Origin of the sequence: Streptomyces sp. XH2 (assembly GCF_049725035.1) — a bacterium.
Taxonomy (GTDB): domain Bacteria; phylum Actinomycetota; class Actinomycetes; order Streptomycetales; family Streptomycetaceae; genus Streptomyces; species Streptomyces roseoverticillatus.
On record NZ_JBMMMZ010000013.1, the window covers coordinates 120622 to 176316 of the forward strand.

Consider the following 55695-nt stretch of genomic DNA (forward strand, 5'->3'; position numbering starts at 1 on the left):
CGGGCCCGTAAATATGCGGCCCCGGACCCCCACCCCGGAGCCCCCGGTCCCCGGCCCCGCACGCACCCGCAACGGCTCCCGGCCCCCGGCCCCGCACGCACCCGCAACGGCCGCCGCACCCCACCCGTACCCTGGTCTGGTGCAGGAACGACACGACGCCCCCCTCGCCCCCCTGACCACCTTCAGGCTCGGCGGCCCCGCCCGCCGCCTGATCACGGCAACCACCGACGCCGAGGTGATCGCCGCGGTCCGCGAGGCCGACGAGACCGGAACCCCGCTGCTGATCATCGGCGGCGGCAGCAACCTCGTCATCTCCGACAAGGGCTTCGACGGCACGGCCCTGCGCATCGCGACGACGGGCTTCACCCTCGACGGCACCGCCCTCGAACTGGCCGCCGGCGAGAACTGGTCCGAAGCCGTGGCCCGCACCGTCGAAGCCGGCCTCGCCGGCGTCGAGTGCCTGGCCGGCATCCCCGGCTCCGCCGGTGCCACGCCCATCCAGAACGTCGGCGCGTACGGCCAGGACGTCTCCCAGACGATCACCGAAGTCGTCGCGTACGACCGCCGCACCGGCGAGACGGTGACCCTCACCAACGCCGAGTGCGCCTTCTCCTACCGGCACAGCCGCTTCAAGGCGGACCCCGCCCGCTACGTCGTGCTCCGCGTCCGCTTCGAGCTGGAGGACGCGGGCGGCCTGTCGGCGCCCATCCGCTATCCGGAGACGGCCCGCGCCCTCGGCGTCGAGGCGGGCGACCGCGTTCCCGCGGCGCAGGCCCGTGAGACGGTCCTCAAGCTGCGCGCGGGCAAGGGCATGGTCCTCGATGCGGAGGACCACGACACGTGGTCGGCGGGGTCGTTCTTCTGCAACCCGATCCTCACCACCGCCGAGCACGAGTCGTTCCTGGCCCGCGTCGCGGACCGCCTCGGCGCGGACGTGACGCCTCCCGCCTACCCGGCGGGGGAGGGCTTCATGAAGACGTCCGCGGCCTGGCTGATCGACAAGGCGGGCTTCACGAAGGGTTACGGGACGGGTCCGGCGCGGATCAGCACGAAGCACACGCTTGCGCTCACCAACCGTGGTGAGGCCACGACGGAGGACCTCCTCGCGCTCGCCCGCGAGGTCCGGGCGGGCGTCCACGAGGCGTTCGGGGTCACCCTGGTGAACGAGCCGGTCACGGTCGGCGTGGCGCTTAAACCGGGGCCCGCCCCCCCCCCCCCCCGGCCCGGGGCCGGGGGCCCCCCCCCCGCACCCCCGTATCGCGCTGAACGCGCTCGGCCTCGAACGCCGGCCGGGCTGAGAGGAGGCCGGGAGCCGCCTCAGGCGGCACCCAGCCACCCGTCGATCCCCGCCAGCAACCCCGCCCGGACGGGCTCCGGCGCAGCCGACCCCCGTACCGACTGCCGCGCCAGCTCCGCCAGCTCGGCGTCCGTGAAGCCGTGGTGCTCGCGCACCAGCTCGTACTGCGCGGCGAGCCGCGAGCCGAAGAGCAGGGGGTCGTCCGCGCCGAGTGCTATCGGCACGCCGGCGTCCCACAGGGTCCGCAGCGGCACGTCGCCCGGCTTCTCGTAGACGCCCAGCGCGACGTTGGACGACGGGCAGACCTCGCACGTCACCCCCCGCTCCGCGAGCTTCCGCAGCAGCCGCGGGTCCTCGGCGGCCCGCACGCCGTGTCCGACGCGCGACGCGTGCAGGTCGTCCATGCAGTCCCGCACGCTGCTGGGGCCGGACAGCTCGCCGCCGTGGGGCGCGGCCAGCAGCCCGCCCTCCCGCGCGATCTCGAACGCGCGGTCGAAGTCGCGTGCGAGCCCGCGCCGCTCGTCGTTGGAGAGGCCGAAGCCCACCACGCCCCGGTCGGCGTACCGCACGGCGAGCCGCGCGAGCGTCCGGGCGTCCAGGGGGTGCTTCATGCGGTTCGCGGCGACGAGCACCCGCATGCCCAGCCCGGTCTCCTTCGAAGCGGTCTCGACCGCGTCCAGGATGATCTCCAGGGCGGGAATCAGCCCGCCCAGCCGAGGGGCGTAGGACGTCGGGTCGACCTGGATCTCCAGCCACCCGGACCCGTCCCGGACGTCCTCCTCCGCGGCCTCCCGCACCAGCCGCCGGATGTCCTCGGGCGACCGCAGGCACGAGCGCGCGATGTCGTAGAGCCGCTGGAACCGGAACCAGCCCCGCTCGTCCGTGGCCCGCAACTTCGGCGGCTCGCCGCTGCTCAGCGCTTCGGGGAGGTGCACCCCGTACTTGTCGGCGAGCTCCAGCAGGGTGCCGGGCCGCATGGACCCGGTGAAGTGCAGGTGCAGATGGGCCTTCGGCAGCAATCGAACGTCTCTGACAGCGGCTTCGCCGCGGGCACGAACACTCTCCATTCGCAGATCCTGCCGCATGTACCGGCCCAACCGGAAGGCACTTTCCCTTAACGGGCGCCGCACCGAAAACGAAACCGAAAACGAACACGGGCTCCCGGCACAAGGCCGGGAGCCCGTACGAAGCGAGCCGCAGGCGGCTACGCCTTCGCCTCCGCCAGCAGCTTCTGGATCCGGGAGACACCCTCGACGAGGTCCTCGTCGCCCAGCGCGTAGGACAGCCGCAGGTACCCCGGCGTGCCGAACGCCTCACCCGGCACCACCGCGACCTCGACCTCCTCCAGGATCAGCGCGGCGAGCTCGACGGACGTGGCGGGCCGCTTGCCGCGGATCTCCTTGCCGAGCAGGGCCTTGACCGACGGGTAGGCGTAGAACGCGCCCTCCGGCTCCGGGCAGAGCACGCCGTCGATCTCGTTGAGCATGCGCACGATCGTCCGCCGGCGGCGGTCGAAGGCGGTCTTCATCTCGTCGACGGCGGAGAGGTCGCCGGAGACGGCCGCGATCGCCGCCCGCTGTGCGACGTTGGACACATTCGACGTGGCGTGCGACTGCAGGTTCGTCGCGGCCTTGATCACGTCCTGCGGGGCGATGACCCACCCGACGCGCCAGCCGGTCATCGCGTACGTCTTGGCGACGCCGTTGACGACGATGCACTTGTCACGGAGCTCCGGCACGACGACCGGCAGGGAGGAGAACTCGGCGTCGCCGTAGACCAGGTGCTCGTAGATCTCGTCCGTCAGCACCCACAGCCCGTGCTCCGCGGCCCAGCGGCCCACCGCCTCGACCTGCTCGCGCGAGTACACCGCACCGGTCGGGTTCGACGGCGAGACGAAGAGCAGCACCTTCGTCCGCTCGGTGCGGGCGGCCTCCAGCTGCTCGACCGACACCCGGTACCCGGTGGTCTCGTCGGCCACGACCTCCACCGGCACACCGCCCGCGAGGCGGATCGACTCGGGGTAGGTGGTCCAGTACGGGGCGGGGACGATGACCTCGTCGCCCGGGTCGAGGATCGCGGCGAAGGCCTCGTAGATGGCCTGCTTGCCGCCGTTGGTGACCAGCACCTGCGAGGCCTCGACCTGGTAGCCGGAGTCGCGCAGCGTCTTCGCGGCGATCGCGGCCTTCAGCTCGGGGAGGCCGCCGGCGGGCGTGTAGCGGTGGTTCTTCGGGTCGCGGCAGGCCTCCACCGCGGCCTCGACGATGTAGTCGGGGGTGGGGAAGTCGGGCTCGCCGGCGCCGAAGCCGATCACCGGGCGCCCGGCGGCCTTGAGGGCCTTGGCCTTGGCGTCGACGGCGAGGGTCGCGGACTCGGAGATCGACCCGATGCGGGTCGACACCCGGCGCTCGGTGGGGGACTGGACGTTGGGCTCGGAAGGAGTCGCAGCGGTCATGGGGGCATCGTTGCAGACGGGGGACGAAGCGGGCACACCCGTTTCACGGACCGCTCGGGCGCGTCCCGGCCGAGCCCCGGCAATGCCCTGGAATGCAACGTTCCGCCCCTGCTCCGGACCTGTTCCGGCCGCGCTCCGGACCCGTCGCGACACAAGCTGTTCGACGCACGCCCCGGGAGCACGTACACTCATCCACCGTTGGCCCTCACCGGCCGCGATCCGGCTCTGCACACACCGTGCACACGCCCGGATGCGGTACGTTGGGGAAACCACAAAGGGTCGTAGCTCAATTGGTAGAGCACTGGTCTCCAAAACCAGCGGTTGGGGGTTCAAGTCCCTTCGGCCCTGCTACACGCATCGTCACCAGGGTGCGTGCGTGCGTACGTACTGAAATGCACCGCCGTGCGGCTCAACCGGGCGCGGCACGGCTCACGACCCGGATTCAGGTGAGGACGTAGTGACGGAAGCCCTTGGCTCCACCGCGACGCCTGAGAGCGGTCGTCCCGAGGACGAGGTGGCCGCCAGGAAGGGCCGCCGTGGCGGGAAGCGCGGGAAGAAGGGCCCCTTCGGCCGCCTCGCGCTCTTCTACCGTCAGATCGTCGCAGAGCTCCGCAAGGTCGTCTGGCCCACCCGGGGCCAGCTGTCGACGTACACCACCGTGGTGATCGTCTTTGTCGTCATCGTCATTGGCCTGGTCACCGTGATTGACTATGGATTCACCAACGCCGTCAAGTACGTCTTCGGCTGAATCCGCGGGTAGGGCGGCTGCCGTGAGGCGAGCCGCCCCTTTCGCACGTTCCACCCCTTGTAGCCAGGAAGAAGCAGCCACGTGTCTGACCCGAACCTGAACGACGCCGCCGAGAAGGCCGCTGAGGCGGCAGAGGCCGACGTGGATGCCACTGTCTCGGCCGAGGTCGAGGGCGACGACACCGCGCAGGAGATCGTCGAGGGCGCCGACGCCGCCGACGAGCTCGACGCCGAGGAAGCCGCCGCCGGCGAGCCGGCCGAGGAGGCCGCCCTCCACGTCGAGTCCGACGAGGACGCCGAGTCCGGTGAGGAAGCCGCCGAGGAGGCCGAGGAGGCCGCCGCGGAGGAGCCCGCCGCCGACCCGATCGAGGCCCTCCGCGAGGAGCTCCGCGGCCTGCCCGGCGAGTGGTACGTCATCCACACCTACGCCGGTTACGAGAACCGCGTGAAGACCAACCTCGAGCAGCGCGCCGTCTCGCTCAACGTCGAGGACTACATCTTCCAGGCCGAGGTGCCGCAGGAAGAGGTCGTCCAGATCAAGAACGGCGACCGCCGCACCGTCCGCCAGAACAAGCTCCCGGGCTACGTCCTGGTGCGCATGGACCTGACGAACGAGTCCTGGGGCGTCGTCCGCAACACCCCGGGCGTCACCGGCTTCGTCGGCAACGCCTACGACCCGTACCCGCTGACGCTGGACGAGATCGTCAAGATGCTCGCCCCGGAGGCCGAGGAGAAGGCCGCCCGCGAGGCCGCCGAGGCCGAGGGCAAGCCGGCGCCGCAGCGCAAGGTCGAGGTCCAGGTCCTGGACTTCGAGGTCGGCGACTCGGTCACCGTCACCGACGGCCCGTTCGCCACCCTGCAGGCCACGATCAACGAGATCAACGCCGACTCGAAGAAGGTCAAGGGCCTCGTCGAGATCTTCGGCCGCGAGACCCCGGTCGAGCTGAGCTTCGACCAGATCCAGAAGAACTGACACCTTCTGGCACTCAAGCCACCGAACAGGTCAGACCCGCTCGTACAGGGGTCTGACCTCTCGGTTTTTGGCCCGGCCACGTTACCCGTTATCGTGGTGCGGTATGCCTGCGCGCACTGTGCGCATGGCAAAAAAACTCTCACTAGGACCCGGAGAGAGCAATGCCTCCCAAGAAGAAGAAGGTCACGGGGCTTATCAAGCTCCAGATCAGCGCCGGTGCCGCGAACCCGGCTCCGCCGGTCGGCCCCGCGCTGGGCCAGCACGGCGTCAACATCATGGAGTTCTGCAAGGCCTACAACGCCGCGACCGAGTCGCAGCGTGGCATGGTCGTGCCGGTGGAGATCACGGTCTACGAGGACCGTTCCTTCACCTTCGTGACCAAGACTCCGCCGGCCGCGAAGCTGATCCTCAAGGCCGCGGGCGTGGAGAAGGGCTCCGGCGAGCCGCACAAGACCAAGGTCGCCAAGATCACCGAGGCGCAGGTCCGCGAGATCGCCACCACCAAGATGCCCGACCTGAACGCCAACGACCTGGACGCCGCCGCGAAGATCATCGCCGGCACCGCCCGCTCCATGGGCATCACGGTCGAGGGCTGATCAGCCACCCCCTTGCAGTACCCGTGGAAGGGCCGGCGCGGCCCGTACCACGACTCCAATCCTGAGGAGAAGCAGTGAAGCGCAGCAAGACTCTTCGCAACGTGGACGCGAAGATCGACCGGGAGCGTCTGTACGCCCCGCTCGAGGCCGTCCGCCTGGCGAAGGAGACGTCCTCCGTGAAGTTCGACGCGACCGTCGAGGTTGCCATGCGCCTGGGTGTCGACCCGCGCAAGGCCGACCAGATGGTCCGCGGCACCGTGAACCTTCCGCACGGCACCGGTAAGACCGCCCGGGTCCTGGTCTTCGCGACCGGCGACCGTGCCGAGGCCGCGCGTGCCGCGGGTGCCGACATCGTCGGCGCCGACGAGCTCATCGACGAGGTCGCGAAGGGCCGCCTGGACTTCGACGCCGTCGTCGCCACCCCGGACCTCATGGGCAAGGTCGGCCGCCTCGGCCGCGTGCTCGGTCCGCGTGGTCTGATGCCGAACCCGAAGACCGGCACCGTCACCCCGGACACGGCCAAGGCCGTGACCGACATCAAGGGCGGCAAGATCGAGTTCCGCGTCGACAAGCACTCGAACCTGCACTTCATCATCGGCAAGGTCTCCTTCGACGAGACCAAGCTGGTGGAGAACTACGCCGCTGCGCTTGAGGAGATCACCCGTCTCAAGCCGTCCGCCGCGAAGGGCCGCTACATCAAGAAGGCGACCCTGACCACCACGATGGGCGCCGGCATCCCGCTGGACAGCAACCGCACCCGCAACCTCCTGGTGGAGGACGAGACCGTCTGATCCTGACCGGATCACGACGCCTCGGCGCGAGAGCGTACGGGCAGGCCCGCATCTCTTTGTGAGATGCGGGCCTGCCTGCGTTTTAACGGGGCCCTTGCGCATGACTGCCCTCCCTGCCCTTGTGGTGAACTAACGTTCACATTGATCGCTTTTGAGCAATGGTGTGAGTGGAGGGGGCAAGGACATGCGGAAGTCCACCTGGAAGCGCCTGAGCGTGTCGGTGACGGCCGTGGCCCTGCTGGGCGGCGTCGCGGCCTGCGGTGGCGGCGAGAAGGGCGACAAGGCCGCCTCGGGGGCCTCCGCGAAGTCGGAGAAGCAGCCTGCGGGCGGGGCGTCGGTCGAGGTCATCAACGCGGCCTTCAAGAAGACGCAGGCGGCGAAGTCGGCCAAGTTCGAGATGACCATGAAGCTGCCGGGTCTCGGCGACCAGCCCCTGACCCTGCGGTCCTCCGGCGTCATGGGCTGGGACCCCACCGTCGTGGACCAGCGCATGACCGGGCTGCCCGGCAAGGACGGCGCACCCGCCGAGACCCGCTCCATCACGATCGGCACCGCCACGTACACCGACGTGGGCCCGGAGGGCGCCGCCAGGAACGACGGCAAGCGCTGGATGAAGGTCGACCTCGCCGCGATGGCCAAGGAGTCCGGCGACGGCGGCAAGGCCCTGCAGCAGCTCATGGGCGGTGGGCAGGGGCAGAGCCAGGACCCGGCCAAGCAGATGGCGCTCCTGAAGGAGTCGCCGAACGTGAAGCTGGTCGGCGAGGAGACGGTCGGCGGCAAGAAGGCCCAGCACTACAAGGGCACGCTCTCCGCCGAAGAGGCCGTGAAGTCCAACAAGAGCCTCGAAGGCCTCGGCGAGAAGGACCGGCAGGAGCTGCTGGACACCATCAAGCAGGCCGGCATCACGCAGTACGAGATGGACGTCTGGGTGGGCTCCGACGACCTCCCCGTGAAGCTGGTCATGAACATGGACACCGCCAAGGGCCGGATGGAGATCACGGAGAGCCTCTCCGGCTACGGCACCAAGGCCGACGTCCAGGCGCCGCCGGCGGAGCAGACCGTCGATCTGCTGGAGAAGCTCAAGAAGATGAAGGAGAGCGGCGACACCCCGTCGCCGGCCTCCTGACCTGCGGGGAAACGCTCGCCCGGGGGCCGATTTGCTTCCGGGCGCACCCTTCACGTACCTTCTTCCAGAAGCCAAAGACCGCTGGTCGTTGCTGTGCCTCCATCCGGAGGTGTGGTGGCCGAAGGATCCGCTAGCTGCGGGCGACCTGCGCAGGTGATTTGAGGAAGCACTCCCGCGACGACTTCGGGTCGAAGCGGTCGAGTTACGCCCCGAGCGCCTGCGCCGGGGCGTTTCGTTTTGCCCAGGTCCCTTCGCGCGTAGCGGTCCGAATCACCCGGAAGGAGGCCGAGGCTCATGGCGACGTCCGCCAAGGCTGCTGCGGTTGCCGAGCTGACGGACAAGTTCCGTAGCTCGAACGCCGCTGTGCTGACCGAGTACCGCGGTCTCACCGTGGCGCAGCTCAAGACGCTGCGCCGTTCGCTCGGTGAGAACGCCCAGTACGCCGTGGTGAAGAACACGCTGACCCAGATCGCGGCTCGTGAGGCCGGGATCACGCTGGAGGACCAGCTCTTCGCTGGCCCGACGGCCGTTGCCTTCGTCACCGGTGACCCGGTGGCGTCGGCGAAGGGTCTCCGTGACTTCGCCAAGGAGAACCCGAACCTCATCATCAAGGGCGGTGTCCTTGATGGTAAGGCGCTCTCCGCCGATGAGATCAAGAAGCTTGCGGACCTCGAGTCCCGCGAGGTTCTGCTCAGCAAGCTGGCCGGTGCCATGAAGGGCAAGCAGTCCCAGGCTGCCTCGCTCTTCCAGGCGCTGCCGACGAAGCTCGTCCGCACCGCGGACGCGCTGCGCGCCAAGCTCGCCGAGCAGGGCGGTGCCGAGTAATTCGGCTCGCGCATTGACCGGTGCCACCCGGCACCGGTCGCAGCGGGCCGTACGCCCGCCGACATGTACATCCCGGCACCTGCCGATTTAGTGGAAGGACCGCCATCATGGCGAAGCTGACCCAGGACGAGCTGCTCGCGCAGTTCGAGGAGATGACCCTCATCGAGCTCGCGGCCTTCGTGTCCGCTTTCGAGGAGAAGTTCGACGTCACCGCCGCCGCTGCCGCGCCGGTCGTCGTCGCCGGTGCCGCCGGTGGCGCTGCCGCCGAGGCCGCTGAGGAGAAGGACGAGTTCGACGTCATCCTCACCGCCGCCGGTGACAAGAAGATCCAGGTCATCAAGGTCGTCCGTGAGCTGACCTCCCTCGGCCTGAAGGAGGCCAAGGACCTCGTCGACGGCACCCCGAAGCCGGTCCTCGAGAAGGTCGCCAAGGACGCCGCGGAGAAGGCCGCCGAGGCCCTCAAGGGCGCCGGCGCCTCCGTCGAGGTCAAGTAAGACCTTGCGAGTCGTCTGACTCTCTTCGCCGGCAGCTGCCGGTAGCCAACGGGCGATCACCCATGCGGGTGGTCGCCCGTCGGCGTTTCCCCGGACGGCTGCGCGGAGCACGTCCCGGGGGCGAGTATGGTGATCTTCGTTGCCCTCCCGGACGGGCCGTGGGCCTTGACGAACGCGACGGGGCGCGCAATTCTCAGGACGCGTCGCCACATCGGTCCACCGTCCGAGGCATGGATCGAAGGCGAAGAGGGAAGTCTTGCGTCAGGCGATGCCTGCAGGCGTCCGCCGCACGGCGAGGGACAACAGGATCCCGGAGGGAGAGATTGGTATCGCACCGGTCTCCGCACATCCGCTCTGGACATCAGTGGGCCAAGTGGCTACACTGACCCTTTGCGCTGCCTGTTAGCTGCTCCCTGCCCGTCACCAGGGGCATGCCCACAATCGAGCACTGCTGATGGAAACCCGCTGACCTGGGATTTCTTATCGATGCACGGTGTGGGGCCGGTACGCGCGTAGTGAGTCCGAGCCCTCGGAAGGACCCCCTCTTGGCCGCCTCGCGCAACGCCTCGACCGCCAATACGAACACCGGCGCCAGCACCGCCCCGCTGCGCATCTCTTTTGCGAAGATCAAGGAGCCCCTCGAGGTTCCGAACCTCCTCGCGCTGCAGACCGAGAGCTTCGACTGGCTGCTCGGCAATGCCGCCTGGAAGGCTCGCGTCGAGGCTGCGCTGGAGTCCGGTCAGGACGTCCCCACGAAGTCCGGTCTGGAGGAGATCTTCGAGGAGATCTCCCCGATCGAGGACTTCTCCGGGTCGATGTCGCTGACCTTCCGCGACCACCGTTTCGAGCCCCCGAAGAACTCGATCGACGAGTGCAAGGAGCGCGACTTCACGTACGCGGCCCCGCTCTTCGTCACGGCCGAGTTCACCAACAACGAGACCGGTGAGATCAAGTCTCAGACGGTCTTCATGGGCGACTTCCCGCTCATGACCAACAAGGGCACCTTCTGCATCAACGGCACCGAGCGTGTCGTCGTCTCGCAGCTGGTCCGCTCGCCCGGCGTCTACTTCGACTCCGCCATCGACAAGACGTCCGACAAGGACATCTTCACGGCCAAGATCATCCCGTCCCGGGGTGCCTGGCTGGAGATGGAGGTCGACAAGCGCGACATGGTCGGCGTCCGCATCGACCGCAAGCGCAAGCAGTCCGTCACCGTCCTCCTGAAGGCTCTCGGCTGGACCACCGAGCAGATCCTCGAGGAGTTCGGCGAGTACGAGTCCATGCGCGCCACCCTGGAGAAGGACCACACCCAGGGCCAGGACGACGCGCTGCTCGACATCTACCGCAAGCTGCGTCCGGGCGAGCCGCCGACCCGTGAGGCCGCGCAGACGCTGCTCGAGAACCTCTACTTCAACCCGAAGCGCTACGACCTCGCGAAGGTCGGCCGCTACAAGGTCAACAAGAAGCTGGGCGCGGACGCCCCGCTCGACGCCGGTGTGCTGACCACGGACGACGTCATCGCGACGATCAAGTACCTGGTCAAGCTGCACGCCGGTGAGCAGGAGACGGTCGGCGAGAACGGCACCTCGATCGTCGTCGAGACCGACGACATCGACCACTTCGGCAACCGTCGTCTGCGCAACGTCGGCGAGCTCATCCAGAACCAGGTCCGCACGGGTCTGGCTCGTATGGAGCGCGTCGTCCGCGAGCGGATGACCACCCAGGACGTCGAGGCGATCACGCCGCAGACCCTGATCAACATCCGGCCGGTCGTCGCCTCCATCAAGGAGTTCTTCGGCACCAGCCAGCTGTCCCAGTTCATGGACCAGACCAACCCGCTGTCGGGTCTGACCCACAAGCGTCGTCTCTCGGCGCTGGGTCCGGGCGGTCTCTCCCGTGAGCGGGCCGGCTTCGAGGTCCGAGACGTCCACCCGTCGCACTACGGCCGCATGTGCCCGATCGAGACGCCCGAAGGCCCGAACATCGGTCTGATCGGCTCGCTCGCCTCCTACGGCCGCGTCAACGCGTTCGGCTTCGTCGAGACCCCGTACCGCAAGGTCGTGGGCGGTGTCGTCACCGACGAGGTCGACTACCTGACTGCTGACGAGGAAGACCGCTTCGTCATCGCCCAGGCGAACGCCCCCCTCACCGAGGACATGCGCTACGCCGAGGCCCGCGTGCTGGTCCGCCGCCGTGGCGGCGAGATCGACTACATCGCCGGCGACGACGTCGACTACATGGACGTCTCCCCGCGCCAGATGGTGTCGGTCGCGACCGCGATGATCCCGTTCCTCGAGCACGACGACGCCAACCGCGCGCTCATGGGATCGAACATGATGCGCCAGGCCGTTCCGCTGATCAAGGCGGAGGCCCCGCTGGTCGGCACCGGCATGGAGTACCGCTGTGCGGTCGACGCCGGTGACGTCATCAAGGCGGAGAAGGACGGTGTGGTCCAGGAGGTCTCCGCGGACTACGTCACCGTCGCCAACGACGACGGCACGTACAACACGTACCGGGTCGCCAAGTTCTCCCGCTCGAACCAGGGCACGTCCTTCAACCAGAAGGTCGTCGTCGACGAGGGCGCCCGCGTCATCGCCGGCCAGGTGCTCGCCGACGGTCCGTCCACGGACGAGGGCGAGATGGCCCTCGGCAAGAACCTGCTCGTGGCGTTCATGCCGTGGGAGGGTCACAACTACGAGGACGCGATCATCCTGTCGCAGCGCCTCGTGCAGGACGACGTCCTCTCCTCGATCCACATCGAGGAGCACGAGGTCGACGCCCGTGACACCAAGCTCGGCCCGGAGGAGATCACCCGGGACATCCCGAACGTCTCCGAGGAGGTCCTCGCCGACCTCGACGAGCGCGGCATCATCCGCATCGGTGCCGAGGTCGTCGCCGGCGACATCCTGGTCGGCAAGGTCACCCCGAAGGGTGAGACCGAGCTGACCCCGGAGGAGCGCCTGCTCCGCGCGATCTTCGGTGAGAAGGCCCGTGAGGTCCGTGACACCTCGCTGAAGGTCCCGCACGGCGAGATCGGCAAGGTCATCGGCGTCCGCGTCTTCGACCGCGAGGAGGGCGACGAGCTTCCCCCGGGCGTGAACCAGCTGGTCCGCGTCTACGTCGCCCAGAAGCGCAAGATCACCGACGGTGACAAGCTCGCCGGCCGTCACGGCAACAAGGGTGTCATCTCCAAGATCCTCCCGGTCGAGGACATGCCGTTCCTCGAGGACGGCACCCCGGTCGACATCATCCTCAACCCGCTCGGTGTCCCCTCCCGAATGAACCCGGGACAGGTCCTCGAGATCCACCTCGGCTGGCTCGCCAGCCGCGGCTGGAAGGTCGAGGGCGACGAGGACTGGATGAAGCGCCTGCAGGCCATCGGCGCCGACGACGTCGCGCCGGGCACCAACGTCGCGACCCCGGTCTTCGACGGCGCCCGCGAGGACGAGATCGCCGGTCTCTTCGAGTCCACGATCCCGAACCGCGACGGCGAGCGCATGGTGCTCCCCTCCGGCAAGGCCCGGATGTTCGACGGCCGCTCCGGCGAGCCGTTCCCGGACCCGATCTCCGTCGGGTACATGTACATCCTCAAGCTGCACCACCTGGTCGACGACAAGCTGCACGCCCGTTCGACCGGCCCGTACTCCATGATCACCCAGCAGCCGCTGGGTGGTAAGGCTCAGTTCGGTGGCCAGCGCTTCGGTGAGATGGAGGTGTGGGCGCTGGAGGCATACGGCGCCGCGTACGCCCTCCAGGAGCTGCTGACCATCAAGTCCGACGACGTGACCGGCCGCGTGAAGGTCTACGAGGCCATCGTCAAGGGCGAGAACATCCCCGAGCCCGGCATTCCCGAGTCCTTCAAGGTGCTCATCAAGGAAATGCAGTCCCTGTGCCTCAACGTGGAGGTGCTGTCCTCGGACGGCATGTCCATCGAGATGCGCGACACGGACGAGGACGTCTTCCGCGCTGCGGAAGAGCTCGGTATCGACCTGTCCCGGCGCGAGCCGAGCAGCGTCGAAGAGGTCTGACGGGTCTGACGGGGGGCTCGGCAAGAGCCCCCCGTCGTCCCCGGACCCCCTCAGACCACTGATGAAGACACGACCCTGAAAGAGGGATTGACGAACAGTGCTCGACGTCAACTTCTTCGACGAGCTGCGGATCGGCCTGGCGACCGCGGACGACATCCGAACCTGGTCCCACGGCGAGGTCAAGAAGCCGGAGACCATCAACTACCGCACCCTGAAGCCCGAAAAGGACGGACTCTTCTGCGAGAAGATCTTCGGTCCGACCCGGGACTGGGAGTGCTACTGCGGCAAGTACAAGCGTGTCCGCTTCAAGGGCATCATCTGTGAGCGCTGTGGCGTCGAGGTCACCCGCGCCAAGGTGCGCCGTGAGCGGATGGGCCACATCGAGCTGGCCGCTCCCGTCACCCACATCTGGTACTTCAAGGGCGTTCCGTCGCGTCTGGGCTACCTGCTCGACCTCGCCCCGAAGGACCTCGAGAAGGTCATCTACTTCGCCGCCTACATGATCACGTGGGTGGACGAGGAGCGCCGCACGCGCGACCTGCCCTCGCTGGAGGCCCACGTCTCCGTCGAGCGCCAGCAGATCGAGCAGCGCCGCGACGCCGACCTCGAGGCCCGCGCCAAGAAGCTCGAGGCCGACCTGGCCGAGCTCGAGGCCGAGGGTGCCAAGGCCGACGTGCGCCGCAAGGTGCGCGAGGGCGCCGAGCGTGAGATGAAGCAGCTGCGCGACCGCGCGCAGCGCGAGATCGACCGTCTCGACGAGGTCTGGAACCGCTTCAAGAACCTCAAGGTCCAGGACCTCGAGGGCGACGAGCTGCTCTACCGCGAGCTGCGCGACCGCTTCGGCACCTACTTCATGGGTGCGATGGGCGCCGCCGCGCTGCAGAAGCGCCTGGAGTCCTTCGACCTCGACGAGGAGGCCGAGCGCCTCCGCGAGATCATCCGGACCGGCAAGGGCCAGAAGAAGACCCGTGCGCTCAAGCGCCTCAAGGTCGTCTCCGCCTTCCTGCAGACCCGCAACAGCCCCAGCGGCATGGTGCTGGACTGCATCCCCGTGATCCCGCCGGACCTGCGTCCGATGGTGCAGCTGGACGGTGGCCGCTTCGCGACCTCCGACCTGAACGACCTGTACCGCCGTGTGATCAACCGCAACAACCGTCTGAAGCGTCTGCTCGACCTCGGTGCCCCCGAGATCATCGTGAACAACGAGAAGCGGATGCTCCAGGAGGCGGTCGACGCCCTCTTCGACAACGGCCGTCGTGGTCGCCCGGTCACGGGCCCCGGCAACCGTCCGCTGAAGTCCCTCAGCGACATGCTGAAGGGCAAGCAGGGTCGATTCCGTCAGAACCTGCTCGGTAAGCGCGTCGACTACTCGGCCCGTTCCGTCATCGTCGTCGGTCCGCAGCTGAAGCTGCACCAGTGCGGTCTGCCCAAGGCCATGGCGCTGGAGCTCTTCAAGCCGTTCGTGATGAAGCGCCTGGTCGACCTGAACCACGCGCAGAACATCAAGTCGGCCAAGCGCATGGTCGAGCGCGGCCGCACCGTCGTGTACGACGTCCTCGAAGAGGTCATCGCCGAGCACCCGGTGCTGCTGAACCGTGCGCCCACGCTGCACCGCCTCGGCATCCAGGCCTTCGAGCCGCAGCTGGTCGAGGGCAAGGCCATCCAGATCCACCCGCTCGTCTGCACCGCGTTCAACGCGGACTTCGACGGTGACCAGATGGCCGTCCACCTGCCGCTCTCCGCGGAGGCGCAGGCCGAGGCCCGCATCCTGATGCTGTCCTCGAACAACATCCTCAAGCCGGCCGACGGCCGTCCGGTCACCATGCCGACCCAGGACATGGTGCTCGGTCTGTTCTTCCTCACCACCGACGAGGAAGAGCGCAAGGTCATCGGCGAGGGCCGGTCCTTCGGCTCGGTCGCCGAGGCGATCATGGCGTTCGACGCCCGTGAGCTCTCGCTCCAGGCGAAGGTCGACATCCGCTTCCCGATCGGCACCGTTCCCCCGCGCGGCTGGGTTCCCCCGGTCGCCGAGGAGGGCGAGCCGGAGTGGCAGCAGGGCGACAGCTTCCGCCTGCGCACCACCCTGGGCCGCGCGCTCTTCAACGAGCTGCTGCCCGAGGACTACCCGTTCGTGGACTACTCGGTGGGCAAGAAGCAGCTCTCCGAGATCGTCAACGACCTGGCCGAGCGCTACCCCAAGGTCATCGTGGCGGCGACGCTCGACAACCTGAAGGCGGCCGGCTTCCACTGGGCGACCCGTTCCGGCGTCACCGTGGCCATCTCCGACGTCGTGGTCCCCGAGGCCAAGAAGGAGATCGTCCGCGGCTACGAGGCCCAGGACGAGAAGGTCCAGAAGCAGTACGAGCGCGGTCTGATCACCAAGGACGAGCGCACGCAGGAGCTCATCGCGATCTGGACCAAGGCGACCAACGAGGTCGCCGAGGCGATGAACGCGAACTTCCCCAAGACGAACCCCATCTTCATGATGGTTGACTCGGGTGCCCGAGGAAACATGATGCAGATGCGGCAGATCGCCGGTATGCGTGGTCTGGTGTCGAACGCGAAGAACGAGACCATTCCGCGACCCATTAAGGCGTCGTTCCGTGAGGGTCTCTCCGTGCTGGAGTACTTCATCTCCACCCACGGTGCCCGTAAGGGTCTCGCGGACACCGCCCTCCGTACCGCCGACTCGGGTTACCTGACCCGTCGTCTGGTGGACGTCTCGCAGGACGTCATCATCCGCGAGGAGGACTGCGGCACCGAGCGCGGCCTCAAGCTGCAGATCGCGTCCCGCGGCGCCGACGGCGTGCTGCGCAAGGCCGAGGACGTCGAGACCAGCGTCTACGCCCGCATGCTGGCCGAGGACGTCGTCATCGACGGCAAGGTCATCGCGCCGGCCAACGTCGACCTCGGTGACGTGCTCATCGACCAGCTCGTCGCCAACGGCGTCGAGACGGTCAAGACCCGTTCGGTCCTCACCTGTGAGTCCGCGGTCGGCACCTGTGCCTTCTGCTACGGCCGCTCGCTGGCGACCGGCAAGCTGGTGGACATCGGTGAGGCGGTCGGCATCATCGCCGCCCAGTCCATCGGTGAGCCCGGTACCCAGCTGACGATGCGTACCTTCCACACCGGTGGTGTGGCCGGTGACGACATCACCCAGGGTCTGCCCCGTGTCGTCGAGCTCTTCGAGGCCCGTACGCCCAAGGGTGTCGCCCCGATCTCCGAGGCCGCCGGCCGCGTGCGGATCGAGGAGACCGAGAAGACCAAGAAGATCGTCGTCACCCCGGACGACGGCTCCGAGGAGACCGCCTACGCGATCTCCAAGCGTGCCCGTCTGCTGGTCAGCGAGGGCGAGCACGTCGAGGTGGGCCAGAAGCTCACCGTGGGTGCCACCAACCCGCACGACGTGCTGCGCATCCTGGGCCAGCGCGCCGTCCAGGTCCACCTGGTCGGCGAGGTCCAGAAGGTCTACAACTCGCAGGGCGTGTCGATCCACGACAAGCACATCGAGATCATCATCCGGCAGATGCTGCGCCGCGTGACGATCATCGAGTCCGGCGACGCGGAGCTGCTGCCGGGCGAGCTCGTGGAGCGCTCGCGCTTCGAGGGCGAGAACCGTCGTGTGGTCACCGAGGGCGGTCACCCCGCCTCCGGCCGTCCGCAGCTGATGGGTATCACCAAGGCCTCGCTGGCGACGGAGTCCTGGCTGTCGGCCGCCTCCTTCCAGGAGACGACCCGAGTCCTGACGGATGCGGCGATCAACGCCAAGTCCGACAGCCTCATCGGCCTCAAGGAGAACGTCATCATCGGTAAGCTCATCCCGGCCGGTACGGGTCTGTCCCGCTACCGCAACATCCGGGTGGAGCCCACCGAGGAGGCCAAGGCCGCGATGTACTCGGCCGTCGGTTACGACGACATCGACTACTCGCCCTTCGGCACCGGCTCCGGCCAGGCGGTCCCGCTGGAGGACTACGACTACGGTCCGTACAACCAGTAAGTCGCAAGCGGTACGCGCGCAGGGCGGTCACCCCACCGGGGTGGCCGCCCTGCGGCGTATCCGGGCCGGCGGCGGAGGGCCCGCGTGATTTCACCCATACGCGCGATGCGAACCTCCCGCAGAACCGGGAAACCACCACATATGCAGCACATCGGGGTGTCCTCCGCGTGTGCATTTGTTTTGACCGCAGCCCATGCGCTAGGTAGGCTCTGACCTTGTGCCTGGGGTGTCCCTGGGCTCTCGTGCGTGCCCACAGTCCGTGCGGGAGACCGGACCTCTCGGATCTTCTCGGTCCGAAGCGGTCGAAGACACCGAATTCTGCGCCCTTTCCATCATCGGCAGGGGTCTGCAGCCTTCGACACGCCCGACCGCGTGGGTCGGCGGGTTCCCAGGTTAGTTTTATCGAGATCACAGAAACCGGAGAAACGGTGCCTACGATCCAGCAGCTGGTCCGGAAGGGCCGGCAGGACAAGGTCGAGAAGAACAAGACGCCCGCACTCGAGGGTTCGCCCCAGCGCCGCGGCGTCTGCACGCGTGTGTTCACGACCACCCCGAAGAAGCCGAACTCGGCGCTCCGTAAGGTCGCGCGTGTGCGCCTGACCTCCGGCATCGAGGTCACCGCTTACATTCCGGGTGAGGGCCACAACCTGCAGGAGCACTCCATCGTGCTCGTCCGCGGTGGCCGTGTGAAGGACCTGCCGGGTGTTCGCTACAAGATCATCCGCGGTTCCCTCGACACGCAGGGCGTCAAGAACCGTAAGCAGGCTCGCAGCCGCTACGGCGCCAAGAAGGAGAAGTAAGAATGCCTCGTAAGGGCCCCGCCCCGAAGCGCCCGGTCATCATCGACCCGGTTTACGGCTCCCCTCTGGTGACGTCGCTGATCAACAAGATCCTCCTGCACGGCAAGCGCTCCACCGCCGAGCGCATCGTGTACGGCGCCATGGAGGGTCTGCGCGAGAAGACCGGTAACGACCCGGTCATCACCCTCAAGCGCGCTCTCGAGAACGTGAAGCCGGCTCTCGAGGTCAAGTCCCGCCGTGTCGGTGGCGCCACCTACCAGGTGCCGGTCGAGGTCCGTCCGGGCCGCGCCTCCACCCTGGCGCTGCGCTGGCTGGTCGGTTACTCCCGCGCCCGTCGCGAGAAGACCATGACCGAGCGCCTCATGAACGAGCTGCTGGACGCCTCGAACGGTCTCGGCGCCTCGGTCAAGAAGCGTGAGGACACGCACAAGATGGCCGAGTCCAACAAGGCCTTCGCGCACTACCGCTGGTAGTCGCTACCCCCATCGAGAACCGAGAGAAGACTGAGCCATATGGCCACCACTTCGCTTGACCTGGCCAAGGTCCGCAACATCGGGATCATGGCCCACATCGACGCGGGCAAGACGACCACCACCGAGCGGATCCTGTTCTACACCGGTGTTTCGTACAAGATCGGTGAGGTCCACGACGGCGCCGCCACGATGGACTGGATGGAGCAGGAGCAGGAGCGTGGCATCACGATCACGTCCGCTGCCACCACCTGCCACTGGCCGCTCGACAACGTCGACCACACCATCAACATCATCGACACCCCGGGTCACGTCGACTTCACCGTCGAGGTGGAGCGCTCCCTGCGCGTGCTCGACGGTGCCGTGACGGTGTTCGACGGCGTTGCCGGTGTCGAGCCCCAGTCCGAGACCGTTTGGCGTCAGGCGGACCGCTACGGCGTGCCGCGCATCTGCTTCGTCAACAAGCTCGACCGTACGGGTGCCGAGTTCCACCGCTGCGTCGACATGATCGTCGACCGCCTCGGTGCGGTTCCGCTGGTCATGCAGCTGCCGATCGGCACCGAGGCCGACTTCAAGGGCGTGGTCGACCTCGTCCAGATGAAGGCGCTGGTCTGGTCCGCCGAGGCCGCCAAGGGCGAGATGTACGACGTCGTCGACATCCCGGACACCCACATCGAGGCTGCCGAGGAATGGCGCGGCAAGCTCCTCGAGGGCGTCGCCGAGAACGACGAAGAGATGATGGAGCTCTTCCTCGAGGGCCAGGAGCCCACGCAGGAGCAGCTGATGGCGGCCATCCGCCGCATCACCCTCGCGTCGAAGGGCGGCGGCGACTCCGTCACCGTCACCCCGGTGTTCTGTGGTACCGCGTTCAAGAACAAGGGCGTGCAGCCCCTGCTCGACGCCGTGGTCCGCTACCTGCCGTCGCCGCTGGACATCGAGGCCGTCGAGGGCCACGCGGTCAACGACGCCGACGAGGTCGTGAAGCGCAAGCCGTCCGACGACGAGCCGTTCGCCGGCCTTGCCTTCAAGATCATGAGCGACCCGCACCTCGGCAAGCTCACCTTCGTCCGGGTCTACTCGGGCCGCATGACGGCGGGCACCCAGGTGCAGAACTCCGTCAAGGGCAAGAAGGAGCGCATCGGCAAGATCTACCGGATGCACGCGAACAAGCGTGAGGAGATCGAGTCGGTGGGTGCCGGTGACATCGTCGCCGTCATGGGTCTGAAGCAGACCACCACCGGTGAGACCCTCTGCGACGCGTCCAACCCGGTGATCCTCGAGTCGATGGACTTCCCGGCTCCGGTCATCCAGGTCGCCATTGAGCCCAAGTCCAAGGGCGACCAGGAGAAGCTGGGTGTCGCCATCCAGCGCCTCGCCGAGGAGGACCCGTCCTTCCAGGTCCACACGGACGAGGAGACGGGCCAGACCATCATCGCGGGTATGGGCGAGCTGCACCTCGACGTGCTGGTCGACCGTATGAAGCGTGAGTTCAAGGTCGAGGCCAACGTCGGCAAGCCGCAGGTCGCGTACCGCGAGACGATCCGCAAGGCCGTCGAGCGTATCGACTACACGCACAAGAAGCAGACTGGTGGTTCCGGCCAGTTCGCGAAGGTGCAGATGGCGATCGAGCCCCTCGAGGGCGACGGTTACGAGTTCGAGAACAAGGTCACCGGTGGCCGCATCCCGCGGGAGTACATCCCGTCCGTGGACGCGGGTTGCCAGGAGGCCATGGAGTTCGGTGTTCTGGCCGGCTACCCGCTGACCGGCGTCAAGGTGACGCTGCTCGACGGTGCCTTCCACGACGTCGACTCCTCCGAGCTCGCGTTCAAGATCGCCGGTTCCATGGCGTTCAAGGAGGGTGCTCGCAAGGCGTCGCCGGCTCTGCTGGAGCCGATGATGTCGGTCGAGGTCACCACCCCCGAGGACTACATGGGCGACGTCATCGGTGACATCAACTCCCGCCGTGGCCAGATCCAGGCCATGGAGGACCGTCACGGCGCCAAGCTCGTCAAGGGCCTGGTTCCGCTGTCGGAGATGTTCGGCTACGTCGGCGACCTCCGCAGCAAGACTTCGGGTCGCGCAAGCTACTCGATGCAGTTCGACTCCTACGCCGAGGTTCCGCGGAACGTCGCCGAGGAGATCATCGCGAAGGCCAAGGGCGAGTAACGAGCTCCGTCTCCACAGACGAGGCTCACGCCTTAGGCTTGACACCGGCTGTCGGGGCATACCACCGCAAATCGTGGCGGCGTGTCCCGGCGGGCGGCTCCCCAGCAAAGATCCCTGGCGCCGACCCAATCCAGGCGTACAGAACCACTCCACAGGAGGACCCCAGTGGCGAAGGCGAAGTTCGAGCGGACTAAGCCGCACGTCAACATCGGCACCATCGGTCACGTCGACCACGGTAAGACCACTCTTACCGCGGCGATCACCAAGGTGCTGCACGACGCGTACCCGGAGCTGAACCCCTTCACGCCGTTCGACGAGATCGACAAGGCGCCCGAAGAGCGTCAGCGTGGTATCACCATCTCGATCGCGCACGTCGAGTACCAGACCGAGTCGCGTCACTACGCCCACGTTGACTGCCCGGGTCACGCGGACTACATCAAGAACATGATCACCGGTGCCGCCCAGATGGACGGCGCGATCCTCGTGGTCGCCGCGACCGACGGTCCGATGCCGCAGACCAAGGAGCACGTGCTCCTGGCCCGCCAGTCCGGCGTTCCGTACATCGTTGTCGCCCTGAACAAGGCCGACATGGTGGACGACGAGGAGATCCTGGAGCTCGTCGAGCTCGAGGTCCGTGAGCTCCTCAACGAGTACGAGTTCAACGGCGACGACGCTCCGGTCGTCCGCGTCTCCGCGCTGAAGGCGCTGGAGGGCGACAAGGAGTGGGGCGAGAAGCTCCTCGGCCTGATGAAGGCCGTCGACGAGAACATCCCGCAGCCCGAGCGTGACGTCGACAAGCCGTTCCTGATGCCGATCGAGGACGTCTTCACGATCACCGGTCGTGGCACCGTCGTCACCGGTCGTATCGAGCGTGGTGTCCTCAAGGTCAACGAGACCGTCGACATCATCGGCATCAAGACCGAGAAGACCACCACCACGGTCACCGGTATCGAGATGTTCCGCAAGCTGCTCGACGAGGGCCAGGCCGGTGAGAACGTCGGTCTGCTCCTCCGTGGCATCAAGCGCGAGGACGTCGAGCGCGGCCAGTGCATCATCAAGCCGGGTTCGGTCACCCCGCACACCGAGTTCGAGGCCACGGCCTACATCCTGTCGAAGGACGAGGGTGGCCGTCACACCCCGTTCTTCAACAACTACCGTCCGCAGTTCTACTTCCGTACGACTGACGTGACCGGTGTTGTGACCCTCAAGGAGGGCACGGAGATGGTCATGCCCGGCGACAACGCCGAGATGTCCGTTTCCCTCATCCAGCCCGTCGCGATGGAGGAGGGCCTGCGCTTCACCATCCGTGAGGGTGGCCGCACCGTCGGCGCCGGCCAGGTCACCAAGATCAACAAGTAAGTTCTCTCTTACTTGCGGGTCCGAACGACCTTATACGGCCCGCCCATCTTCGGATGTGCGGGCCTTCTCGCGTTTCACCCTCGCGGGTGAGGCGATGCGTGGACTCGGCGCGCATTCGGGGGGCCTGCGGCAGAAAAGTGCCCGCCGCAGCGGCGGGATGCCCCAGCGGCGGGATGCCCCAGCGGCGGGATGCCCCAGCGGTGATGAGGGTCCGGCGGAATGTACGACCGGTGCGATTGGCGCGTTCGTCGTGATCCGCCGGACAGGCGCTATGCGTGGGGGATCTCCGGGCGCCAGAGCCACGGCCGCGCGTCCGGGCTCATCCCGGCGACGCACAGCTGGTGGCCGGCGTCGGTGGTCATGGCGGAGGTGCCCACGGGCGCGAGCCCGGCGTCCGAGCGCACCGTCTCGGAGTCCCCGGAGGCGTCGGTGAGCTGTATCTCGCCGTTCATCGCCCGCCCGAGCACCATGACGGCGTCCTTGCCGCCCCGGGCGGCCAGGGTGTGGGCGGCGAGCGGCCCGTAGCCGGCGAAGTCCCGCAGCTCGGTGGTGCGGACGTCCCCCGTACCGTCGGACCCCGGTGTGAAGGTGCCGGCCGTCGGCTGGACGGCCGCGGGGGAGCGGTAGACGAGGGTCAGGGCGCCCTCCGGGCCGAGCGCCGCACCAGGGAGCCCGCCGGGCTGCGGCAGGCCCTTCAGGGGCGCGTAGTGGACCGGCTTGCCGGGTTCGTCCTGCGTCCAGTGGTGGACGGTGTCGCGGCCGGTGCCGAAGACGTGGACGCGCTTGTTGTCGTCGAGGACGGCGACCAGGCCGTCCTGGATCTCCTGCCCGTGCAGGCTCTGCCACTTCCCCCAGGTGCCGTCGGCCTCGCGCACCCGGCTGGAGACGCCCTTGCCCGCGTTGCGGACGAAGAGGTGGACGCGGCCGTCGGGGGCGGCGACGGCGGCGGGCATCCCGACGCGGCGGCCGCGGTCGGGGCGGTGCTCGGGGTTGCCGAGGCCCTGCCAGGCCTTGAAGGCGCCGCCGGGGGAGCGCTCCTCCAGGACGACGATCTCGCGGGTGTCGGGGCGGCCCTGTCCCGTGAGGGCGGAGAACCGCAGGGCGAACAGCAGCCGGCGTCCCTGGGAGTCCTGGACGGACGCCAGGGCGGGCGCGAGCGGGCCGCCGCCCAGGTTCTGCGGGTCGCTCCACCGGCCGCTGCCGGGCCGCGTCTCCTGCCAGCGCACGGCCTGGGTGCCCAGCACGCCGAAGGCCTCCAGCCGGCCGTCCTTGCCGGTGCCCGGAGAGACGGTCGGGCCCTCGTAGCGGTAGTGGGTGGAGCGGATCCAGCCCTTGCGGTTCTTCATCGGGCGGTCGCCGCCCTGGCCGTAGTCGCCGCAGCCGCCGGGGTTGCCGCAGTCCCACGAGGGGTCGCCGCCGTAGGCCTCGACCAGCCGGTGCTTCTGCTCGATCACCTCGGGCGGCAGGTTGTGCGGCCAGCGCTGGTTGTAGTAGCCGCGGAAGGCGGTGGTCACGAAGCGGGGCGGGTGGCCCTCGCGCTTGGTGGTGTCGGCCACCCACTGCGAGAGCGCCTTCCAGGTGAAGAGCGCGGTGGGGGTGTGGTCGCGGTGGTCGGAGCAGGCCCCGTAGTCGTTGTCCTTGGGGTGGGTGGCGTCGTGGACCTGGTAGTCGGGGTCCGGGTCCATGGTGTGGATCACGGTGGGCCGGAACCGGTCCATGATCGTGGCGAGGGTGTCCACCAGGGTGCCGTGCCGGTAGGTGCTGGAGGTCGTGCACGGCGAGCCGGTGGCGACGAGCGACTGCATCTCGCCCGCGGGCTGCTCCCACAGCAGGGGCAGCCGCATCTCGCCGGCCGAGAGCATGGCGATGTTGAGGAAGACCAGCTGGGCCCTGCGCTTGCCGTTGGTGAGCTCGTTGGTCTCGGCCTTGACGCCGTTGCCCAGGTCCAGGACGGACTTCTTCCAGCCCGTGAACCGGTCCAGGCCGATCATCTCTGCGTACGCCTGGCGCAGGCCCTGGTGGCGCGCGGAGGAGTAGGCGGCCTTGTCGGGCTTGCCCTTGGGCATGCCCTCGATCCAGTTCTGCCCGACGGCCTCGCCGGCCGTGACGTAGACCGAGACGACGGGGACCCCGGCCCGCACGATGTGCTCGGCGTCGGGGTTCATGAAGTACAGGTCGTCGTCGGGGTGCGCCATGACCTGCAGCAGCAGGGCGTCGCCGGCGTTGCCGAACGACTGCGTGGCGCTGGGGTCCACCGCTCTTATGGGGTTGGGGGAGGCCTTGGGCTTCTTCTTGCCGCCCTCCCCGCTGCACCCCGCCGCGAGGGCCGCGGTCGTGGCGGCCAGCCCGGCGAGGGCGGTCCGGCGGGATATCACCATGTGCTGTGAGATGTTCAACTACATGACTCCGTCCCGTTGTGCAGCACGCAGGTTCCCTGCCCCTGCTGCCCCAGCGTGATAGGGGACGATCGAGGGGGCGCGGCGGTTGCCCAGGCCTCGGCAAACCCCGGCAAAAGCCGGATTTCCCGGCCCTGCGGCGGCGTGCGCCGAGTGAACCGGGGGACCGAAGCGGCGGTCGAGGTGTAAGAGCCATAGTGTCCCGTATGTCGGCGGGGTGGTTTGACAACTGAGCCGCCCGGGGTACGGTCTTTGGCTTCGATTGGCGCCCCCTCGGCCGCATATGGCACACTGTTCAGGTTGCTCGGTTGAGTGCCGATGCTGCGCGCCTCCCGCCGGGAGGACTGGAAGCGAGTCCCGCAGTACTCGTCGCCCCTTATGAGGGGCGGAAGTACGGGAATCTTCCGGGAAGTGTCAGCGGGGCCCCAGCCAGGCGCTCGGTGGGTGTCTTTCCCCCACAACCCCCTTCACCAGGGATTTTCCTTAGGGAAAGCTGCTGGAAGGGGCGCGACACGCCCGACCGCGTGGGTCGGAGGTGGAGTGGGGAAGGACGGTGTTCGGAAGTGATTCCGGGCGCAGCCGGCCGAGTCCCAGAGCGTTACGAGAGACAGGACTACTGAGTAGCCATGGCGGGACAGAAGATCCGCATCCGGCTCAAGGCCTACGACCACGAGGTCATCGACTCCTCGGCGAAGAAGATCGTCGAGACGGTGACGCGCACTGGTGCGTCGGTCGCGGGCCCGGTGCCGCTGCCCACTGAGAAGAACGTGTACTGCGTCATCAAGTCGCCGCACAAGTACAAGGACTCGCGCGAGCACTTCGAGATGCGCACGCACAAGCGCCTCATCGACATCCTCGACCCCACGCCGAAGACGGTTGACTCGCTCATGCGTCTCGACCTGCCGGCGGGCGTCGACATCGAGATCAAGCTCTGAGGTGACGCGCGAGATGGCTAAGAACATTAAGGGCGTCCTGGGCGAGAAGCTCGGCATGACCCAGGTCTGGGACGAGAACAACCGGGTCGTCCCGGTGACCGTCGTCAAGGCCGGGCCCTGCGTCGTCACCCAGGTCCGCACCAACGACAGCGACGGCTACGAGTCGGTCCAGATCGCCTTCGGCGAGATCGACCCGCGCAAGGTGAACAAGCCCCTCAAGGGTCACTTCGCCAAGGCCGACGTCACCCCGCGCCGCCACCTGGTGGAGCTGCGTACCGCTGACGCCAGCGAGTACACGCTCGGCCAGGAGATCACCGCTGCCGTGTTCGAGGCGGGCGTCAAGGTTGACGTCACCGGCAAGAGCAAGGGCAAGGGCTTCGCCGGTGTCATGAAGCGCCACAACTTCCGTGGCCTCGGCGCCGGACACGGCACCCAGCGCAAGCACCGCTCCCCCGGTTCCATCGGTGGCTGCGCCACCCCGGGCCGTGTGTTCAAGGGCCTCCGCATGGCGGGCCGCATGGGCAACGAGCGGGTCACCACCCAGAACCTGACCGTCCACGCCGTTGACGCGGAGAAGGGCCTGCTCCTGATCAAGGGTGCGGTTCCTGGTCCGAACGGCGGCCTCGTCCTGGTCCGTACCGCGGCCAAGGGGGCCTGAGGTAACCGATGAGCACCATTGACATCCTTTCGCCGGCAGGCGACAAGGCCGGGACCGTCGAGCTCCCCGCGGAGATCTTCGACGCGAAGGTCAGCGTTCCGCTGATCCACCAGGTCGTCGTCGCGCAGCTGGCCGCTGCCCGTCAGGGCACGCACAAGACCAAGACCCGTGGCGAGGTCCGCGGCGGTGGCAAGAAGCCGTACCGCCAGAAGGGCACCGGTCGCGCCCGTCAGGGTTCGACCCGCGCGCCGCAGTTCGCCGGTGGTGGCGTCGTGCACGGTCCCGTGCCGCGTGACTACTCGCAGCGCACCCCGAAGAAGATGAAGGCCGCCGCCCTGCGCGGTGCCCTCTCGGACCGCGCTCGTCACTCCCGCATCCACGTCGTCTCCGACGTGGTCGAGGGTGCGGCGTCCACCAAGGCCGCCAAGAGCCTGTTCGGCAAGATCAGCGAGCGGAAGAACCTGCTCCTGGTCGTCGAGCGCTCCAACGAGGCCGCGTGGCTGTCCGCCCGCAACCTGCCCCAGGTTCACATCCTGGAGCCGGGCCAGCTGAACACGTACGACGTGCTCGTCTCCGACGACGTGGTCTTCACCCAGGCCGCCTTCGAGTCCTTCGTGTCTGGCCCCAAGGCCGTTGAGACCGAAGGGAGCGAGGCCTGATGACTGAGGCCGTCGTCACCAGCAAGACGTTCTCGGACCCGCGCGACCTCCTGGTCAAGCCGGTTGTCTCCGAGAAGAGCTACGCGCTGCTGGACGAGAACAAGTACACGTTCATCGTCGACCCGCGCGCCAACAAGACCCAGATCAAGCAGGCCGTCGAGGCGGTCTTCTCGGTCAAGGTCACCGGGGTCAACACGATCAACCGTCAGGGTAAGCGCAAGCGCACCAAGACCGGTTTCGGCAAGCGCGCCAACACCAAGCGCGCCATCGTGACCCTCGCCGAGGGCGACCGTATCGACATCTTCGGCGGTCCGACCGCCTAAGGGCGGTCTGGATCGTCCGGAATCGGACGAGGACTGAGAAATGGGTATCCGCAAGTACAAGCCGACGACCCCGGGCCGTCGTGGCTCCAGCGTCGCCGACTTTGTCGAGATCACGCGGTCCACGCCGGAGAAGTCGCTGGTCCGCCCGCTGCACAGCAAGGGCGGCCGTAACAACACCGGTCGTGTGACCGTCCGTCACCAGGGTGGTGGCCACAAGCGCGCCTACCGCGTGATCGACTTCCGTCGTCACGACAAGGACGGCGTGCCGGCCAAGGTCGCTCACATCGAGTACGACCCGAACCGCACCGCGCGCATCGCGCTCCTGCACTACGCAGACGGCGAGAAGCGCTACATCATCGCCCCGGCGAAGCTGAACCAGGGCGACCGGATTGAGAACGGCCCCGGCGCCGACATCAAGCCGGGCAACAACCTCCCGCTCCGCAACATCCCGGTCGGTACCACGATCCACGCGATCGAGCTCCGTCCCGGTGGTGGCGCCAAGTTCGCCCGCTCTGCCGGTTCCTCCGTGCAGCTGCTGGCGAAGGAGGGCCAGTACGCCCACCTGCGCATGCCGTCCGGCGAGGTCCGCCTGGTCGACGTCCGCTGCCGCGCCACGGTCGGCGAGGTCGGCAACGCCGAGCAGTCGAACATCAACTGGGGCAAGGCCGGCCGCATGCGCTGGAAGGGCGTTCGCCCGACCGTCCGCGGTGTCGCGATGAACCCGGTTGACCACCCGCACGGTGGTGGTGAGGGCAAGACCTCCGGTGGTCGCCACCCGGTCTCCCCGTGGGGTCAGAAGGAGGGTCGTACTCGTTCTCCCAAGAAGGCGAGCAACAAGTACATCGTCCGCCGCCGCAAGACGAACAAGAAGCGCTAGGAGCGGGTTTAGATGCCGCGTAGTCTCAAGAAGGGACCCTTCGTCGACGACCACCTCATCAAGAAGGTGGACGCTCAGAACGAAGCCGGTACCAAGAACGTCATCAAGACCTGGTCCCGTCGCTCCATGATCGTGCCGGCCATGCTCGGCCACACGCTCGCGGTGCACAACGGCAAGACGCACGTCCCGGTGTTCGTCACCGAGTCGATGGTCGGCCACAAGCTCGGCGAGTTCTCGCCGACCCGCACCTTCCGCGGCCACGTCAAGGACGACCGCAAGTCGAAGCGCCGCTAAGCGGGGTGCGAACGACTATGACTGACACCGAAGGGACAACCATGGAAGCCAGGGCCCAGGCGCGGTACATCCGCGTCACGCCCATGAAGGCCCGCCGCGTGGTGGACCTCATCCGTGGCATGGACGCCACGGAGGCTCAGGCGGTCCTGCGTTTCGCCCCGCAGGCCGCGAGCGTGCCGGTGGGCAAGGTGCTGGACAGCGCCATTGCCAACGCCGCGCACAACTACGACCACACGGACGCCTCCTCGCTGTACATCAGCGAGGCGTACGTCGACGAGGGCCCGACCCTGAAGCGGTTCCGTCCGCGCGCCCAGGGCCGTGCCTACCGGATCCGCAAGCGGACCAGCCACATCACCGTGGTCGTCAGCAGCAAGGAAGGAACCCGGTAATGGGCCAGAAGGTTAACCCGCACGGGTTCCGGCTCGGCATCACCACGGACTTCAAGTCCCGCTGGTACGCCGACAAGCTGTACAAGGACTACGTCAAGGAAGACGTTGCCATTCGTCGCATGATGACGAAGGGCATGGAGCGCGCCGGCATCTCCAAGGTTGAGATCGAGCGCACCCGCGACCGCGTCCGCGTTGACATCCACACCGCCCGCCCGGGCATCGTCATCGGCCGCCGCGGCGCCGAGGCCGACCGCATCCGTGGCGAGCTGGAGAAGCTGACCGGCAAGCAGGTTCAGCTGAACATCCTCGAGGTCAAGAACCCCGAGGTCGACGCTCAGCTGGTGGCCCAGGCCGTCGCCGAGCAGCTGTCCTCCCGCGTCTCCTTCCGTCGCGCCATGCGCAAGAGCATGCAGTCGACGATGAAGGCCGGCGCCAAGGGCATCAAGATCCAGTGCGGCGGTCGTCTCGGCGGCGCCGAGATGTCCCGCTCGGAGTTCTACCGCGAGGGCCGTGTGCCCCTGCACACGCTCCGCGCGAACGTCGACTACGGCTTCTTCGAGGCCAAGACCACCTTCGGCCGCATCGGCGTGAAGGTCTGGATCTACAAGGGCGACGTCAAGAACATCGCCGAGGTCCGCGCCGAGAACGCCGCTGCGCGTGCGGGCAACCGCCCGTCCCGTGGCGCCGGCGAGCGCCCGGCCCGTGGTGGCCGTGGCGGCGAGCGTGGCGGCCGCGGCCGCAAGCCGCAGCAGAGCGCCGCTGTCGAGGCCCCCAAGGCCGAGGCCGCTGCCGCTGCTCCGGCTGAGTCCACCGGAACGGAGGCCTGACCGACATGCTGATCCCTCGCAGGGTCAAGCACCGCAAGCAGCACCACCCCAAGCGGAACGGCATGGCCAAGGGTGGCACCGAGCTCGCCTTCGGTGAGTACGGCATCCAGGCCCTGACCCCGGCCTACGTGACGAACCGTCAGATCGAGTCCGCTCGTATCGCCATGACGCGTCACATCAAGCGTGGCGGCAAGGTGTGGATCAACATCTACCCGGACCGTCCGCTGACGAAGAAGCCGGCCGAAACCCGCATGGGTTCCGGTAAGGGTTCTCCGGAGTGGTGGATCGCGAACGTCAAGCCCGGTCGGGTGATGTTCGAGCTGTCTTTCCCGAACGAAAAGGTTGCTCGTGAGGCGCTGACCCGCGCCGCTCACAAGCTTCCGATGAAGTGCCGCATTGTTCGGCGCGAGGCAGGTGAGTCGTGATGGCCGCTGGTATCAAGGCGACCGAGCTGCGTGAGCTGAACGACGAGGACCTCGTCGCGAAGCTCCGTGAGGCCAAGGAAGAGCTGTTCAACCTCCGCTTCCAGGCGGCGACCGGGCAGCTTGAGAACCACGGTCGGCTCAAGTCCGTCCGTAAGGACATCGCCCGGATCTACACCCTGATGCGCGAGCGTGAGCTGGGCATCGAGACGGTGGAGAGCGCCTGATGAGCGAGAAGAATGTGACTGAGACGAACGAGCGCGGCTTCCGCAAGACCCGTGAGGGTCTCGTCGTCAGCGACAAGATGGACAAGACCGTCGTCGTCGCCGTCGAGGACCGTGTCAAGCACGCGCTGTACGGCAAGGTCATCCGCCGTACGAACAAGCTCAAGGCGCACGACGAGCAGAACGCTGCCGGTGTCGGCGACCGCGTCCTCCTGATGGAGACCCGGCCGCTGTCCGCCACCAAGCGCTGGCGCGTCGTCGAGATCCTCGAGAAGGCCAAGTAAGTAATCCCCGCAAGGGAATTACACATGCAATCTGTCTGAGGGGTTTCCCTCGGATAAGTTCCGCCAGGCTCGGCAGGGGCTCCTCGGAGCCCCTGCCGGGAACCGGCAGACGATCAGGAGATAGACGTGATCCAGCAGGAGTCGCGACTTCGGGTCGCCGACAACACTGGTGCCAAGGAGATCCTTTGCATCCGTGTTCTCGGTGGTTCGGGTCGCCGCTACGCGGGCATCGGTGACGTCATCGTCGCCACCGTCAAGGACGCGATCCCCGGTGGCAACGTGAAGAAGGGTGACGTCGTCAAGGCCGTCATCGTTCGCACCGTCAAGGAGCGCCGCCGTCCGGACGGCTCGTACATCCGTTTCGACGAGAACGCCGCTGTCGTTCTCAAGAACGACGGTGACCCCCGCGGCACCCGTATCTTCGGCCCCGTGGGCCGAGAGCTGCGCGAGAAGAAGTTCATGAAGATCGTCTCGCTCGCGCCGGAGGTGCTGTAACCGATGAAGATCAAGAAGGGCGACCTGGTCCAGGTCATCACCGGTAAGGACAAGGGCAAGCAGGGCAAGGTCATCCAGGCCTTCCCGGCTGAGAACCGTGTTCTCGTCGAGGGTGTCAACCGGGTCAAGAAGCACACCAAGGCCGGCCAGACCGCTCGCGGTTCCCAGACCGGCGGCATCGTGACCACCGAGGCCCCCGTCCACGTGAGCAACGTTCAGCTCGTCGTGGAGAAGGACGGCAAGAAGGTCGTCACCCGCGTCGGTTACCGCTTCGACGACAACGGCAACAAGATCCGCGTTGCCAAGCGCACCGGTGAGGACATCTGATGACTGCCACCACCAACGCGCCGCGTCTCAAGCTGCGCTACCGCGAAGAGATCGTCGGCAAGCTGCGTGAGGAGTTCTCCTACGAGAACGTCATGCAGGTTCCCGGCCTCACCAAGATCGTGGTCAACATGGGTGTGGGCGACGCCGCCCGCGACTCCAAGCTGATCGAGGGCGCCATCCGCGACCTCACCACGATCACCGGCCAGAAGCCCGCCGTCACCAAGGCTCGCAAGTCCATCGCGCAGTTCAAGCTGCGTGAGGGCCAGCCGATCGGCGCCCACGTCACCCTCCGTGGTGACCGCATGTGGGAGTTCCTGGACCGCACCCTGTCGCTCGCGCTTCCGCGCATCCGCGACTTCCGTGGTCTGTCCCCGAAGCAGTTCGACGGTCGGGGCAACTACACCTTCGGTCTCACGGAGCAGGTCATGTTCCACGAGATCGACCAGGACAAGATCGACCGCGTCCGGGGTATGGACATCACCGTGGTGACCACGGCGACCAACGACGACGAGGGCCGTGCCCTCCTTCGTCACCTCGGCTTCCCGTTCAAGGAGGCGTAAGCGAGATGGCGAAGAAGTCTCTGATTGCCAAGGCTGCTCGCAAGCCGAAGTTCGGTGTGCGCGCGTACACCCGCTGCCAGCGCTGCGGCCGCCCGCACTCCGTGTACCGCAAGTTCGGCCTCTGCCGCGTGTGCCTTCGTGAGATGGCTCACCGTGGCGAGCTGCCGGGCGTGACCAAGAGCTCCTGGTAACAACCCACTTGGGTTGACCAGGACTCTCGGTAAGCATCAAGGATGGCGGTCGCCCGGCCCGATCAACTCCGGTGAGCTTCGCGCTCGCGTAGAGTTGAAGGGTTGGGTGCCCGCCGCCCATGACCGTCTTACTACGCCGTAGGTCCCCGCGCCGCACCCGCCCCGACCCTGTTCGGGGAGAGGGATGGCGCACATAGGAAACCCCGGCGAGAGAGGCCGAAGGCCAAACATGACCATGACCGATCCGATCGCAGACATGCTGACCCGTCTGCGGAACGCGAACTCGGCTTACCACGACTCCGTGGCCATGCCCCACAGCAAGATCAAGGCGCACATCGCCGAGATCCTGCAGCAGGAGGGCTACATCGCCGGCTGGAAGGTCGAGGACGCCGAGGTCGGCAAGAGCCTCGTCATCGACCTGAAGTTCGGTCCGAACCGCGAGCGCTCGATCGCCGGGATCAAGCGCATCTCGAAGCCGGGCCTGCGTGTCTACGCAAAGTCCACCAACCTGCCGAAGGTCCTCGGCGGCCTGGGCGTGGCGATCATCTCCACGTCCCACGGTCTCCTGACCGGTCAGCAGGCCAGCAAGAAGGGCGTGGGTGGGGAAGTCCTCGCCTACGTCTGGTAACCAGGGAACGGAGGAATAGCCAATGTCGCGTATTGGACGGCTGCCCATCCAGGTTCCCGCTGGTGTGGACGTCACCATCGATGGCCGTACGGTGCACGTGAAGGGCCCCAAGGGTTCCCTCACGCACGCCGTTGCCGCGCCCATCGAGATCGCTAAGGCCGAGGACGGCACCCTTGTCGTCTCTCGTCCGAACGACGAGCGTCAGAACAAGGCCCTGCACGGCCTGTCCCGCACGCTGGTGGCGAACATGATCACCGGCGTGACCGCGGGCTACAGCAAGGCTCTCGAGATCAGCGGTGTCGGTTACCGCGTCCAGGCCAAGGGCTCCAACCTGGAGTTCTCCCTGGGCTACAGCCACCCGATCCTGATCGAGGCCCCCGAGGGCATCACCTTCAAGGTCGAGTCGCCCACCAAGCTCAGCGTCGAGGGCATCGACAAGCAGAAGGTCGGCGAGGTTGCCGCCAACATCCGCAAGCTTCGCAAGCCCGACCCCTACAAGGCCAAGGGCGTGAAGTATGCGGGTGAGGTCATCCGCCGCAAGGTCGGAAAGGCTGGTAAGTAAGCCATGGCATACGGTGTGAAGATCGCCAAGGGTGACGCGTACAAGCGCGCTGCCAAGGCGCGCCGCCACATCCGCATCCGCAAGAACCTGTCGGGTACGGCCGAGCGCCCGCGTCTCGTCGTGACGCGCTCGAACCGTGGCATCACCGCGCAGGTCATCGACGACCTCAAGGGCCACACCCTGGCGTCGGCGTCCCACCTGGACGCTTCGATCCGCGGTGGCGAGGGCGACAAGAGCGCCCAGGCCAAGAAGGTCGGCGCCCTGGTCGCCGAGCGTGCCAAGGCCGCCGGTGTCGAGGCCGTCGTGTTCGACCGCGGTGGCAACCAGTACGCCGGGCGCATTGCCGCTCTGGCTGACGCCGCCCGCGAAGCCGGGCTGAAGTTCTAAGCCCCGGTTCCGGAGCTAGCGGACGTAACAGAGAGAGGTAAATCCAATGGCTGGACCCCAGCGCCGCGGAAGCGGTGCCGGTGGCGGCGAGCGGCGGGACCGGAAGGGTCGCGACGGTGGCGCTGCCGCCGAGAAGACCGCGTACGTTGAGCGCGTAGTCGCGATCAACCGCGTCGCCAAGGTTGTCAAGGGTGGTCGTCGCTTCAGCTTCACCGCGCTCGTCGTGGTGGGTGACGGTGACGGCACCGTGGGTGTCGGTTACGGCAAGGCCAAGGAAGTTCCGGCTGCCATCGCCAAGGGCGTGGAAGAGGCCAAGAAGAACTTCTTCAAGGTCCCCCGTATCCAGGGCACCATCCCGCACCCGATCCAGGGCGAGAAGGCCGCGGGCGTCGTCCTGCTCAAGCCGGCTTCCCCCGGTACCGGTGTTATCGCCGGTGGCCCGGTGCGTGCCGTGCTCGAGTGCGCCGGCGTTCACGACATCCTGTCGAAGTCGCTCGGTTCTTCGAACCCGATCAACATCGTGCACGCCACGGTGACGGCCCTCCAGGGACTCTCCCGTCCCGAGGAGATCGCCGCCCGTCGTGGCCTGCCGCTGGAGGACGTGGCTCCCGCCGCTCTGCTGCGGGCGCGTGCAGGGGTGGGTGCGTAATGGCTCGCCTCAAGGTCACGCAGGTCAAGTCCTACATCGGCAGCAAGCAGAACCACCGCGACACCCTTCGTTCGCTTGGTCTCAAGCGCATGAACGATGTGGTTGTCAAGGAGGACCGCCCCGAGATCCGCGGCATGGTGCACACCGTCCGCCACCTCGTGACGGTCGAGGAGGTCGACTGACATGGCGGAGCAGAACCCGCTGAAGGTCCACAACCTCCGTCCCGCCCCCGGCGCCAAGACCGCCAAGACCCGTGTTGGTCGTGGTGAGGCGTCGAAGGGTAAGACGGCCGGTCGTGGTACCAAGGGCACGAAGGCCCGTTACCAGGTTCCGCAGCGCTTCGAGGGTGGGCAGATGCCCCTCCACATGCGCCTGCCGAAGCTCAAGGGCTTCAAGAACCCGTTCCGCACCGAGTTCCAGGTCGTGAACCTGGACAAGCTGGCCGCGCTCTACCCGCAGGGTGGCGAGGTCACGGTGGCCGACCTGGTCGCCAAGGGTGCGGTTCGCAAGAACCAGCTCGTCAAGGTCCTGGGCCAGGGCGAGATCTCCGTGGCGCTGCAGGTGACGGTCGACGCCGTCTCCGCCTCCGCCAAGGAGAAGATTGCCGCTGCCGGCGGCACCGTCACCGAGCTCGTCTGAGCTCGTTGAACTCACAACCGGGGATGTCCCAAAAGGGGCATCCCCGGTTGGTCGTTCCAAGGGGGGCACGGTCGCCGGTAAGGTGGCGTGCACTGTTAACCTCCGCGCGGGCTGTGTCCGCGCGGATTTTGACTGATAAGTATTCGTCGATCCTCAAGACCGTCACCTCTCGCGTGGCAACGTGAGAGGCGCAGGAGGCACCGTGCTCACCGCGTTCGCCCGGGCGTTCAAGACGCCCGACCTGCGCAAGAAGCTGCTGTTCACGCTGGGCATCATGGTGCTCTTCCGGCTCGGTGCTCATGTGCCGGTGCCGGGCGTCGACTACCGCAATGTCCAGATGTGCATGGACCAGACCAAGAGTGGTCAGGGCCTCTTCGGCCTCGTGAACATGTTCAGTGGTGGCGCGCTGCTGCAGATCACGATCTTTGCGCTCGGGATCATGCCGTACATCACGGCGAGCATCATCCTGCAGCTCCTGACCGTCGTCATTCCACGGCTGGAAGCCCTCAAGAAGGAGGGTCAGTCGGGGCAGGCAAAGATCACGCAGTACACGCGTTATCTGACCGTGGCTCTTGCCGTCCTCCAGGGCACCGGCCTGGTGGCCACTGCGCGCAGCGGTGCCTTGTTCGGGGGCTGCACCGTCGGGAACCAGATCGTTCCCAACCAGTCGATCTTCACCACCGTCGTCATGGTCGTCACCATGACCGCCGGTACCTGTCTGATCATGTGGCTCGGTGAGCTCATCACCGACCGCGGCATCGGCAACGGCATGTCGATCCTGATGTTCACCTCCATCGCCGCCGGCTTCCCGACCGCCCTCTGGGCGATCAAGCTGCAGGGCAGCCTGATGGGCGGCTGGCTGGAGTTCTCGCTGGTCATCCTCTGCGGCCTGGCGATGGTCGCGCTCGTGGTCTTCGTCGAGCAGGCCCAGCGCCGGATCCCCGTGCAGTACGCCAAGCGCATGATCGGTCGCCGTTCCTACGGCGGCACGTCCACCTACATCCCGCTCAAGGTGAACCAGGCGGGTGTGATTCCCGTCATCTTCGCCTCGTCGCTGCTCTACATTCCGGCGCTGCTCGTGCAGTTCACCGGGTCGAAGGCGGACTGGGCGGAGTGGATCCAGCGCAACCTGGTCAAGGGTGACCACCCGATCTACATGGTCACGTACTTCCTGCTGATCGTTTTCTTCGCGTTCTTCTACGTCGCCATCTCCTTCAACCCCGAAGAAGTTGCCGACAACATGAAGAAGTATGGTGGGTTCATCCCGGGCATCCGGGCCGGTCGTCCCACCGCGGAGTACCTGAGCTACGTGCTGAACCGCATCACGTGGCCGGGCTCTCTCTACCTGGGCCTGATCGCCCTGGTGCCCACGGTGGCACTGGTCACACTCAACGCAAACCAGAACTTCCCGTTCGGTGGAACCAGCATTCTGATCATCGTGGGTGTCGGTCTGGAGACTGTGAAGCAGATCGAGAGCCAGCTTCAGCAGCGCAACTACGAAGGGTTCCTCCGCTGATGCGAATCGTCCTCGTCGGGCCGCCCGGCGCCGGCAAGGGTACGCAGGCCGCGTACCTCGCCAAGAACCTCGCGATCCCGCACATCTCGACGGGCGACCTCTTCCGGGCGAACATCAGCCAGGGCACGCCCCTGGGCCAGAAGGCCCAGGAGTACATGCGGGCCGGCCAGCTCGTGCCGGACGAGGTCACCATCGGCATGGCCAAGGACCGCATGGACCAGGCCGACGCCGCCGACGGCTTCCTGCTCGACGGCTTCCCGCGCAACCTGGCCCAGGCCGAGGCGCTGGACGCCATCCTCAAGGCCGACGACCTCAAGCTGGACGCCGTCCTGGACCTGGAGGTCCCGGAGGACGAGGTCGTCAAGCGGATCGCCGGTCGCCGGATGTGCCGCAAGGACAGCTCGCACATCTTCCACGCGATCTACAACCCGCCGGCCGTGGAGGGTGTCTGCGACACCTGCGGCGGCGAGCTGTACCAGCGCGAGGACGACAGCGAGGAGACCGTCCGCCGCCGGCTGGAGGTCTACCACAGCGAGACCGAGCCGATCATCGACTACTACAAGGCCCAGGGCCTCGTGGTGACGATCTCGGCCCTCGGCAAGGTCGACGAGGTCACGAAGCGGGCGATGGCCGCGCTGGAGCGCGAAGCCGCCTGACATGGCCTGTGACTACGGCCGCGGTGCCCTTCGGGGCACCGCGGCCCGACGGGGCCGTTCACACGCGCGGCGGGCCCCTGGGGGCCCCCGCGGCCGTAGTGTTTGTTTGAGCATTTTGACCGCAAGACCCAGGAAGGCATCCCATGGTCGAGATCAAGACCGCCGAGCAGATCGCGAAGATGCGCGAGGCGGGGCTGGTCGTCGCCGCCATCCACGCGGCCACCCGGGAGGCGGCCGTGCCGGGTGCCACGACCAAGGACCTGGACGAGGTCGCCCGCAAGGTGATCGCCGAGCACGGCGCGAAGTCGAACTTCCTCGGGTACGGCGGCTTCCCCGCCACCATCTGCACCTCGGTGAACGAGGTCGTCGTCCACGGCATCCCGGACGAGAAGACGGTCCTCAAGGACGGCGACATCATCTCGATCGACGCCGGCGCGATCGTGGACGGCTGGCACGGCGACGCGGCCTTCACGGCCTTCGTGGGCACCGGTCACGCTCCGGAGCTGCTGGAGCTCTCCCGGGTGACCGAGGAGTCCATGTGGGCCGGCATCGCCGCCGTGAAGAACGGCAACCGCCTGGTGGACATCTCCAAGGCCATCGAGGGCTACATCCGCCGCCAGCCCCGCCCGGCCACCGGCAAGTACGGGATCATCGAGGACTACGGCGGCCACGGCATCGGCTCCGAGATGCACATGGACCCGCACCTGCTGAACTACGTCTCCCGCAAGCGCGGCAAGGGCCCCAAGCTCGTCCCCGGCTTCTGCATCGCCATCGAGCCCATGGTGAGCCTCGGCACGGCCCGTACGCACGTCCTGGAGGACGACTGGACGGTCCTCACGGACGACATGTCCTGGTCCTCCCACTGGGAGCACTCCGTCGCCCTGACGGAGGAAGGGCCGCTGGTCCTGACGGCGGTCGACGGCGGCAGGGCGAAGCTGGCGGAATACGGCGTCACGGCGGCTCCGGACCCCCTGGCGTGAGCGCCGCTTAAGGATCACTGCGGCGGGGCAGTCACCCCTGGATTAGTCTTTCGGGTTGCCCTGACGTAGACTGACGCGTCGGCTCTCGTGTATCCGCATGCCTTCGTACCGATGGCACGCACATACGAGAGTTGATCAAGGTAGCCGATTCGAAAGGCGAAGCGTGGCCAAGAAGCAAGGTGCCATCGAGATCGAGGGCACCGTGATCGAGTCTCTGCCGAACGCGATGTTCAAGGTGGAGCTCCAGAACGGTCACAAGGTCCTCGCGCACATCAGCGGCAAGATGCGTATGCACTACATCCGCATCCTTCCGGATGACCGGGTCGTCGTGGAGCTCTCTCCCTACGACCTGACGCGTGGCCGGATCGTCTACCGCTACAAGTAGATCTTGTCGACGCCCCATGTCCATGGGGTGACGGCACTGACCCGGAGAACCTCACACCCATGAAGGTCAAGCCGAGCGTCAAGAAGATCTGCGACAAGTGCAAGGTGATCCGCCGCCACGGCCGGGTCATGGTCATCTGCGACAACCTGCGCCACAAGCAGCGCCAGGGCTGACGCAGAACCTGCACTCCGCAGTTTCTTCGCGCGACGCGAGCAAAAAACGTACATACGCAGAGCCCGTCCGGTGTTCGATCACCGGCGACACCTCCGGCGGGGGCCGGGGACCCGGGACGTACCTAGTACGGCGACCGGGAGCGGCTCTGTGTCAGACCCCCGAGAACATCTGGAGCCATTGAATGGCACGCGTTTCCGGTGTTGACATCCCGCGCGAAAAGCGCGTGGAGATCGCACTCACCTACGTCTTCGGTATCGGCCGTACCCAGTCGCAGACGATTCTCGCCGCGACCGGTGTGAACCCGAACACCCGCGTTCGTGACCTGGTCGAGGAGGACCTGGTCAAGATCCGCGAGTACGTGGACGCCAACCTCAAGACCGAGGGTGACCTCCGTCGCGAGATCCAGGCCGACATCCGCCGCAAGGTCGAGATCGGCTGCTACCAGGGTCTGCGTCACCGCCGTGGCCTGCCCGTTCACGGTCAGCGCACCAGCACGAACGCTCGTACCCGCAAGGGCCCGCGTCGCGCCATCGCCGGCAAGAAGAAGCCGGGCAAGAAGTAGTCCGCAGCGGACGCCGCGGATCTTCGGGGGGCGACCCCCGAGACCTCCGCACTCCAGCGGTCTTCGCTGTAGGACCGACCACCTCCCTCCATCAGGAGTAAGACATGCCCCCCAAGGGTCGTCAGGGCGCTGCCAAGAAGGTGCGCCGCAAGGAAAAGAAGAACGTCGCTCACGGCCACGCGCACATCAAGAGCACGTTCAACAACACCATCGTTTCGATCACCGACCCGACGGGCAACGTGATCTCCTGGGCCTCCGCCGGCCACGTCGGCTTCAAGGGCTCGCGCAAGTCCACCCCGTTCGCCGCGCAGATGGCTGCCGAGTCGGCCGCCCGTCGCGCGCAGGAGCACGGCATGCGCAAGGTTGACGTCTTCGTCAAGGGCCCGGGCTCCGGTCGTGAGACCGCCATCCGTTCGCTCCAGGCGACCGGTCTCGAGGTCGGCTCCATCCAGGATGTCACCCCGACCCCGCACAACGGCTGCCGTCCGCCCAAGCGTCGCCGCGTCTGACGCTGCGCTGAGCCAGGCGGTGCGGCTCCCGGCTGGGGGTGTGGGGGTTATCCCCCACATGTCACAGCACGGCTGCCGTCCGCCCAAGCGTCGCCGCGTCTGACGCTGCGCGGCCTCGGCTGCTGTCTTGAGAGTGTGGGCGGTACGGCTTCCCTTCCGGGTGGCCGTGCCGCCCGTACCCTTGTAGTACCTCAGGGCATCAAATAGTGGGTGCCCATGACTGAAGGATTCATCGCATGCTGATCGCTCAGCGCCCCTCGCTGACCGAAGAGGTCGTCGACGAGTTCCGCTCGCGGTTCGTGATCGAGCCGCTCGAGCCGGGCTTCGGCTACACCCTCGGCAACTCCCTGCGCCGTACGCTCCTCTCCTCGATCCCGGGTGCGGCGGTCACGTCCATCCGCATCGACGGTGTCCTGCACGAGTTCACCACCGTGCCGGGCGTCAAGGAGGACGTCACCGACCTCATCCTGAACATCAAGCAGCTGGTCGTCTCCTCGGAGCACGACGAGCCGGTCGTGATGTACCTGCGCAAGCAGGGCCCGGGTCTGGTCACCGCCGCCGACATCGCCCCGCCGGCCGGTGTCGAGGTGCACAACCCCGACCTGGTCCTGGCGACCCTGAACGCCAAGGGCAAGCTGGAGATGGAGCTGACCGTCGAGCGCGGTCGCGGCTACGTCTCCGCCGTCCAGAACAAGCAGGTGGGCCAGGAGATCGGCCGCATCCCGGTCGACTCCATCTACTCGCCGGTTCTCAAGGTCACCTACAAGGTCGAGGCGACCCGTGTCGAGCAGCGCACCGACTTCGACAAGCTGATCGTCGACGTCGAGACCAAGCAGGCCATGCGCCCGCGCGACGCCATGGCGTCCGCCGGTAAGACCCTGGTCGAGCTGTTCGGTCTGGCCCGCGAGCTCAACATCGACGCCGAGGGCATCGACATGGGCCCGTCCCCGACGGACGCCGCCCTGGCCGCCGACCTGGCGCTGCCGATCGAGGAGCTCGAGCTCACCGTTCGCTCGTACAACTGCCTCAAGCGCGAGGGCATCCACTCCGTGGGTGAGCTCGTCGCCCGCTCCGAGGCCGACCTGCTCGACATCCGCAACTTCGGTGCGAAGTCGATCGACGAGGTCAAGGCGAAGCTGGCCGGCATGGGCCTGGCCCTCAAGGACAGCCCGCCCGGATTCGACCCGACCGCTGCGGCCGACGCCTTCGGCGCGGACGACGACGCGGACGCCGGGTTCGTCGAGACCGAGCAGTACTAAGAGCGGTCCGGCAGGATTGTTCTTGACTGCGGGTCCGCTTCGGCTGGTCACGCAGTTCCCCGCGCCCCTTACGGGGCGCGGACCCTCCGGGGCGCACCCCGGATCTCCGACAGGCAACCGCCTGCTCGGATACTGACCCCGGTACCTGATACGGCCGGGGCAGACACCTAGGAGAAACACCATGCCGCGTCCCACCAAGGGTGCCCGTCTGGGCGGCGGTGCCGCGCACGAGAAGCTGATGCTGGCGAACCTCGCCAAGTCGCTCTTCGAGCACGGCCGCATCACGACGACCGAGGCCAAGGCCCGCCGCCTGCGTCCGGTCGCCGAGCGCCTGATCACCAAGGCGAAGAAGGGCGACATCCACAACCGTCGCCAGGTGCTGCAGACGATCACGGACAAGGGCATCGTGCACGTGCTCTTCACCGAGATCGCCCCGCGCTTCGCCGAGCGTCCGGGTGGCTACACCCGCATCACCAAGATCGGCAACCGTCGTGGCGACAACGCCCCGATGGCCGTGATCGAGCTCGTCGAGGGCGAGATCGCCAAGAAGGCGACCGTCGCCGAGGCCGAGGCCGCCACCAAGCGTGCGGTCAAGGAGTCCGAGGCTGCTGCCGAGGCTCCGGCCGAGGAGTCGAAGGACGCCTGACACCGCTGATGCGTGTCAGTGACGGGCCCGCCCCTTTCGGGGGCGGGCCCGTCCCGCATTTCTGTGAGAGGAACTCTCGGTGAGTGACGAGGTGGCACCCGGTTACGTACGGGTGCGGCTGGACCTGTCGTACGACGGCAAGGACTTCTCCGGCTGGGCCAAGCAGCGCGAGGGCCAGCGCACGGTGCAGGGCGAGCTGGAGGACGCGATCCGGACCGTGACGCGGTCCAAGGAGACGTACGAGCTGACGGTCGCGGGCCGTACCGACGCCGGAGTGCACGCGCGGGGCCAGGTCGCGCACGTCGACCTGCCGGCCGAGGTGTGGGCCGAGCACGAGGAGAAGCTGCTGCGACGGCTGGCCGGCCGGCTGCCCCACGACGTACGGGTGTGGAAGGTCGCCGAGGCGCCGACCGGGTTCAACGCGCGCTTCTCCGCGATCTGGCGGCGCTACGCCTACCGGGTGACGGACCATCACGGCGGTGCCGACCCGCTGCTGCGGGGTCATGTGCTGTGGCACGACTGGCCGTTGGACGTGGCCGCGATGAACGAGGCCGCCGGGCACCTGGTCGGTGAGCACGACTTCGCCGCGTACTGCAAGAAGCGCGAGGGCGCCACGACCATCCGCACGCTCCAGCAGCTGAGTTGGGAGCGGGGCGCGGACGGCATCATCACCGCGACCGTGCGCGCGGACGCCTTCTGCCACAACATGGTGCGGTCGCTGGTGGGCGCGCTGCTGTTCGTCGGCGACGGGCACCGGCCGGTGGAGTGGCCCGGGCAGGTGCTGGCCGCGGGCGTGCGGGATTCCGCCGTGCATGTGGTGCGGCCGCACGGGCTCACGCTGGAGGAGGTCGGGTATCCGGTCGACTCCGAGCTCGCGGCGCGGAACATTGCGGCGCGGAACAAGAGGTCGCTGCCCGGCGAGGGTTGCTGCTGAAGCGGATAGGGGAAAGGGCCCGGCTTTCGCCGGGCCCTTTCCCATGTGACGGGGTCAGCTGGGGCAGCTGATCGCCAGGTCGCTGTTGACCGTGAAGTACGGCTTGATGCCGTCGACCTTCGGGTACAGGTCCGTCTTGTTGCGGTCGACGATGTCGCCGATGAGGCGGGCCACCTTGACCGGCTCGCCGTCCGGGGTCAGGCGCAGGGCCAGGTCCCAGACGGTGTTCTCCTCGCCGGTGCCGCGGGCGTGGCGCAGCTCGGCGTAGGGGAGGGTGACCCGGAAGGTCGTGCTGTCGACGGCGGTGACCTGCGCGGTGACCTTGTCGGCCGTGTCCGCGCGCGGCGTGGCGACGAGGACGGGCTCGCTGCCGTCGGCGAACTCGGCGCCGTGCAGGGTGCCTTCGACGGTGAGGGAGGTCTCGTCCTGGCGGACGGTGCGGGCCTCGGCGTGGACGGGGCGGTTCCAGGCGCGCAGGGCGAGGAAGCCGTCGACCGTCGGGTAGGGCACCCACCAGGTGAACGGGGCGCCGGGCAGGGGCTCCAGCTCGACGAGGCCGCGGCCCTCGGCGAGGTGGGAGACGACGCGGCGGCGTGCGCCGTCGTCGCCGCGGACGACGTGGAGGTCCCAGCGGCCCTCGCCCAGGCGGAGCTGCTTGCGGTCGAGGACGGCGGTGTAGGGGGCCTTGGGGCCGGTCGGTGCCGTGAGGGGCACGCTGACGGGCTTGCCCTCCTTGCGGCGGGTGACCGTGAGGGAGAGCTTCTCGCCGGAGAGGCCCTTGCGGTCGACCGAGACGAGGATGTTGCCGTCGGCGTCGACGCGGCAGGAGGCCGTGCAGCGCAGCGGCTTGCGGACGATCTCCTTGATCGCGGCCTTCACCGGCGGGGTGGAGGGCTTGGCGACACCGCGGCGCAGCGGGCGCAGCAGCTTGCCGGCGGTGCGGCGCAGCATCTTGGAGAGGGGGACGGGCGCGGGCTTGCGCTCGGCCGTCGCCGCGCCGGAGCCCGCGGGGGCGGACGCCGGGGCGGAGCCGTCGCGGGCGCCGCCGAGGCTCTCGATGAGCTCCTCGTAGCGGCGGGCGATGGCGTCGGGGTGGTAGCGCTCGGCGGAGACGAGGGCGTTCTTGCCCATGGTGTGCCGCAGCTCGTCGTCCTCGATGAGCTTGAGGAGGCCCTTGGCGATGGCGTCGCTGTCGAGGTTGGTGACGAGGAGGCCGTCGTGGCCGTCCTTGATGATCTCGCCGGGGCCGTGCGGGCAGTCGGTGGCGACGACGGGGACGCCGCAGTTCATGGCCTCCACGATCGTCATGCCGAAGGACTCCTCGCGGGAGGTGACGGCGGCGATGGAGCCCTTGGCCCACTCGGTCTCGATGGGGGAGTGGGCGCCCATGAGGGTGATGTGGTCGGCGAGGCCGAGCTGGTCGATCTGCTCGCGGAGCTTGGCCTGCTGGGGGCCGCGGCCGTAGATGCGCAGCTTCCAGTCGGGGCGGGTGGCGGCGACGGTGGCCCAGGCCTTGACGAGGAGGTCGTAGCGCTTGACGGGGATGAGGCGGCCGGCGGCGACGACGAGCTTGGCGTTGCCGTCGGAGGGCTCGACCTCGGAGGCGGGGACGCCGTTGGGCAGCGCGATCAGCTTGGTCTTGACGTCCGGGAACTGCTCGCGGTGGGTCGCGGCGTCCGCGTCGGAGACGGCGGTGTGGGCGTCCAGGTGCGGGATGGCGAGGTCCTGGGCGGCGCGGATGTTCGGCTCGTGGGTGCCGTAGATCCGGTGCTCCTGGCCGATGCGCAGGTAGCGGTCCTGCCCGAACTCGGCCAGGTACATGACGAGGCCGGGGCGGGTGGCGATGACGACGTCGGCGTCGGTGCGGGCGAGGTGCTCGGCGACGCGCTTGTCGGTCAGGGCGCTGAAGTGGGCGCCCTTGGCCTCGACGGGCGGGATGTGGGCGCTGTCCTGCTCCAGCAGGGGGTTGTCCCGGTCGGCGCCGGTCTCGGCACGGGTGTCGATCAGGTGGACCAGCTTCACCTTGCGGTGCAGGGGGAGCTTGGGCGTGCCGCCCGTCCGGTGGATCGACACGATCTCCACGTCGTGCCGGGCGGCGAGCGCACTGGCGACGTTGAAGGTGGAGCGGATCGTGCCGCCGATGCCGTAGGCGTTCTGCAAAAGGAAAGAGATCTTCATGGCGGTGTGTGCGCGGCGCGAGCGGGCGGCGCGTCCGTCCTTCCCCCTGGCCTGGGTGTACGGGTCGGGTCTCCCCTCGGCCGGACGCCTCGCTGGTCCGGTCCGATCCGTCGGTTAAGACCGTTGGGAGGGATTTCGGTTGCCTGTGCAGGCTACATTGTGGCTTGAGTCACATCGTTTACGTCAAGGGTGAGATCGTTCTCCGGGTCGAAGACGGGGCGCACGGCGACGGTGCCGCGCACGGGGTGTCCGAGGGTGCGCGCCGGGTGGACGTCGGTGCGTTTGCGGTCGACGCCGTCGCCCGTGAGACGCCCGAGCGGGACGTGCGGTTCCGCGGGTGCGGGGCGCAGGGCGAGCCGCCACACGTCGTGTGCGGTGCCGCGGCGGGCGAAGAGCAGGTCGTACGGGACGGTGCAGCGCAGCTGCCGCGCGCCGAGGGCGGTGAGCGGCACGTCCACGTCGTACGAGCCGTCCTCGGGTGAGACGAGGACGAGGCGCGAGGCGGGCGTGAGGGGTGCCGCGGTGCCGTGCACGGTGGCGGTCACGGTGAGGGAGGCCTCGCCGACGGTGATCGCGTCGAGCTCGGCGTGGGCGGGGCGGCGCCAGGTGCGCAGGGTCAGGGAGCCGGCGGCGGTGACGTAGGGCACCCAGGCGGTGACGTGGCCGTCGGCGTCGCGGCCCAGGGGCAGGGTCAGCAGGCGGGCCTGTTCGACGAGGCCGGCGGCGACGCGGGCGCGCTTGCCGTCGTCGGCGCGCTCGACGAAGAAGTCCCAGCGGCCCTCGGCGAGCGGGGTGCCGGCCCGGTCGAGGAGGGCGGTGAGCGGGCCCTTGCCGGTCGCGGGGCGGGTGAGGGGGAGCTCGATGCGTTCGCCCTCGCCGGTGCCGTCGGTGCCGCGCAGGCGGGCCGTGAGCGTCAGCCGCTCGCCCGTGACGCCTGCGCGCGGCAGCCGGACGGCCAGGCCGCCGTCGGCGGTGGCGCGGGCGGAGGCGCGGGGGCGCAGCGGCTTGAGGGGTGCGGGCTCTTGCGGGGTGGCCTCGGGCCGGACCGGGCGGAGGGCTCCGGCGGCCTTGCGGCGCAGTGGCCGTACGAGGCGGGCCGCGGTGCGGCGCAGGGCGGCGGAGGCGGGTGCCGGCGCCGGTGCCGCCGCGGCCTGGTCCACCGGCTCCGGCAGGAGCTCCGGCCGCACCTCGCGCACGATCCGCTCGAACCGTTCGGCGATCTGCGCGGGGGCGTAGCGCTGCGCGGAGGCGCGGGCGGCGCGGCCCATGGAGCGGCGCAGCTCCTCGTCGTCGATGAGTTTCAGGAGGCCTTCGGCGATCGCGCCGGCGTCCCCGGGGCGGACGAGCAGGCCGTCCACGCCGTCCTCGATGATCTCGCGCGGCCCTTGCGGGCAGTCGGTGGCGACGACCGGCACGCCGCAGTGCATGGCCTCGACGATGGTCATCCCGAAGGACTCGAAGTCGGAGGTCACGGCGGCGATCGAGCCCTTGGCCCACTCGGTCTCGATGGGCGAGTGCGGGCCCATGAGCGCGATGTTGTCGCTCAGGCCGAGCTCGTCGATCCGCTCGCGCAGGGCGGTCCGCTCGGGGCCGCGGCCGTAGATGCGCAGGCGCCAGTCGGGGCGCTCGGCGACGACCTGGGCGAAGGCGTCGACCAGCAGCCCGTAGCGCTTGACGGGGATGAGGCGGCCGGCGGCCACGACGAGCTTCGCGGAGCCCTCGGAGGGCTCGACGGCGGCGGCCGAGACGCCGTTGGGCAGCGCCGCGATGTGCGTACGGGCCTCCGGCAGCTTCGCGCGGTGCGTGGCCGCGTCGGCCTCGGAGACGGTGGTGAGGGCGTCCAGGAACGGGATCGCGGCGTCCTGGGCGGCGCGGACCTCCGGGTGGTGGCCGTCGTAGATGAGGTGTTCCTGGCCGATGCGCACGTATGTGCGCTCGGTGGCGAGGCGGGTGAGGTGGACGAGGAGGCCGGGGCGGGTGGCCACGACGACGTCCGCGTCCGTGGCCTCCAGGTACTGGGCGACGCGCAGGTCGGCGAGGCGGGTGAAGGCCTTCACGTCGCGCTCGCGGGCCGGGAGGAGCGCGCTGGGCTGCTGCTGCAGCTCGTTGTCGGTCTCCGAGCCCGGGGCGTCCTTGCGGATGTCGATCAGCGACGTGAGGCGGACGCGGCGGTCGGCGGGGAGCTTCGGGGCGTCCGCGCTGCGGTAGACGGAGACGAGCTCGACGTCGTGGCGGGCGGCGAGGGCGCTCGCGAGGTTGCCGGTCGCGCGGATGGTGCCGCCGATGCCGTAGGCGTTGTGGATCAGGAACGCGATCTTCATGGGCGTGCGGGCGGTCCTCCCTCCGGGGCCGGGGCGTTCTTATGTTCGGGCGAGCGAACTGTAGGGGCAGCCGTGAAGCCCCTGTCAAGCCGTGCGTCGAACGGCAGTCCAGAGCGTAACCATGTGGCCGGGCGTGGCGCGGGCACGGACCCCGCGGGCGCTGGGACCCTGGGCCTGTGAAGGCGATGGTGGCGGTCTCCGCGGTCGTGGCCCTCGGGCTGACGGCCGGATGCGGCGGCAGTGGCAGCGGCGGCGGCAGCGGCGGTCCCGGCGGCGGAGGGAGCCGTGGCGGCTCCCGGGGCGAGGCCAAGGGCGCGCGCAATGCCGTGCGGATACTGAGCCCCGCCCAGCTGCGGCACGTGGAGCTCGGGGCCCGCGAGGTCCCCGGCTTCCAGATCGAACGCGCCGGCAGCAGCGCGGCGGGCGGCGGGCGGCCCCGTACGGACGCCGCCGCCTGCGGGCCGCTCGTCGACGCCCTCGGCTCCCAGCCGCGGCCCGAGCCGGCCGCGTCCGTCGTCAACACCTTCGCCAAGGCCGGCGAGGACCTCGACTTCCAGGGCCTCATGGGCATGATCCGCGTCTCCGCGTACCGCGGCGACGGCGCCGCCGCGACGCTGCGCGGGCTGCGCTCCGCGGCGGACCGCTGCGCGGGCGGCTTCGGCATGCTCACGGGCGAGGGCGAACCGCAGGAGTTCCGCGCCGTGCGGACCCTCTCCGCGCCGCGGCTGGGCGACGAGGCCGTCGCCTACCGCCTGGAGAACGCGGCGGAGCGCGCGCCGAGCCTGATCACGGTCGTCCGGTCCGGAACGACGCTCGCGATGTTCTTCGCCACGAGCCTCGGCGACCCGGAGGACGTCGAGATCCCGCCGGACCTGGTGGCGGCGCAGGTGGAGAAGGTCGAACGAGCGGAACGGAAGGCCCCCACGGCGCCGCCGCCGTCATCGCCGATGGCGGCGGGGGAGGGCGGGGAAGCGGGGGACGGCGGGGACGGGGGCTAGCGGCTCCGGGCGCCGGGCCTTGGAGGCGGTGCGCCAGCACGAATCCGCCGCGACGGCGATCGGCCATGACGGTGGAGCCCGGCGGTGCCGTACGCACCTGAGGCCGGTCCGGCACCGCACCCGGGTGCGGTGCGGGGTCGTGGGTGCCGCGCGCGCACGGATCCGCCGCAGCGGTGATCAGCCGTGATGGTGGAGTCCGGCGGTGCCGTACGCACCTGAGGCCGGTCCGGCATCGTCCGGTCGCGCCGCGGTGGGGAATTCCTGCCTGCGGCAGGAAAGGGGCCGTAGCCCGGCTACGCCTGCTTCTTCGCTCCCGGCGACGGCGTGGCCACCGACGCCGACGCCTGGGCGTTCGCACGCGCCATGATGCGGCGGAACGTGTAGCCCGCCACGTCGCGGCCCGCCTGCAGGGCGTCCTTGTCGTCGTCGGGAACGGCCTTGCCGTTCGTGTAGCCGGCGACGGTGAAGTACGCGTAGCGCCCCTCCGCATTGGCGGTGAGGCGGCAGGCCGTGGCCCGGCAGAAGGACGGGCCGTCCCCGGCGAGGGACTCGATGTTCCCCGTGGACTGCTCCTTGGCCTTGTCCGCCGCGGCCTTCGTGTCGAAGACGGCGACGCCGACCGTCACCGCGACCCCGTCCCGCACGTACGTGGCCCGCAGCACCTGGCGGCAGCCGTTGCCGGTGAGGACGGAGCCGAGGCCGCCCTGCGCGGCCGTGGCGCAGTCCTCGTCAGTGGCCGTGGCGGTGCGGTCGTACTTGCGCTTGTCGAGGGACGGCTTGCTGTGCGGGAACAGCGTCTTCGTGCTCAGCGGGGCCTTGTCCTTCTCCGCGCTCGCTATGAACTCCCGCGGGTTCGGCGGAGGCGGCGGGGCGACCTGCGAGAACGACGGCTCGGGCGACCCGGAGGCGCTCGGGAGCTTCTGCGCGGAGGGCAGGCCGGAGCCGCCCTTGCTCTTGTTCGAGCCGACGACGAGCGCCGCGACGGTGCCGGCGACGGCGACCGTGGCCAGCGCGCCGCCACCGATCAGCAGCCACTTGCGGCGGCGGCCGCGGGCGGCGGTGGTGTCGGCGAGGGCGTCCCAGTCGGGGGTCTGCGAGGCCTGGCCCGGGACGGCGGGGCCCCACGGCGCCGGCGGCTGGGGCAGCGGCTGCGGCTGTGCCTGCGCCTGCGGTGAAGGCTGCGGCGCCTGCTGCGCGGGCTGCGGGTGGGGCTGCGGCGACAGGTCCGGCGGCGGACCGAACTGCCCCGCCGGAGGCATCGGCTGCCCGCCCGGCGAGGGCACCGGCGGCGGACCCGGCTGCTGGTGCGGCTGCTGCGGATCCCCCGGGGCCCCGTACGGCCCTCCCTGCCCAAAGCTCATGGCGTGCATCGTAAACCGCGGAAACGCGTTGGTCGCCCCCTGTGGAAACAGGGAGAATCCCGCCCATGGGACATGTCGAAGCGGGCCATCTGGAGTACTACCTCCCCGACGGAAGGGTGCTCCTCGGCGACGTCTCCTTCCGCGTGGGCGAGGGGACCGCGGTCGCCCTCGTCGGCGCCAACGGCGCGGGCAAGACCACGCTGCTGCGCCTGATCGCGGGCGAGCTGCAGCCGCACGGCGGCGCGGTCTCGGTCAGCGGCGGGCTCGGCGTGATGCCGCAGTTCGTCGGCTCGGTCCGGGACGACCGCACCGTCCGCGACCTGCTGGTCTCCGTCGCCCAGCCCCGTATCCGCGAGGCCGCGAAGGCCGTCGACGAGGCCGAGCTCGCGATCATGGAGCAGGACGACGAGGCGGCGCAGATGGCGTACGCGCAGGCGCTCTCCGACTGGGCCGAGGCCCGCGGCTACGAGGCCGAGACCGTGTGGGACATGTGCACCACGGCCGCGCTCGGCGTCCCGTACGAGAAGGCGCAGTGGCGCCAGGTCCGCACGCTCTCCGGCGGCGAGCAGAAGCGGCTCGTCCTGGAGTCCCTGCTGCGCGGCCCGGACGAGGTCCTGCTGCTGGACGAGCCGGACAACTACCTCGACGTCCCCGGCAAGCGCTGGCTGGAGGAGAAGCTGCGCGAGACGAAGAAGACGGTGCTCTTCGTCTCCCACGACCGCGAGCTGCTGGCCCGCTCCGCCGAGAAGATCATCAGCGTCGAGCCGGGCCCGGCGGGCAGCGACGTCTGGGTGCACGGCGGCGGCTTCGCCACCTACCACGAGGCGCGGAAGGAGCGGTTCGCCCGCTTCGAGGAGCTGCGGCGGCGCTGGGACGAGAAGCACGCCCAGCTGAAGAAGCTCGTGATCACGCTGCGGCAGGCGGCCGCGGTCAGCCACGAGATGGCCTCGCGGTACGCCGCGGCCCAGACCCGGCTGAAGAAGTTCGAGGAGGCGGGCCCGCCGCCGGAGCCGCCGCGCGAGCAGGACATCCGGATGCGGCTGCGCGGCGGACGCACCGGCGTGCGGGCCGTGACCTGCGAGAAGCTGGAGCTCACGGGGCTGATGCAGCCGTTCGGCCTGGAGGTCTTCTACGGGGAGCGGGTCGCGGTCCTGGGCTCGAACGGCTCGGGCAAGTCGCACTTCCTCCGCTTGCTGGCGGGCGAGGACGTGGCGCACACCGGCTCCTGGAAGCTGGGCGCGCGGGTCGTCCCCGGGCACTTCGCGCAGACGCACGCCCACCCCGAGCTGCTGGGCCGCACGCTCGTCGACATCCTGTGGACGGAGCACGCCAAGGACCGCGGCGGGGCGATGTCCGCCCTGCGGCGGTACGAGCTGGAGAAGCAGGGCGACCAGCCCTTCGAGAAGCTCTCGGGCGGGCAGCAGGCCCGCTTCCAGATCCTGCTGCTGGAGCTGGCCGGGACGACGGCCCTGCTGCTGGACGAGCCCACGGACAACCTGGACCTGGAGAGCGCGGAGGCCCTCCAGGAGGGCCTGGAGGCGTACGAGGGGACGGTGCTCTGCGTCACACACGACCGCTGGTTCGCCCGTACGTTCGATCGCTTCCTGGTCTTCGGAGCGGACGGTCGCGTCCGCGAGGTGCCGGAGCCGGTGTGGGACGAGGGCCGGGTGGCGCGCAGCCGGTGACCGTGCGGGCGACCGCCTGCGGCGGTGTCCTCAAGAAGCGCCGGACGGGCTGGAACGTTGGTGAGCCCGCTCATGAAGTTCGGCCCGTCCGGCGCTTGGGGACGAGGCCCGCAGGGCCGGTGCGGGTAGCCGCGCCCGCGCACCGGTGGGACCATGTGTTTTGACCCCGCCGGTGGGCGCCCGGTACTCTACGAGTTCGTTATGCGTATTGGCTTGGTCGTTCTCACGCGAGGGGCCCTTACGCTTGCCCACCAGAGTGGCCGCCAGCGGCCCGCACCCGGGTTGCGTCCCCGGAGTGCGTCCCTCGCCGGCAGCCGCCTCAGGCGGGCCGTGTCAGGACCCACTCACTGAAGAAGCGAAGGCTACGACCGTGCGTACGTTCAGCCCCAAGCCCGGCGATGTCCAGCGCCAGTGGCACATCATCGACGCGCAGGACGTCGTCCTGGGCCGTCTGGCCTCTCAGGCCGCCTCCCTGCTGCGCGGCAAGCACAAGCCTGTGTACGCCCCGCACATGGACATGGGTGACTTCGTCGTCATCATCAACGCCGACAAGGTTCACCTGTCCGGCAACAAGAAGACCCAGAAGATGGCGTACCGCCACTCTGGCTTCCCGGGTGGTCTGCGCTCCGTCCGTTACGACGAGCTGCTCGACAAGAACCCCGAGAAGGCCGTCGAGAAGGCGATCAAGGGCATGCTGCCCAAGAACTCCCTCGGCCGTCAGATGCTCTCGAAGCTGAAGGTCTACTCGGGCGCCGAGCACCCGCACGCCGCCCAGCAGCCGCAGCCGTTCGAGATCACCCAGGTCAAGCAGGGCTAAGTCCCGGCCACCGCCGAACCAGAAAGTCTGAGGAGAATCGTGGCTGAGACCACCGCCGAGATGCCGGTCGAGGGCGTCGAGGAGTACACCACCGAGACCGAGGTCGTTGAGTCGGAGTACACCTCCGAGTCCCTCGCGTCCCGCTTCGGCGACCCGCAGCCGGCCGCCGGCCTGGGCCGTCGCAAGAACGCCATTGCCCGTGTCCGGATCGTTCCGGGCTCCGGCAAGTGGAAGATCAACGGTCGCACCCTTGAGGACTACTTCCCCAACAAGGTGCACCAGCAGGAAGTCAACGAGCCCTTCAAGGTGCTCGAGCTCGACGACCGCTACGACGTCATCGCCCGCATCTCGGGTGGCGGCGTCTCCGGCCAGGCCGGCGCCCTGCGCCTCGGCGTGGCCCGCGCGCTGAACGAGGCGGACGTGGACAACAACCGCGGCCCGCTGAAGAAGGCCGGCTTCCTGAGCCGCGACGACCGTGCGGTCGAGCGCAAGAAGGCCGGTCTGAAGAAGGCCCGCAAGGCTCCGCAGTACAGCAAGCGCTAATCACGCGGCTTCGCTGCTTCTGCTCGAACGCCCCGGCGGCACGCTCCGTGCCCGCCGGGGCGTTTCGGCTATCGGTCACCCGGGACGTATCGGCGTATACCTGAAGTCAACGTTCCGGTTCCGGACCCGACACTTTTGATTGCGGGGCCCGTTCACAGGCAGGCCCCGTATCCGCGCGTTTTTCGGAGGACACCAGTGGGACGACTCTTCGGTACGGACGGTGTGCGCGGCGTCGCCAACGCCGATCTGACGGCCGAGCTCGCACTCGGCCTGTCGGTCGCTGCGGCGCACGTGCTCGCCGAGGCGGGGACGTTCGAGGGCCACCGCCCGGTGGCCGTCGTGGGCCGTGACCCGCGTGCGTCCGGGGAGTTCCTGGAGGCCGCCGTCGTGGCCGGCCTGGCCAGCGCCGGCGTCGACGTGCTGCGGGTGGGCGTGCTGCCCACGCCCGCCGTCGCCTACCTCACCGGCGCGCTCGGCGCCGACCTCGGCGTGATGCTCTCCGCGAGCCACAACGCCATGCCCGACAACGGCATCAAGTTCTTCGCCCGCGGCGGCCACAAGCTCGCCGACGAGCTGGAGGACCGCATCGAGCAGACCTACCGGGCGCACGCCTCCGGCGAGCCCTGGGACCGTCCCACCGGTGCCGGCGTCGGCCGCGTCCGCGAGTACGACCAGGGCTTCGACAACTACGTCGCCCACCTCATCGGTGTCCTCCCCAACCGCATGGACGGCCTGAAGGTCGTCATCGACGGCGCCCACGGCGCCGCGGCCCGCGTCTCCCCGGAGGCCTTCGCCCGCGCCGGCGCCGAGGTCATCACCATCGGCACCGAGCCCGACGGCCTCAACATCAACCACGAGTGCGGCTCCACCCACCTGGACAAGCTGCGGGCCGCCGTCGTCGAGCACGGCGCCGACCTGGGCGTGGCCCACGACGGCGACGCCGACCGCTGCCTCGCCGTGGACCACAAGGGCAACGAGGTCGACGGCGACCAGATCCTCGCCGTCCTCGCCCTCGCGATGCGCGAGTCGGGCTCGCTGCGCAAGAACACCGTCGTCGCGACCGTCATGTCCAACCTGGGCTTCAAGCTGGCCATGGAGCGCGAGGGCGTCGAGCTCGTCCAGACGGCCGTCGGCGACCGCTACGTCCTGGAGGAGATGAAGGCGCACGGCTTCGCCCTCGGCGGCGAGCAGTCCGGCCACGTCATCGTCCTCGACCACGCCACCACCGGCGACGGCACGCTGACCGGCCTGATGCTGGCCGCCCGCGTCGCCGCCACGGGCCGCTCCCTCGCGGACCTGGCCGGCGTGATGGAGCGCCTGCCGCAGATCCTCATCAACGTCCGCGACGTCGACAAGACGCGCGTGAAATCCTCCGAGGAGCTCGCCGCCGCCGTCGCCGCCGCCGAGGCGCAGCTGGGCTCCACCGGCCGGGTGCTGCTGCGCCCCTCCGGCACCGAGCCGCTCGTCCGGGTGATGGTGGAGGCCGCCGACATCGAGCAGGCCCGCACCGTGGCCCAGGAACTGGCCGACGCGGTCAAGTCGTCCCTGGGCTGAGCCGGTGGGCCGCCGGACCGGTGGTCCGCCGGCCCCGCCCCGCGGTGGCGCATCGCCGTAGCGGCGGAAGAACGTGCCGGGTCCAGCCCGCGCACTTCTTCCGCCGCGGAACGGCTTCGGTCAGCTTTTGGGGCCGCTTCCCGCCGCGGAGCGGCCCCGCTGCCGCGCCCAGAACCACTTCTGCGCGGCGAGCGTGAGCGTGCCCGCCACCACGATCCCGGCGAGGTTCAGCGCCAGCTGGACCGCCGACCCGCGGGTCTCCGCCCAGTCCCCGTAGGACAGGGCGACCGCCGCGTTCGCCGCCGCCGGCACCGTCGTCACCGAGATCGCCACGCCGATCAGCGCGCCCGACTTCGCCGACGTGAGGGACAGGATCCCGGCGATGCCGGCGAGGAACGCCACCACGAAGGAGAAGGCGTCCGGCTGCCAGATGAAGGACGTCTGGGGGCGGGGGGCCAGGAACTTCGCCTCGTGGAAGAGTCCCAGCGCGTCCATGAGGACGCTGAAGCCGCCGGTCAGCGCCATCGCCACGGGGAAGCCGACGAGCAGCGCGGCCATCGACCGCCAGGCCAGCCGGGGTGCCCGCCGCACGATCGCCGTGCACAGCCCGGCCAGCGGGCCGAACTCCGGGCCCACCGCCATCGCGCCCACGATCAGGATCGCGCTGTCCATGATCACGCCGCAGGCGGCCAGCATCGTCGCCACCGTCAGGAACGCCAGGAAGGTGACGGTGAGCGTCGACTCCTCGTGCGTCTCGTCGACGAGCGACTCCCACACGATCGCGTCCGCGCCCGAGCCGGGTGCGGCCAGCTCGGCGTGCTGCGCGCGCCGGGACAGGCTCAGGTCGACCTCTTCGACCGCGATCGCGCCGACCTCCGGCAGCCCGCTCGCGCGCAGCGCGCCCAGCAGCTCGTCGGCCGCCTCGCGCGCGACGTCGCACAGCACGATGTCGCCGTGCGGGTTGCGGGCCGCGCCGGGGATGACGGCCAGGTGGGTGGCGCCCACGGTGCGCTCGATGAGCCCGACGATGTCGTCGGTACGGGCGGGCGGGATGATCATCCGCAGGTGGAGCATGGGCGTCCCGGTGTGGTCGGTGGTGTCGTCAGAGCTTGCGCAGCGACAGCCGCTGCACCTTGTGGTCCGGCCCCTTGCGCAGGATCAGGTTCGACCGGCCGCGCGTGGGCGCCACGTTCTCCAGCAGGTTGGGCTTGTTGATGGTCCGCCAGTTGCGGCGCGCGTAGTCCAGGGCCTCCTCCTCGGAGACCTCGGTGTAGCGGCTGAAGTACGAGTCGGGGTCGGTGAAGGCCGTGGCGCGCAGCTTCTTGAACCGCTCGTAGTACCAGCGCTCGATGTCCTCCGCGCGCGCGTCCACGTACACGCTGAAGTCGAAGAAGTCGGCGAGCCCGACGCGCGTGCGGCCGTCCTTGCCGGGCATGGCCGGCTGGAGGACGTTGAGGCCCTCGATGATGAGGATGTCGGGGCGGTGCACGGTCAGCCGCTCGCCGGGCACGATGTCGTAGATCAGATGGGAGTAGACGGGGGCGGAGACCTCGTCCTTGCCCGCCTTCACGTCGGCGACGAAGCGGGTCAGGGCGCGCCGGTCGTACGACTCGGGGAAACCTTTCCGCGACATCAGGCCGCGGGCGTGCAGCTCGGCGTTGGGCAGCAGGAAGCCGTCCGTGGTGACCAGCTCCACGCGCGGGTGCTCGGGCCACCGGGCGAGCAGCGCCTGCAGGAGGCGGGCGGTGGTCGACTTGCCGACCGCCACGC

The 55695-nt window shown here is 68.7% G+C and carries 57 protein-coding genes, 1 tRNA gene and 1 pseudogene (1 of these 59 only partly in view); 51 read left to right on the forward strand and 8 right to left on the reverse strand.

The features are described 5' to 3' along the window. Nucleotides 1-139: 139 nt before the first annotated feature. Nucleotides 140-1192, forward strand: a pseudogene (locus tag ACOTKD_RS26055) (UDP-N-acetylmuramate dehydrogenase); the annotation flags it as partial. A gap of 125 nt (nt 1193-1317) precedes the next feature. Here ACOTKD_RS26055 and ACOTKD_RS26060 read toward each other — a convergent pair. Together ACOTKD_RS26060 and ACOTKD_RS26065 are read right to left on the reverse strand one after the other, a co-directional pair. Next, entirely contained in the window at nt 1318-2382 is a 1065-nt protein-coding gene (locus ACOTKD_RS26060; protein WP_424891441.1) for an adenosine deaminase, read from the reverse strand. Nucleotides 2383-2501: 119 nt separating this feature from the next. Further along, nucleotides 2502-3749: a pyridoxal phosphate-dependent aminotransferase gene (locus tag ACOTKD_RS26065; protein ID WP_424891442.1), complete on the reverse strand. Its 1248-nt coding sequence runs from the start codon at nt 3747-3749 to the stop codon at nt 2502-2504. Nucleotides 3750-4024: 275 nt separating this feature from the next. Here ACOTKD_RS26065 and ACOTKD_RS26070 point away from each other — a divergent pair. The 14 genes from ACOTKD_RS26070 (at nt 4025) to tuf (ending at nt 22121) form a co-directional block, all read left to right on the forward strand. Next, nucleotides 4025-4097 (forward strand) — tRNA-Trp (locus tag ACOTKD_RS26070). Nucleotides 4098-4206: 109 nt separating this feature from the next. After that, nucleotides 4207-4497, forward strand: a complete 291-nt coding sequence (gene secE, locus ACOTKD_RS26075) for a preprotein translocase subunit SecE (RefSeq protein WP_106677933.1) — start codon at nt 4207-4209, stop codon at nt 4495-4497. 81 nt (nt 4498-4578) lie between these two features. After that, nucleotides 4579-5469 (forward strand): transcription termination/antitermination protein NusG, encoded by an 891-nt coding sequence (gene nusG / locus ACOTKD_RS26080; protein ID WP_424891443.1) that lies wholly within the window; start codon nt 4579-4581, stop codon nt 5467-5469. Nucleotides 5470-5630: 161 nt separating this feature from the next. Beyond that, nucleotides 5631-6065: a 50S ribosomal protein L11 gene (rplK, locus tag ACOTKD_RS26085; RefSeq protein WP_030368427.1), complete on the forward strand. Its 435-nt coding sequence runs from the start codon at nt 5631-5633 to the stop codon at nt 6063-6065. A 74-nt stretch (nt 6066-6139) separates the two neighbouring features. Beyond that, nucleotides 6140-6856, forward strand: coding sequence for a 50S ribosomal protein L1 (gene rplA, locus ACOTKD_RS26090; RefSeq protein ID WP_366088616.1), 717 nt, complete (start codon nt 6140-6142; stop codon nt 6854-6856). Nucleotides 6857-7040: 184 nt separating this feature from the next. After that, complete coding sequence (locus ACOTKD_RS26095; RefSeq protein WP_424891444.1) at nt 7041-7982, forward strand: hypothetical protein; 942 nt, start codon at nt 7041-7043, stop codon at nt 7980-7982. Nucleotides 7983-8276: 294 nt separating this feature from the next. Next, entirely contained in the window at nt 8277-8807 is a 531-nt protein-coding gene (rplJ, locus tag ACOTKD_RS26100) for a 50S ribosomal protein L10 (protein ID WP_030368424.1), read from the forward strand. 107 nt (nt 8808-8914) lie between these two features. Then, entirely contained in the window at nt 8915-9301 is a 387-nt protein-coding gene (rplL, locus tag ACOTKD_RS26105; protein WP_424891445.1) for a 50S ribosomal protein L7/L12, read from the forward strand. Nucleotides 9302-9846: 545 nt separating this feature from the next. Further along, nucleotides 9847-13329 (forward strand): DNA-directed RNA polymerase subunit beta, encoded by a 3483-nt coding sequence (rpoB, locus tag ACOTKD_RS26110; RefSeq protein ID WP_424891446.1) that lies wholly within the window; start codon nt 9847-9849, stop codon nt 13327-13329. A 97-nt stretch (nt 13330-13426) separates the two neighbouring features. After that, nucleotides 13427-17326: a DNA-directed RNA polymerase subunit beta' gene (locus tag ACOTKD_RS26115; RefSeq protein WP_424891447.1), complete on the forward strand. Its 3900-nt coding sequence runs from the start codon at nt 13427-13429 to the stop codon at nt 17324-17326. 428 nt (nt 17327-17754) lie between these two features. Further along, nucleotides 17755-18126, forward strand: coding sequence for a 30S ribosomal protein S12 (rpsL, locus tag ACOTKD_RS26120; RefSeq protein ID WP_003948652.1), 372 nt, complete (start codon nt 17755-17757; stop codon nt 18124-18126). 2 nt (nt 18127-18128) lie between these two features. Next, nucleotides 18129-18599 carry a 30S ribosomal protein S7 gene (rpsG, locus tag ACOTKD_RS26125; RefSeq protein ID WP_004950419.1) on the forward strand — a complete coding sequence of 157 codons (471 nt, stop codon included), beginning with the start codon at nt 18129-18131 and terminating at the stop codon, nt 18597-18599. 39 nt (nt 18600-18638) lie between these two features. Then, a complete protein-coding gene (gene fusA, locus ACOTKD_RS26130) occupies nt 18639-20762 on the forward strand; it encodes an elongation factor G (protein ID WP_424891448.1) in 2124 nt (707 codons plus the stop codon). 165 nt (nt 20763-20927) lie between these two features. Continuing rightward, nucleotides 20928-22121 (forward strand): elongation factor Tu, encoded by a 1194-nt coding sequence (gene tuf, locus ACOTKD_RS26135; protein WP_106677946.1) that lies wholly within the window; start codon nt 20928-20930, stop codon nt 22119-22121. Nucleotides 22122-22390: 269 nt separating this feature from the next. Here tuf and ACOTKD_RS26140 read toward each other — a convergent pair whose 3' ends face one another. Next, nucleotides 22391-24517, reverse strand: a complete 2127-nt coding sequence (locus ACOTKD_RS26140; protein ID WP_424891449.1) for a PIG-L family deacetylase — start codon at nt 24515-24517, stop codon at nt 22391-22393. 626 nt (nt 24518-25143) lie between these two features. Here ACOTKD_RS26140 and rpsJ point away from each other — a divergent pair. The 31 genes from rpsJ to truA all read left to right on the forward strand — a co-directional run bounded on the left by rpsJ (nt 25144) and on the right by truA (nt 42468). Next, nucleotides 25144-25452: a 30S ribosomal protein S10 gene (rpsJ, locus tag ACOTKD_RS26145; RefSeq protein ID WP_003948644.1), complete on the forward strand. Its 309-nt coding sequence runs from the start codon at nt 25144-25146 to the stop codon at nt 25450-25452. 13 nt (nt 25453-25465) lie between these two features. Continuing rightward, nucleotides 25466-26110, forward strand: coding sequence for a 50S ribosomal protein L3 (rplC, locus tag ACOTKD_RS26150; RefSeq protein ID WP_424891450.1), 645 nt, complete (start codon nt 25466-25468; stop codon nt 26108-26110). An 8-nt stretch (nt 26111-26118) separates the two neighbouring features. Further along, nucleotides 26119-26769, forward strand: coding sequence for a 50S ribosomal protein L4 (gene rplD, locus ACOTKD_RS26155; RefSeq protein WP_058046828.1), 651 nt, complete (start codon nt 26119-26121; stop codon nt 26767-26769). Continuing rightward, nucleotides 26769-27092, forward strand: a complete 324-nt coding sequence (rplW, locus tag ACOTKD_RS26160; protein ID WP_030368414.1) for a 50S ribosomal protein L23 — start codon at nt 26769-26771, stop codon at nt 27090-27092. Before rplD ends, rplW begins: the two co-directional genes overlap by 1 nt. A gap of 40 nt (nt 27093-27132) precedes the next feature. Further along, nucleotides 27133-27969, forward strand: coding sequence for a 50S ribosomal protein L2 (gene rplB / locus ACOTKD_RS26165; protein WP_168092750.1), 837 nt, complete (start codon nt 27133-27135; stop codon nt 27967-27969). 12 nt (nt 27970-27981) lie between these two features. After that, on the forward strand, nt 27982-28263 hold the full coding sequence (gene rpsS / locus ACOTKD_RS26170) for a 30S ribosomal protein S19 (RefSeq protein ID WP_030368412.1): 282 nt from the start codon (nt 27982-27984) through the stop codon (nt 28261-28263). Nucleotides 28264-28304: 41 nt separating this feature from the next. Beyond that, nucleotides 28305-28652 (forward strand): 50S ribosomal protein L22, encoded by a 348-nt coding sequence (gene rplV / locus ACOTKD_RS26175; RefSeq protein ID WP_030685471.1) that lies wholly within the window; start codon nt 28305-28307, stop codon nt 28650-28652. Next, a complete protein-coding gene (rpsC, locus tag ACOTKD_RS26180) occupies nt 28652-29479 on the forward strand; it encodes a 30S ribosomal protein S3 (RefSeq protein ID WP_424891451.1) in 828 nt (275 codons plus the stop codon). The genes rplV and rpsC overlap by 1 nt, the downstream gene beginning before the upstream one ends. Nucleotides 29480-29484: 5 nt before the next feature. Further along, complete coding sequence (gene rplP, locus ACOTKD_RS26185; RefSeq protein ID WP_106677952.1) at nt 29485-29904, forward strand: 50S ribosomal protein L16; 420 nt, start codon at nt 29485-29487, stop codon at nt 29902-29904. Continuing rightward, nucleotides 29904-30128 (forward strand): 50S ribosomal protein L29, encoded by a 225-nt coding sequence (gene rpmC / locus ACOTKD_RS26190; protein WP_030368408.1) that lies wholly within the window; start codon nt 29904-29906, stop codon nt 30126-30128. Before rplP ends, rpmC begins: the two co-directional genes overlap by 1 nt. Next, entirely contained in the window at nt 30128-30409 is a 282-nt protein-coding gene (rpsQ, locus tag ACOTKD_RS26195; protein WP_019888756.1) for a 30S ribosomal protein S17, read from the forward strand. The genes rpmC and rpsQ overlap by 1 nt, the downstream gene beginning before the upstream one ends. Before the next feature lie 126 nt (nt 30410-30535). Beyond that, the gene (gene rplN, locus ACOTKD_RS26200; RefSeq protein WP_099199421.1) at nt 30536-30904 is read left to right on the forward strand and encodes a 50S ribosomal protein L14; all 369 of its coding nucleotides are present in this window, start codon (nt 30536-30538) and stop codon (nt 30902-30904) included. Nucleotides 30905-30907: 3 nt separating this feature from the next. Further along, nucleotides 30908-31231 carry a 50S ribosomal protein L24 gene (gene rplX / locus ACOTKD_RS26205; RefSeq protein ID WP_424891452.1) on the forward strand — a complete coding sequence of 108 codons (324 nt, stop codon included), beginning with the start codon at nt 30908-30910 and terminating at the stop codon, nt 31229-31231. After that, nucleotides 31231-31791 (forward strand): 50S ribosomal protein L5, encoded by a 561-nt coding sequence (gene rplE, locus ACOTKD_RS26210; RefSeq protein ID WP_030368404.1) that lies wholly within the window; start codon nt 31231-31233, stop codon nt 31789-31791. Before rplX ends, rplE begins: the two co-directional genes overlap by 1 nt. A 5-nt stretch (nt 31792-31796) precedes the next feature. Next, nucleotides 31797-31982: a type Z 30S ribosomal protein S14 gene (locus ACOTKD_RS26215; protein ID WP_030368403.1), complete on the forward strand. Its 186-nt coding sequence runs from the start codon at nt 31797-31799 to the stop codon at nt 31980-31982. Nucleotides 31983-32211: 229 nt separating this feature from the next. After that, nucleotides 32212-32610, forward strand: coding sequence for a 30S ribosomal protein S8 (rpsH, locus tag ACOTKD_RS26220; RefSeq protein WP_058046822.1), 399 nt, complete (start codon nt 32212-32214; stop codon nt 32608-32610). Nucleotides 32611-32632: 22 nt separating this feature from the next. Beyond that, complete coding sequence (rplF, locus tag ACOTKD_RS26225; protein WP_030368401.1) at nt 32633-33172, forward strand: 50S ribosomal protein L6; 540 nt, start codon at nt 32633-32635, stop codon at nt 33170-33172. Between the two features lie 3 nt (nt 33173-33175). Continuing rightward, nucleotides 33176-33559, forward strand: a complete 384-nt coding sequence (rplR, locus tag ACOTKD_RS26230; RefSeq protein WP_086567285.1) for a 50S ribosomal protein L18 — start codon at nt 33176-33178, stop codon at nt 33557-33559. A gap of 46 nt (nt 33560-33605) precedes the next feature. Then, a complete protein-coding gene (gene rpsE, locus ACOTKD_RS26235) occupies nt 33606-34208 on the forward strand; it encodes a 30S ribosomal protein S5 (protein WP_106677957.1) in 603 nt (200 codons plus the stop codon). After that, nucleotides 34208-34390, forward strand: a complete 183-nt coding sequence (gene rpmD, locus ACOTKD_RS26240; RefSeq protein ID WP_086567281.1) for a 50S ribosomal protein L30 — start codon at nt 34208-34210, stop codon at nt 34388-34390. Before rpsE ends, rpmD begins: the two co-directional genes overlap by 1 nt. A 1-nt stretch (nt 34391) precedes the next feature. Then, nucleotides 34392-34847 (forward strand): 50S ribosomal protein L15, encoded by a 456-nt coding sequence (rplO, locus tag ACOTKD_RS26245; RefSeq protein ID WP_356285899.1) that lies wholly within the window; start codon nt 34392-34394, stop codon nt 34845-34847. Nucleotides 34848-35049: 202 nt separating this feature from the next. Continuing rightward, complete coding sequence (secY, locus tag ACOTKD_RS26250; RefSeq protein ID WP_424891453.1) at nt 35050-36363, forward strand: preprotein translocase subunit SecY; 1314 nt, start codon at nt 35050-35052, stop codon at nt 36361-36363. Then, nucleotides 36363-37019 (forward strand): adenylate kinase, encoded by a 657-nt coding sequence (locus ACOTKD_RS26255; RefSeq protein WP_424891454.1) that lies wholly within the window; start codon nt 36363-36365, stop codon nt 37017-37019. The genes secY and ACOTKD_RS26255 overlap by 1 nt, the downstream gene beginning before the upstream one ends. A gap of 143 nt (nt 37020-37162) precedes the next feature. Continuing rightward, the gene (gene map, locus ACOTKD_RS26260) at nt 37163-37999 is read left to right on the forward strand and encodes a type I methionyl aminopeptidase (protein WP_424891455.1); all 837 of its coding nucleotides are present in this window, start codon (nt 37163-37165) and stop codon (nt 37997-37999) included. A 163-nt stretch (nt 38000-38162) separates the two neighbouring features. Further along, the gene (gene infA / locus ACOTKD_RS26265; RefSeq protein ID WP_003956442.1) at nt 38163-38384 is read left to right on the forward strand and encodes a translation initiation factor IF-1; all 222 of its coding nucleotides are present in this window, start codon (nt 38163-38165) and stop codon (nt 38382-38384) included. Between the two features lie 59 nt (nt 38385-38443). After that, nucleotides 38444-38557, forward strand: coding sequence for a 50S ribosomal protein L36 (gene rpmJ, locus ACOTKD_RS26270; RefSeq protein ID WP_003956441.1), 114 nt, complete (start codon nt 38444-38446; stop codon nt 38555-38557). Nucleotides 38558-38739: 182 nt separating this feature from the next. After that, complete coding sequence (gene rpsM, locus ACOTKD_RS26275) at nt 38740-39120, forward strand: 30S ribosomal protein S13 (protein ID WP_106677964.1); 381 nt, start codon at nt 38740-38742, stop codon at nt 39118-39120. A gap of 104 nt (nt 39121-39224) precedes the next feature. Further along, on the forward strand, nt 39225-39629 hold the full coding sequence (gene rpsK, locus ACOTKD_RS26280; RefSeq protein ID WP_003948617.1) for a 30S ribosomal protein S11: 405 nt from the start codon (nt 39225-39227) through the stop codon (nt 39627-39629). Nucleotides 39630-39865: 236 nt separating this feature from the next. Beyond that, nucleotides 39866-40888: a DNA-directed RNA polymerase subunit alpha gene (locus ACOTKD_RS26285; protein WP_004946635.1), complete on the forward strand. Its 1023-nt coding sequence runs from the start codon at nt 39866-39868 to the stop codon at nt 40886-40888. A gap of 181 nt (nt 40889-41069) precedes the next feature. Next, nucleotides 41070-41534 carry a 50S ribosomal protein L17 gene (rplQ, locus tag ACOTKD_RS26290; RefSeq protein WP_030368392.1) on the forward strand — a complete coding sequence of 155 codons (465 nt, stop codon included), beginning with the start codon at nt 41070-41072 and terminating at the stop codon, nt 41532-41534. A gap of 79 nt (nt 41535-41613) precedes the next feature. After that, nucleotides 41614-42468 carry a tRNA pseudouridine(38-40) synthase TruA gene (gene truA, locus ACOTKD_RS26295; RefSeq protein ID WP_424891456.1) on the forward strand — a complete coding sequence of 285 codons (855 nt, stop codon included), beginning with the start codon at nt 41614-41616 and terminating at the stop codon, nt 42466-42468. Nucleotides 42469-42522: 54 nt separating this feature from the next. Here truA and ACOTKD_RS26300 read toward each other — a convergent pair whose 3' ends face one another. Both ACOTKD_RS26300 and ACOTKD_RS26305 read right to left on the reverse strand, forming a co-directional pair. After that, nucleotides 42523-44646 carry a glycosyltransferase family 4 protein gene (locus ACOTKD_RS26300; protein WP_424891457.1) on the reverse strand — a complete coding sequence of 708 codons (2124 nt, stop codon included), beginning with the start codon at nt 44644-44646 and terminating at the stop codon, nt 42523-42525. A 152-nt stretch (nt 44647-44798) separates the two neighbouring features. Beyond that, the gene (locus ACOTKD_RS26305; RefSeq protein WP_424891458.1) at nt 44799-46967 is read right to left on the reverse strand and encodes a glycosyltransferase family 4 protein; all 2169 of its coding nucleotides are present in this window, start codon (nt 46965-46967) and stop codon (nt 44799-44801) included. A 176-nt stretch (nt 46968-47143) separates the two neighbouring features. Between ACOTKD_RS26305 and ACOTKD_RS26310 the strand changes: the two genes are divergently transcribed. After that, the gene (locus ACOTKD_RS26310; protein ID WP_424891459.1) at nt 47144-47965 is read left to right on the forward strand and encodes a hypothetical protein; all 822 of its coding nucleotides are present in this window, start codon (nt 47144-47146) and stop codon (nt 47963-47965) included. Nucleotides 47966-48258: 293 nt separating this feature from the next. Here the strand turns inward: ACOTKD_RS26310 and ACOTKD_RS26315 are convergent, their stop codons facing one another. Further along, a complete protein-coding gene (locus ACOTKD_RS26315; RefSeq protein ID WP_424891460.1) occupies nt 48259-49326 on the reverse strand; it encodes a hypothetical protein in 1068 nt (355 codons plus the stop codon). A 65-nt stretch (nt 49327-49391) separates the two neighbouring features. Between ACOTKD_RS26315 and ACOTKD_RS26320 the strand changes: the two genes are divergently transcribed. The 4 genes from ACOTKD_RS26320 (at nt 49392) to glmM (ending at nt 53925) form a co-directional block, all read left to right on the forward strand. After that, nucleotides 49392-51011, forward strand: coding sequence for an ABC-F family ATP-binding cassette domain-containing protein (locus ACOTKD_RS26320; RefSeq protein WP_424891461.1), 1620 nt, complete (start codon nt 49392-49394; stop codon nt 51009-51011). A gap of 370 nt (nt 51012-51381) precedes the next feature. Further along, complete coding sequence (gene rplM, locus ACOTKD_RS26325) at nt 51382-51828, forward strand: 50S ribosomal protein L13 (RefSeq protein ID WP_106681041.1); 447 nt, start codon at nt 51382-51384, stop codon at nt 51826-51828. A gap of 39 nt (nt 51829-51867) precedes the next feature. Next, complete coding sequence (rpsI, locus tag ACOTKD_RS26330) at nt 51868-52371, forward strand: 30S ribosomal protein S9 (protein ID WP_106681042.1); 504 nt, start codon at nt 51868-51870, stop codon at nt 52369-52371. Nucleotides 52372-52566: 195 nt separating this feature from the next. Then, entirely contained in the window at nt 52567-53925 is a 1359-nt protein-coding gene (gene glmM / locus ACOTKD_RS26335; RefSeq protein ID WP_424891462.1) for a phosphoglucosamine mutase, read from the forward strand. A 120-nt stretch (nt 53926-54045) separates the two neighbouring features. Here glmM and ACOTKD_RS26340 read toward each other — a convergent pair whose 3' ends face one another. Next, nucleotides 54046-54999 (reverse strand): DUF389 domain-containing protein, encoded by a 954-nt coding sequence (locus ACOTKD_RS26340; RefSeq protein ID WP_424891463.1) that lies wholly within the window; start codon nt 54997-54999, stop codon nt 54046-54048. Between the two features lie 28 nt (nt 55000-55027). Beyond that, nucleotides 55028-55695, reverse strand: partial view of a type I pantothenate kinase gene (gene coaA / locus ACOTKD_RS26345; RefSeq protein WP_424891464.1) — the 3' portion only. The gene runs 325 nt beyond the window's last position; only the last 668 of its 993 coding nucleotides appear in the window; the start codon falls outside the window, past its right edge — the gene reads right to left on this strand; the stop codon is at nt 55028-55030.

What these genes read in the sequence shown, in the direction of transcription:
- ACOTKD_RS26315 (WP_424891460.1), bottom strand. Translation starts at nt 49,326, where the DNA reads ATGAGCTTTGGGCAGGGAGGGCCGTACGGGGCCCCGGGGGATCCGCAG.
- rplW (WP_030368414.1), top strand. Translation starts at nt 26,769, where the DNA reads ATGACTGAGGCCGTCGTCACCAGCAAGACGTTCTCGGACCCGCGCGAC.
- rpsC (WP_424891451.1), top strand. Translation starts at nt 28,652, where the DNA reads ATGGGCCAGAAGGTTAACCCGCACGGGTTCCGGCTCGGCATCACCACG.
- rpsJ (WP_003948644.1), top strand. Translation starts at nt 25,144, where the DNA reads ATGGCGGGACAGAAGATCCGCATCCGGCTCAAGGCCTACGACCACGAG.
- rpmJ (WP_003956441.1), top strand. Translation starts at nt 38,444, where the DNA reads ATGAAGGTCAAGCCGAGCGTCAAGAAGATCTGCGACAAGTGCAAGGTG.
- rplE (WP_030368404.1), top strand. Translation starts at nt 31,231, where the DNA reads ATGACTGCCACCACCAACGCGCCGCGTCTCAAGCTGCGCTACCGCGAA.
- ACOTKD_RS26300 (WP_424891457.1), bottom strand. Translation starts at nt 44,646, where the DNA reads ATGAAGATCTCTTTCCTTTTGCAGAACGCCTACGGCATCGGCGGCACG.
- map (WP_424891455.1), top strand. Translation starts at nt 37,163, where the DNA reads ATGGTCGAGATCAAGACCGCCGAGCAGATCGCGAAGATGCGCGAGGCG.
- rplJ (WP_030368424.1), top strand. Translation starts at nt 8,277, where the DNA reads ATGGCGACGTCCGCCAAGGCTGCTGCGGTTGCCGAGCTGACGGACAAG.
- rpsE (WP_106677957.1), top strand. Translation starts at nt 33,606, where the DNA reads ATGGCTGGACCCCAGCGCCGCGGAAGCGGTGCCGGTGGCGGCGAGCGG.
- ACOTKD_RS26340 (WP_424891463.1), bottom strand. Translation starts at nt 54,999, where the DNA reads ATGCTCCACCTGCGGATGATCATCCCGCCCGCCCGTACCGACGACATC.
- rplX (WP_424891452.1), top strand. Translation starts at nt 30,908, where the DNA reads ATGAAGATCAAGAAGGGCGACCTGGTCCAGGTCATCACCGGTAAGGAC.
- rpsK (WP_003948617.1), top strand. Translation starts at nt 39,225, where the DNA reads ATGCCCCCCAAGGGTCGTCAGGGCGCTGCCAAGAAGGTGCGCCGCAAG.
- rplP (WP_106677952.1), top strand. Translation starts at nt 29,485, where the DNA reads ATGCTGATCCCTCGCAGGGTCAAGCACCGCAAGCAGCACCACCCCAAG.
- ACOTKD_RS26095 (WP_424891444.1), top strand. Translation starts at nt 7,041, where the DNA reads ATGCGGAAGTCCACCTGGAAGCGCCTGAGCGTGTCGGTGACGGCCGTG.
- rplC (WP_424891450.1), top strand. Translation starts at nt 25,466, where the DNA reads ATGGCTAAGAACATTAAGGGCGTCCTGGGCGAGAAGCTCGGCATGACC.
- ACOTKD_RS26320 (WP_424891461.1), top strand. Translation starts at nt 49,392, where the DNA reads ATGGGACATGTCGAAGCGGGCCATCTGGAGTACTACCTCCCCGACGGA.
- rplV (WP_030685471.1), top strand. Translation starts at nt 28,305, where the DNA reads ATGGAAGCCAGGGCCCAGGCGCGGTACATCCGCGTCACGCCCATGAAG.
- rpsH (WP_058046822.1), top strand. Translation starts at nt 32,212, where the DNA reads ATGACCATGACCGATCCGATCGCAGACATGCTGACCCGTCTGCGGAAC.
- rplB (WP_168092750.1), top strand. Translation starts at nt 27,133, where the DNA reads ATGGGTATCCGCAAGTACAAGCCGACGACCCCGGGCCGTCGTGGCTCC.
- fusA (WP_424891448.1), top strand. Translation starts at nt 18,639, where the DNA reads ATGGCCACCACTTCGCTTGACCTGGCCAAGGTCCGCAACATCGGGATC.
- rplR (WP_086567285.1), top strand. Translation starts at nt 33,176, where the DNA reads ATGGCATACGGTGTGAAGATCGCCAAGGGTGACGCGTACAAGCGCGCT.
- rplO (WP_356285899.1), top strand. Translation starts at nt 34,392, where the DNA reads ATGGCGGAGCAGAACCCGCTGAAGGTCCACAACCTCCGTCCCGCCCCC.
- ACOTKD_RS26060 (WP_424891441.1), bottom strand. Translation starts at nt 2,382, where the DNA reads ATGCGGCAGGATCTGCGAATGGAGAGTGTTCGTGCCCGCGGCGAAGCC.
- rpsM (WP_106677964.1), top strand. Translation starts at nt 38,740, where the DNA reads ATGGCACGCGTTTCCGGTGTTGACATCCCGCGCGAAAAGCGCGTGGAG.
- ACOTKD_RS26215 (WP_030368403.1), top strand. Translation starts at nt 31,797, where the DNA reads ATGGCGAAGAAGTCTCTGATTGCCAAGGCTGCTCGCAAGCCGAAGTTC.
- rpsS (WP_030368412.1), top strand. Translation starts at nt 27,982, where the DNA reads ATGCCGCGTAGTCTCAAGAAGGGACCCTTCGTCGACGACCACCTCATC.
- rpsQ (WP_019888756.1), top strand. Translation starts at nt 30,128, where the DNA reads ATGAGCGAGAAGAATGTGACTGAGACGAACGAGCGCGGCTTCCGCAAG.
- rpsG (WP_004950419.1), top strand. Translation starts at nt 18,129, where the DNA reads ATGCCTCGTAAGGGCCCCGCCCCGAAGCGCCCGGTCATCATCGACCCG.
- ACOTKD_RS26305 (WP_424891458.1), bottom strand. Translation starts at nt 46,967, where the DNA reads ATGAAGATCGCGTTCCTGATCCACAACGCCTACGGCATCGGCGGCACC.
- rpmC (WP_030368408.1), top strand. Translation starts at nt 29,904, where the DNA reads ATGGCCGCTGGTATCAAGGCGACCGAGCTGCGTGAGCTGAACGACGAG.
- rplD (WP_058046828.1), top strand. Translation starts at nt 26,119, where the DNA reads ATGAGCACCATTGACATCCTTTCGCCGGCAGGCGACAAGGCCGGGACC.
- rplK (WP_030368427.1), top strand. Translation starts at nt 5,631, where the DNA reads ATGCCTCCCAAGAAGAAGAAGGTCACGGGGCTTATCAAGCTCCAGATC.
- ACOTKD_RS26285 (WP_004946635.1), top strand. Translation starts at nt 39,866, where the DNA reads ATGCTGATCGCTCAGCGCCCCTCGCTGACCGAAGAGGTCGTCGACGAG.
- rplQ (WP_030368392.1), top strand. Translation starts at nt 41,070, where the DNA reads ATGCCGCGTCCCACCAAGGGTGCCCGTCTGGGCGGCGGTGCCGCGCAC.
- ACOTKD_RS26065 (WP_424891442.1), bottom strand. Translation starts at nt 3,749, where the DNA reads ATGACCGCTGCGACTCCTTCCGAGCCCAACGTCCAGTCCCCCACCGAG.
- ACOTKD_RS26255 (WP_424891454.1), top strand. Translation starts at nt 36,363, where the DNA reads ATGCGAATCGTCCTCGTCGGGCCGCCCGGCGCCGGCAAGGGTACGCAG.
- rpmD (WP_086567281.1), top strand. Translation starts at nt 34,208, where the DNA reads ATGGCTCGCCTCAAGGTCACGCAGGTCAAGTCCTACATCGGCAGCAAG.
- rplL (WP_424891445.1), top strand. Translation starts at nt 8,915, where the DNA reads ATGGCGAAGCTGACCCAGGACGAGCTGCTCGCGCAGTTCGAGGAGATG.
- rplF (WP_030368401.1), top strand. Translation starts at nt 32,633, where the DNA reads ATGTCGCGTATTGGACGGCTGCCCATCCAGGTTCCCGCTGGTGTGGAC.